This is a genomic window from Pseudoalteromonas sp. BSi20311 (genome assembly GCF_000239875.1).
Lineage (GTDB): Bacteria > Pseudomonadota > Gammaproteobacteria > Enterobacterales > Alteromonadaceae > Pseudoalteromonas.
Genome location: NZ_BADU01000002.1, coordinates 1 through 57,671 on the forward strand (window position 1 = coordinate 1; position 57,671 = coordinate 57,671).

The following is a 57,671-nucleotide window of genomic DNA, read 5'->3' on the forward strand; positions in this document are numbered from 1 at the left end:
AGGTACAAAAGAAACACTGGTATAGTCTGGGGTAAAATTCTTCGCATGTGCGCTGTTTATAAATTCACCAAGTGGTGCGTAGGTGCCAACTAAACAGATAGCTGTCACCCCACTGGCTTGTAAGGCATTAAGCGCTGATGCTACATCATGACTATTACGTTGATAACGCGCTACTTTTATAGGCGACAGATCATATTTTGCTAGTTCTTTTCTTAGTCCCGATTCTACGTACAAGCCAAACTCATCTGCTTGAATAAATAGCCCTATCTTTGTATGTTTGCGCTCCTCTACTAAGTATTTAATTTGCTCTGCTGCTTCGTCATTGTAGCTTGCTCTTAAATTAAATATGTTAGCTCGTGATTTATCATGTAGGAAACTTGCCCCGCTAAAAGGCATTAAGAACGGAATTTTTGATTGCTCTAGTAAAGGTATAATAGCATGGCTGGTTGGGGTGCCCATGGCACCAAACAATGCATCGACTTTGTCGGAATAAATAAAAGTACGGGTATTATTAACAGTTTGTTTTGGTTCGTAATTATCGTTAGCAACTAGAAGCTGTACCTCTGCGCCATTTATTCCGCCGGCATTATTAACCTTGTTAAAGTAAATGCTACTGCCTTTATACAATTGTTGACCAATATTTTGAGCCGGTCCGCTAAGCGCTGTAGACATGCCAAGTTTAATAACTTTGCTATTATCTTGCTCTGCAAAGGCTAAAGGCTGCCCTAGGGCTATTGCAATGAGGGCAATACTAAGGTGTATTATTATGCGAAGTGCGTTCATACCAGTTATTTACAGCCTTTTTTAATAATATATTAAACGGCTTTATGCCATTCACACCTAACTCGGTTTGGATATTTTTAGGTTTCCAATTTTGTAATACTAGCCTAATAAAAACAGATTGGAAATTATCCTCATCATTTGGCAAGCTAAGAGGAGATGCCCAAAAGCTTCGCCATAGTAAAGGTTTAATATTAAATAGCTGATAGTCACTTGTTAACATAGATTTTAATCTTGATTGATCAGCTATGCTATTGGTATGAGTATTAAAGCGTGAAACAATTTTTGCTACCAGTTTATAATCTAGCTGACTAAAATGGCTGAGCAATTGCAAAGGAAAATCAGCTTCGAACTGGGCTGTTAATTGTTCTAGTAGTTGGTCATTTTTAGTTAAGCGCTTAATAACTAATGCGCTATGTTCACCCGTTGCCTTATCTTTTTGAAAACCCAGCTTTACCAAATTAAAGTCATTATTTTGCCAAAAACTAAGTAATTGCGCATTAGCACCAAAGCTAGCACCAAACCAATCACACTCGTTCTGTAATTGCTGTTCACAGTAATGAAGTAATTGTGTTCCTAGGTGCTTATTGTGCTGCTCTGGATCAATGGCAATTCGCACCACGCGAGCGCAGTATTGTTTTAATAACTCAGGGTTAAAGCTTAATTGTGCAAGGCTTTGCGCCATTAAATGCCCTTGAGGGCGGCGCTTACCTTGCACTACTTCATTACTCAACGATGTAGTAAAGCCACCTTCTATCGCTACTAAACACACACCAAGAATATTATCACCTTGTTGACAAACAAATAGGCGTTGCCCAGCGGCATCTAGTAAGTGGCGTAAGTCATTCACACTGGTTTGATAATGTGCCAGTGTTAGTAAGCCAACAACTTGATGAAGCAGTGGTTCGTCGTTAGTAAGTTGATTTGCTTGCAGATGCTTAAATTGTAGGGGAGCAGTATTCAAACTAGCGCTGTGATGTTCTGCATCCAAAGCTAAGAGTGTACGAAGGTGCAGCTCTAAAGGATCGTGCTTTGCAAAACGGATTGGCTGCTCAAGACTGATGCTACGCATATTTTTAAAATGCGTTTTAATGTAGCGAGTAAACTTTAGAATATAGCCGCGACCATTGCCTTCATAGCCAACCATGGTGCTTGAAAAGACCACGCGAGGATAAAGGTGGAGTAGTTTTATGAGCATTGGAACAGGGATTGCTGCCGCTTCATCAATTAACAGCAAATCACACTCAGGCTGTTCGTTAAGTAGTTGATCAGGCGCCACATAGTGCATATTTGCAATGCATTTATTGCCTGTTTGATACTCTAAATTAAGTGCGTTTGCTAAATGTTTAAAGCTACTGTGCAATGCGCGAAATTGCATAGAGCTGATGAGGATTTTTTTATCGCTGAGCTCGCTTGCGGCAATCCCTAATGCGGCTGATTTACCCCGTCCCCGATCAGCATTAATCAATAATGGTCTATTTGCCCGTCCGTGCGCGGTTTTTTTTATTAATTCAACACATTGTTGTTGCTCGGTAAAATCTATTGTACCTACTGATGAATCAATGTCGGCAAGAGTAACCCAGCCATCTTGTTGATTAAAATGTAATAAGGAGGCGTTGCTCAGTAAGTGCTTTAAGCGTTGATTAAAAAAGCTGTATTGATGCGCTTGTCCAAATGATTGAAATAATGGCAGCGCAGGATCGCACCAATGTTCAAGTGATTCGAGCGCTGGAAGTAATACAATTAAAAAGCCACCCGCTTGAACTACGCCAGCTAAGGCTGCTAGTTTATCTGGCACCAGTCCACTGTAGCCATCATAAACAGCATGGGCGCACTCTTGCCCTAAAATTTGATGGGTATGCTCTGGCCAATGTGCATTAACTAAATTTGTGTTTTTAGAAAGAACAAAAGAGGGTTGCTGTAATTGAGCAAGCAGCTGAGTGCATTGCTCATAACACCAATTTTTATCGCCTGTAAGCAACAGTAACTGACGATGTTTAGCATTCGTTAGCTGCTGTTGCAGATGCTCTATAACGCGGTTAAACGGCTTGTAATCTTGCATAAGCCGTTACTAACCACTTACTGCCTAAGTCGTCAAAGTTAACTTGTACGCGAGATTGTGCGCCACTGCCTTCGTAGTTGAGCACGGTGCCAATGCCAAACTTTGCATGCAGCACGCGTTGACCTAAGTTAAATCCGCTTTCTTCAAATGCAGCATGGCTCACCGATGCGCTAAAGCGACCGGCTGCTGGCGGGCGAGATACTTGCGTTTTTATGCGAATTTCTTCTACGCAGTCTTCGGGTATTTCACGTAAAAAGCGCGATGGGCTGTGATATTTTTCTTGGCCATATAAACGGCGGCTTTCGGCATGGCTTATATAAAGCTTATCCATAGCGCGGGTCATACCCACATAACAAAGTCGGCGCTCTTCTTCTAAACGGCCGGTTTCTTCATTACTTTGTTGTGATGGGAACATACCCTCTTCAACACCGACCATAAACACTAAAGGAAACTCCAAACCTTTAGCTGAGTGAAGCGTCATCATTTGTACCGCATCTTCATGCTCATCGGCTTGGCCTTCGCCCGACTCAAGTGAGGTATAGGCTAAAAAGCCTTGTAGTGGCGAGCTAAATTCTTCCTCTTCAGGGAGTTCATACTGATCGCAGGCACTAATTAATTCTTCTAAGTTCTCTACCCTAGCGCGGCCTTTCTCGCCTTTTTCAGCCTGATACATAGCCATTAACCCTGAGGTTTGAATCGCGTATTTAGCTTGCTCATGCAACGTTAAGTCACTAATTTTATCTTCTATATGCTCAATAAGTTCGACAAACTTTGCAACCGCCCCTGATGCACGACCCGATAAATGCTGTTGTTCTACAATGGCTTTAGCAGCATACCAAAGCGGCAAAGATTCAGCGCGAGCGCAATCGCGAATGTGGCTTAATGTTTTGTCGCCAATCCCACGAGCTGGGGTATTAATTACACGCTCAAATGCGGCATCATCTTGGCGGTTACCCACTAAGCGTAGGTATGAGAGGGCATCTTTAATTTCTTGGCGTTCGAAGAATCGCATACCGCCATAGATTCGGTACTTTAAACCTTCTTGTAGCATCGCTTCTTCAAGTACCCGCGATTGCGCATTACTACGATACAAAATAGCCGCATCTTGTAGCGCATTTCCGGCATTTAGCCAGCTGCGTAATTTGCTACTCACAAAGCGTGCTTCATCTAGCTCGTTAAAGGCGGCATAAATAGAAATTGGTTCGCCGTCGTTACCGTCAGTCCACAAGCTTTTACCCATACGCTCGGAGTTATTCTGTATAAGTGCATTAGACGCTTTAAGAATGGTGGCAGTCGAGCGATAGTTTTGCTCAAGGCGAATTGTCTCTGCGTCAAAGTCTGTTAAAAAGCGTTTGATATTTTCAATTTTAGCGCCACGCCAACCGTAAATACTTTGGTCATCATCGCCTACAATCATGATGCTACTAGTGTCGCCCGCAAGTAGTTTTAACCATGCATACTGAATAGTATTGGTATCTTGAAACTCGTCTACTAGCATGTGCGCAAAGCGCTGCTGATAATGACGAAGCAGAGTTGGGTTATTTTTAAGAACCTCATAGCTACGTAGTAATATTTCGGCAAAATCAACTAGGCCAGCTCTATCGCAAGCTTCTTGATAGGCGGCGTAAACGCGCAGCATCATTTGCTCGTTAATATCGTATGCTTGAATATCTTTAGGGCGCAGAGCTTCATCTTTTTTAGCGCTTATGTACCAGCCAAATTGTTTTGCAGGCCATTTTTTATCATCGATATTCATCGATTTTAATAAGCGCTTGATCATACGAAGCTGATCGTCAGAGTCTAAAATTTGAAAGGCTTCGGGTAAATTTGCTTCACGGTGATGTGCACGTAAAATTCGGTGCGATAAACCATGGAAAGTACCAATCCACATGCCGCCAACAGGAGCCTTTAGAGTTTCTTCAACCCTTGAGCGCATCTCTTTAGCAGCTTTATTGGTAAAGGTTACCGCAAAAATACTGTAGGCAGAGGCTTGCTCTACTTGCATTAACCAGGCAATACGATGAACCAATACTCGAGTTTTACCTGAACCTGCTCCTGCTAATACCAGCATGTTTTGTAATGGCGCTGCAACGGCATCGCGTTGTTTATCATTTAAGCCATCGAGTAATTCTGAAACGTCCATCGTTACGCCTTTTTAATCAATAATGAGAGCAGTATAACAGGTGTTTTTGTTAGGCTAAATAAAATACTGTTTTTATAAACAGCTATTTATAAAATAGGTATTTAAGTTACTGTATTGATACCAATATATACAGAGCAAGTAATAAAATATGTATTTAAAATTGCTAATTTGACCTAAATTTGGCAAAAAATACTAAAGTGATAAATTGGTAATAATTTAACTGTATGATTTGTAAGCCTTAATAAATTGGCATAAAGTGTGTAAGTATAAATAATAAGTACAAATACAAAATTAATTAAACTACAGAGGTTGGTATGGCTGAACAAGGTTCTGGCGGTAATGTAATCGCCGCTCTATGTAATATTTTTTTCCCCGGTTTAGGGCAACTGGTGCAGGGGCGTATTCTAGCTGCGCTGGTGTTTGCAATTTTGGTTTTTGGCGGCTATGCATTATGGTTTTTAGTGGTTCCAGCCGTAATTGGAGCCGTATTCCATTTATGGGCAATTATTGACGCTGCCCGCTATCGCTCAGGCGGTTAGCTAAATTGATGATACTAAATAACCTGAACTCTGGATAATAAATCTATCTCAAGCAGCTATTTTGAGCGCTAACTGCGTTGAATTTACTTGCAATAGACTAGCTATTGACGCGTAATTTCGCCTTGTTTTCACTGAAAATCTCTGGCTAGAGAAAACAAACATAAATATCATTTTGATTCAATATTTTAGTAAATCTCTTAACCAGAGTTCAGGTTAAATAGCGCCTTATGGCGCTATTTTTGTGTCTGGCTTGCGTTATTCATAACTGACTGGGTTATAATCTGTTGTAATTAGCAGTACTGGAATAAAAGTATATGGAATACCAATTTATTCGCGACCCTATTAGTGGGTTAAGAATTAAAATAAGCAGCGAGCATGCGATTATAGGCCGTTGGTTAAACGAAGAAATAGGCAAAGACAAAGTGGCTATGGTGCTGGCGCTTATTAGCTCGGTGAGTTCAAGCTTTGAACCGTTAACACTTAAAGGCCAAGAAATTGACCTGATCCTTTCTAAAGATGAAGCGTTATTTGAAGCGCATGCGCTGCATCAAGATAACGAAGATATATTAGCCTACCAAGATGACGAATTAATGCTTGAAGAGAATGATTTAAGCAGTGGTTGTGGTTTTGAAGACTTTGTTGACCTGATCAACTCATGGCATGAGTTTTCGGCTGGTCGTTAAGTTATATTATCTGTATTATTACCCTAATTATAAATCCAACAGTGGAACCAATATGTCTGCGAATTTAAACAAGCTAGTTGTTATGCTAGAAATGCAAAATGCCATGAATACTAAAGTACATGAGCAATGGTTTAGTCAAGGCTTTGAATGGTATAGAGCTATTTGGGTTGAATGTGCAGAAATGTTAGATCATTACGGTTGGAAATGGTGGAAAAAACAAACTCCAGATACTGAACAAGTGATTTTAGAGCTGGTTGATATTTTTCACTTTGGCTTATCGTTGCGTATTGACGGTGAGACCAGCTATGAGCAAATCGCTACGCAACTACAAGCCGAAATGAGTGCACCACAACAAGGTGATGACTTTAAACAAACGCTTGAATTACTAGCGGCCAGTGCTGTTGCCAATAAAACCTTTGATGCAGCCGCCTTTGCTGGTTGTATGGCGCAAATAGGCATGGATATTGATGATTTATACCGTGGTTATGTAGGTAAAAATACGCTTAACTTTTTCCGCCAAGATCATGGTTACAAAGATGGCAGCTACATTAAAGTATGGCATGGTCAAGAAGATAACGAACACTTAGTAGAAGTAGTTAAAAGCCTTGATACTGAACATGCAGATTTTGCAAAACAGGTATATCAAGGCTTAGTAGCGCGTTACCCAAAAAGCTAATTATATAATAGCGCGGTAGTCGGTTACGCTTAAGTAGTCGGTTATATCGTTATGTGGTTGCTGACTATTAGGGTTAGCAACCGCAAGTAAATGCTCAATGCCGTATTCTCGTGCGGCATGTAATACCGGTAAGCTGTCATCTACAAATAAAGTGCGGCGTTTATCAAACCCTAAGTCCCCTTGCACTTTATGCCACAAGCTTTGTTGCTCTTTACTTACTCCATATTCATGCGTTGACACTACCCCGTCTAAATAGTTATCAATAGCGGTATGTTCAAATTTAAGCATGACGCATTCAGGATGGGCATTAGTCAGCAAAATGAGCTCTTTACCTGCTCGTCTAAGTTCAGTTAAAAAATGCGGAACGTCTTCACGAATTTTGATTAAGTGGGCAGACTGGCGCTTTAGTTCGAGAATAGGTAAGTTTAGCTGTGCTTCCCAATAGTCAGAGCAGTACCACTGAATTTTGCCACTCACAGCCTGATAGCGTTTTAAGATATCTGCGCGGGCTTCATCAAAACTGATATTTTGAGCAAGAGCATGTTGTTGGGGTACAACGTTGAGCCAAAAGTCAGTGTCGTAATGTAAATCAAGTAAAGTTCCATCCATGTCGAGTAATACAGTATCGATTTTTGACCAGTTGAGCATGATGTATCCTTGTGAAAACTACTTTTTGAAATGAATAAGTTGCGATGAAGTAGATTAATGAACTTTGTTAATTGAGTTATTAAGGTATAAATCCGACAATACTATATTAAGAGCGTATTCGTAGCCTAAAATAAAGAATTAACCTTAGCTAAACCCGAGAATTATTTGCTCAATTAAATTGCTTTTAATTCAAACTGAAACTCGCATCTTATACTCATTTGGGTATATGATTAGTATAACTGCAATGATAGCAAATTGATGCCCATGACACAGAAAAAGCACCCAACACCACCACAAATTCTCAGTAATAATGTTGTCGCTAAAAGTCGCTTATTTACTGTGGAGTCATTAGAGCTTAAGTTTTCAAATAACGAAGAGCGTCAGTATGAGCGAATTCGCGGCGGTGGTCGTGGAGCCGTTATGATTGTACCTATGACCACTGAAAATGAGTTATTACTGGTTCGTGAGTATTGTGCAGGCACCAATGACTATCAGTTAGGGTTTCCCAAAGGGCTGATTGACCCAGGTGAAACGCCTGAACAGGCTGCAAACAGAGAGCTCAAAGAAGAAATTGGCTTTGGCGCTGAATACTTTAAACCGCTTAAAACGGTCACTATGGCACCGAGCTATTTTAACGCAACCATGCATATTTTGTTTGCTAAAAATTTATATCCTGAAACCTTACTAGGCGATGAGCCTGAGCCCTTAGTGGTGGTGAAATGGCCACTTTCACAGTGGCAGTCGTTATTAGAACAACCTGACTTTACTGAAGCACGTAGTGTTGCGGCTCTGCTATTATTAGATAAGTATTTAGCCTCAGGAGACATTAATGAATAAACTTCTAGAGCCATGTATTGAGCTTGCGCAAAGTGCAGGGGATGCCATTATGTCTTTGTATAAAAAAGACGATATTGGTCAGCAAGAAAAATCAGATAATACGCCAGTAACCAAAGCCGATCTTGCCGCAAATGATGTGCTCGTAGCAGGTTTAAATGCGCTTGCTCCCGACATCCCAATTATGTCAGAAGAAACCCCCATTCCAGCGTTGCAAGATAGACAGCACTGGCAACGTTATTGGTTGCTTGACCCAATGGATGGCACCGGTGAATTTATACTCGAAAGTGGTGACTTTGCCGTTAATATTGCATTGATAGAAAATAACCACCCAGTGCTGGGGGTTATTCATTGGCCAGCAAAGGGCGTGACCTATTATGCAACGGCTAAAAATGGGGCATTTAAGCGTGAAGGTGAGCACGATAAACAAATATTTGTAGCACCGCCCGAGAGTTTAACTTTGGCTGTAAGCCGCCGCCAAAAAATAGAAGCAGTTAGCCAGTATCTAAATGCGCAATTTGCAACGGTGGCTTTAGGTTCGTGTTCACTTAAGGCGTGTATTGTTGCTGAGGGTAAAGCAGATTGTTTTTTAAGAATAGGTCCTACAGGTGAGTGGGATACGGGTGCATCGCAAGTTATTGTTGAAGAAGCGGGCGGCTGTATTACCGACGCTGAATTTAATCCTTTAACGTATAACCAAAGAGAAAGTACAGAAAATCCGGATTTTATTGTTATGGGTCATCCCGACTGGGAGTGGCAAAAAATGATAAATCCACATCAACGATTACTGTAAATACCACTGTTTGATGGGTTTTTGTTCACTTAAACGCTTTTAATTAGTAAAACCTTGCATTATAGGTTTATTCCTATATTATAGCGCTCTCTTCGAAACAGGCTTGTGAATAACACAATACTGTTACTAAGAGATTACAGGCGCGGGATGGAGCAGTCTGGTAGCTCGTCGGGCTCATAACCCGAAGGTCGTCGGTTCAAATCCGGCTCCCGCAACCAATTTTTTTAGAAAATTAGGTACTGTAAAAACTCAAGCTTAAGAGTAAAAATTAAGTAGTCGATAGACTTTAAATATACAGGCGCGGGATGGAGCAGCCTGGTAGCTCGTCGGGCTCATAACCCGAAGGTCGTCGGTTCAAATCCGGCTCCCGCAACCAATTTCCTTTAGAGGATTGGAAGCCAAGTTGTAATGTAAGCAACTTATAAATAAATCTGCAATTTCAGGCGCGGGATGGAGCAGTCTGGTAGCTCGTCGGGCTCATAACCCGAAGGTCGTCGGTTCAAATCCGGCTCCCGCAACCACTGAAATAAACAGTTATATTAAAGCAACACGCCTAAAGCGTGTTTTTTTATGCCTGAAATTCAGTGAAGTAAATAGCTCGTCGGTCTCAGCTCTCCATTAGCCAGCAAAGGTTGTCGGTTCAAATCCGGCTCCCGCAACCACTGAAATAAACAGTTATAGTAAAGCAACACGCCTAAAGCGTGTTTTTTTATGCCTAAAATTCATATTCCCTCACGCTATTTTTAACACGTATATCTGCTGTTCTTTTCTAATTCTACTTTTTGAAAGTGTTATTGCTGAATATTTAGTATGCTATGCACTAAACTCTTTAAAACTTTTTGTAATCAAAATTATGACTGAACTTTATCACTGGTTTGATTTAATAGGTGTGGCGGTATTTGCTATCTCAGGCACCTTGGTAGCCTATGAAAAGAAAATGGATGGCTTTGGTGTAGTTGTACTTGCAACTGTTACGGCTATTGGCGGCGGTACCGTTCGCGATGTGATACTCGACCAGCCCGTATTTTGGTTACACGACCAAAGCTACTTCTACGCTATTTTGGTGGCGGTTCTGGTTACTACACGACTGATCAATAAGCAAAAATCCATTCCATACTATGTATTGCAAACCGCTGACGCGTTTGGCTTAGCCTTTTTTGCGGTCATGGGAGCGCAAAAAGCGCAATTGGCTGGTATGCCAGATATGACGGTTGTGATTATGGCTGTAATAACCCCCTGTTTTGGTGGGCTTATTCGCGACGTGCTTGCCCGCGATATTCCCATGCTGCTTAAAGGTGAGCTGTATGCTATTACCTGTATTGCTGGTGGCATTGTCTATACATTAAGTATCAACCTATCGTTAACGGTGGAAGTGGCAATGATTCTGAGTATGCTAATGACCTTATTGCTACGTTTTTCGGCGATTAAATGGAAGATTATATTACATGTTTTTAAATATCCTGACTAAACTGGGTTAATACAGCTGTTAACTAGGGCCTGTTGACCTTTGCGGATTAAAGTTTGTTCAAACTAGGGGCGATTTAATCGCGGCGCGAGGTTTGTAACCTAGTGGACTAAGTGAAAACCGAGCAACAAAGAGTAAATCGCCCCTAGGCAGAACCCTTCGGGCAGCGCCTGTTTGGCATTAATGCTGTGTTATCGCCTATTTATGGGGAGTAACCACACGACATAGGCTCTGCCTTGCCTAAATACCAAACAGACTGCTGCAAATTTAACCTTGAAAGGTCAGCAGACCCTAGGATAAGGAATGTCGTTAGCCCGTATATTTTCTCGCGCGCAGGTGGGGATAAACGCCCCCGAGGTGATGGTTGAAGTACATTTAGGGAATGGTTTACCCGCCTTTCATATCGTCGGCTTACCTGAGGCGTCGGTTAAAGAGGCCAAGGATAGAGTACGTAGTGCTCTAGAAAACTCGCAATTTGGATTTCCCGATCAGCGTATTACCGTTAATTTAGCACCTGCCGATCTTCCTAAGGATGGAGGGCGATTTGACCTTGCGATTGCGGTAGGTATTTTGGTCGCATCGGGACAAATAGTTTGCCCTGATATCCACAAGTATGAATTTTACGGTGAGCTTGCACTTAATGGTGAAATACGTGCTGTAAATGCCATTTTGCCTTCAGTGCTTGGTGCTAAAGAGCAAAATCGTTGCTGTTTTCTGCCTCTTGAAAATGACAGTTTGGCCAGCCTTGTCAGTGGTGTAAAGCGAAAAGCCGTCAGTTCTATACAAGAGGTGTGGGGAGACTTACTCAATCAACAACCTTTACCACTCAATATTGCCTACCCTGATTGCACCCAAGCGCCAGATTTTTTACTCGATTTAAGCGATGTAAAGGGCCAGCCTGGTGCAAAGCGTGTATTAGAAATTGCCGCTGCTGGTGGGCATAACTTATTGTTTTTAGGTCCACCAGGAACCGGAAAATCAATGCTTGCACAACGAATGGCCACCATAATGCCAACCATGTCTGATGATGAAGCCATTGATACTGCTGCTTTATATTCAATTATTGGCCACTCAATTGATTTAACCAATTGGCGTCAGCGACCGTTTCGTAACCCGCACCACACTTGTTCTGCAGTAGCGCTGGTGGGTGGCTCGTCTAACCCTAAACCCGGTGAAATATCGTTAGCGCATAATGGTGTGTTGTTTTTAGATGAGCTCCCTGAATTTGAGCGTAAAGTGCTAGACTCGCTACGCGAGCCAATGGAAACCGGAACAGTGACGATTTCGCGCGCGGCCAGACAAATGGAATTTCCAGCGCAGTTTCAGCTTATTGCAGCACTTAATCCCAGTCCGACAGGGTGTCATCATGATAAACGGGCGACACCCGATCAGGTAATGCGCTATTTATCGCGAGTATCGGGGCCGTTTATTGACAGAATTGATTTGCAAATTGAATTACCAAGGTTGAGCAGCGTGGAGCTACAAAGTACAACTACAGAAGAAACCAGTGCTGAGGTGAGGGCACGAGTAGAAGCAGCTTATGCAGTTCAGCTTAAACGCCAAGGTAAAGTAAATGCGCGGTTAAATAACAAAGAGATGAACTTGCACTGTGAGTTACCACCTGCAGAGCTGCAGTTTTTAGCCAGAGCCAGTGAAAAGCTGGCGCTATCGCCGCGCTCTTATCATAGAGTAATCAAAGTGGCGCGAACTATTAGTGATTTAAAAGGTGCGCCACAAATCAGTTTAAATGAGCTTAAAGAAGCGCTTAATTATCGGGCATTTGAGCGTTTATTATCGCAGTTAACCCAACACTAAGGCTTTAAATTGAAAGCATATAGCCTTTACCGCGAACAGTGACAATACGTTTTTGATCTTTCTCATCGTTCAGCTTTTTACGTAAACGACCCACTAACACGTCTACTGTGCGATCGTTGGGGCTCCAATCGGGCTGGCCAATTTCTTCTGATATTTTTTCACGGGAAGTCGCTTTACCAGCATTACCAATCAAACAAATAAGCACTTTGTGTTCTGCTTCAGTCAGTCGTGATTCAATCCCACTGGCTGTAATAAGGGTGCGATTATCTGGATGAAGCTTAAAATCGGCGTATTCAATAAACTCTTCACTGTCATCGTCGCTGTGATTATTGGCAACTCGTTTGTATAGGGCGCGCATTCTTAGCTCAAGCTCAAGTAAATCTACCGGCTTGCAAATATAGTCATCGGCACCTTGAGCAAGGCCTGCAATTCGATCGGCTTGTGAGTCACGACTCGATAATAAGATAACGCCAATATCGGTGAGCGTATTTAGCTCTTTGGCAAGTTGTAAACCGTCGCGTTTTGGTAGCACAATATCAATTATTGCCAAGGAAATCGTATTGCGCTGACTTACGCGGCTTTTAACAACATTTAACGCATCGGCCCCTGTGGGGTCAACGTCAATAGAAAACTCGGTATTTATAAAATGATTTTGGATGCGCTTTACGAGTAATTCGTCATCTTCAACCAATAAAACATTAATTGCCATAGTCTGTTTTTTTTTTAGTTTCAGCTTTGTATATTAGCATTATTAATGGTCTGCATAACACAGAGAACGTTGTTTTTCGGTAACATTATATTACGAATTGGTCTAATAACATTACTTTTGTAATGCGCACTTTTCACTTGAGCGACAAAGTGCGCATTATGGTTACTAATCTTTATACATTGAATCCCACCATTGTGGTTCATTTTTTAACTTTTTGTCAAAGTAAGCCAACATGGTGTTCCACCAATTAAATCGCTTATCGCGCGCAAATATTTGGTGATCAGCCCCCTTGTACTCTATCATTTCAACGTCTTTATTAAGCAGTTTTAGGGCTGTGTACATAGTTAAGCTTTCGCCCACAGGCACATTGGTATCACTGTCACCATGAATAAGCAGTAATGGTGTATTTACTTTATCGGCATGAAATACAGGGCTATGCTGGCTGTAAAGTTGAGGATTATTCCACGGAAAGCTATTTTTTGAGGCTTCGCCTGAGTATAAATAACCCCACCATCCTTCACCCCAGTATGACGTTAAGTTTGAAATACCGGCATGCGCAATAGATGCGCTAAACATATCGGTTTTGGTGGCAAGCAGCATAGTCATAAAGCCACCATAAGATGCACCAAGATTACCTACTTTACTACTGTCTACAAAATCATATTTAGCTAAAAATGCCTCTGTGCCTTGCATAATGTCATCGGCGGTATAGTCGCCCCAAGCATTTACATGTTGTGCTGAAAAAGTTTGCCCAAAACCCGTTGCACCGGTTGGTTGAACAACATAAACCACATACCCGTTTGCTGCCCATAAGTTAAAAGGGTAGCGGCCCGTAAACCCGCGTGTTACTGGTGAGGTGCCACCATAATAATAAACAAGAGCAGGGTACTTCTTGGCTTTATCAAAATTGCTTGGCAGATAAACACGGCCAGAGATTTCTACGCCACGCTTATTGGTAAAGTTAAATTCTTCAAGCGCAGGAATAGTCGTATTGGCATATGCAATCGGGTTTGAATCCCAAATGAGCTCTACCTTGTTTTTACTTACGTCTAAGCGCTTGAGTTGTTGAGCGCTCGACGCATTGCTGCCACTAATTAATAACTGGGCATTGCGCGTATTTGAAAAGCTAAATTGCTGCACAATATCAAAACCTGTATTTAACTTTTTAAAGCGCTGTTTACTCAGGTCAAATAAATACAGTGGTTGGGTATCTTTTTCTGTCACTTTGATTAGCGCATCACCATTGCTTAGTACTTCTAATGTGCCAATTGCAGGGTCAAACTGTTTGCTTAACGCCGTTACTTTTTTGGCATTATCAGTTAGTAAGTACAGCTGGCCATCGTAATTATTAGCCAGCATGTTCTTTGGTAATGTTCTGCCTGCACCATTCTTAAAATCAGGGCCTGCAACAACATAAATATTGTTTGCGGCATATTTAGCTTGATTAAAGGTTTTAAACTTACCTAATGATTTTATGCTGTTGGATTTTAATGTAAGTTCAACCAACTCAGTCTCTGGGTGAGTTGAGGCTTGCATCGCCATTACTGGACGACTTATTAATAGCTTTCCACGGTTGCTGTTAGCATCTTCAAGTTGATGGCTCAATACGCCTTCGGTCAGAGCTTTGGTTAGACCACTGTTGGTATCGAGTAAATATAATTGGCTAACCGTACGGGCATATGACCAACGATCTTGAAGACCTTTATGGTGCTTGGTTAGGCTGTTATTTTCTTCTGGCGATTTTGACCAACTAAATATAATACTGCTGTCGTTATAAAAGTTGAAATTACTTGCGCCTTCAAGGCCAGAAGCTAAAGTTTTAATTGTTAAGTTTTTACGGTTTAGTTGCTTTAATTCACCGTTTAGTAAATAAACTAAAAATTGGTTATTAGGGCTCCAAATGAACTGACTTGGCTGGGCTGCTTCAAATCGGTATACCGTTTGGTTATTAGTATTTTTAAGCTCGGTTGTGGTAATGGCGTCGTTGCCGGTTTTATCACTATAGTGCTTGGTTGTACTTAAGTAATGTTTGGCATCAGGCGACAAAGAGAGGGCACTAATCGTAGGGGCGTCAAACAATTGCTTAGCCGATAAGCGTTTGGTTTTATTTGTCGTTAGGGTCACGACGTCAGTTTCTGCTTTTGGCACAAACTCTAAGCTAACATCATTCCAATTAGCAACCTGTTGAGCGATGACGAGCACGGTATGTGAGCCGTTATTTAAAGCAAGCTGATAGCGTTGTTTTTCACCAGTTTGCTTCTCAGCATTGATAAAAACCTGACCTTGCTCTATTCCTTTAATGTTTAAGGAACCTTGTGTAAATCGGTTAGTTTCCAAATTAAATTTAAGTGCTTGTAAACCGCCTAAAGTAAGCGCGTTAATTTTATCAAGTGGTTGCCACTTGTGTTTTTTACCAAATACAACAAAGCTTTCTGTATTTAATTTAAGTTGTGCAATTAGATTATTTATAATCACATCGCTATGGGGTGTTTGAAATGGCTTAGCTTGCATATCTTCTGCAAGCGGACCAATAAATTGGATTTTTGATTGATCGAGTGGGGCGGCTAAGGTCGTTAAACTCAGACTACTTAATGTTAGTAGGGTTGCTAAGTAAGTAAAACGTTTTGCGTAACGATGCCAAGGTGCGCTTAAATTCATTGTTATGCCTATTATTATTGGGTATTTGGCCAAATATAGCATGTATTGTTATGATGCTCATATATCCAATATAGAGGAAAAAAAGTGACACTATTAATCATTTACATGGTTACAGCGATTGTGATTTCGTTTTTGTGTTCAATAATGGAGGCGGTGCTATTAAGCATTTCGCCTAGTTATGTTGCATTGCTGCGCAAAGAGCGTCCAGTGCTGGCGAAGCAGCTTGAAAAGCTAAAAAGTAATATTGATCAGCCATTAGCGGCTATTTTAACGCTTAATACAGTTGCCCATACTGCTGGTGCCGCAGGGGTAGGTGCACAAGCCGCCGTTGTATTCTCAGATGCTGCAGTGGGGATTGCATCTGCAATTATGACTTTATTGGTACTGGTGTTATCTGAGATTATTCCAAAAACCTTGGGTGCCAATTATTGGCGTGCTTTAACACCGAGTGTGACTTATGGTTTACGTATTTTGGTGTTAGTACTTAAGCCGTTTGTATGGGCTGCACAAAAGCTAACCAATTTGATGGGGCAAAAGCATAATGAGGCCTATTATATTCGCCAAGAAATAGAAGCGATGGCCGATATTGGCAGTGAGTCAGGGGCACTTCATGCTGATGAATCAGAGATCATCCGCAACTTACTGCACTTTAGACATGCAAAACTAACCGATTTAATGACTCCGCGTACGGTTATTTTTAAAATTCATAAAGACCTTACTGTTAATCAGTACTTAAGTGAACATGGCTCTTCCTCATTCTCTCGAGTGCTAATTTACGACAAAGATGCTGACGATATCATAGGGTTTGTTCATAAAAACGATATCATGTTGGCATACCACCGCTTAGGTACAGACTACAAAATTAGTAAGCTGGTTAAGCCTATTTATACCGTACCGAGTACGCAAAACGTGTCGTCGTTATTACAAACATTACTCACTAAGCGAACCCATATTTGTTTAGTGATTGATGAATACGGTGATGTACAAGGCATTGTAACCCTAGAAGATATGATCGAAGCGTTAATGGGTTTAGAAATTGTTGATGAGCGAGATCAATCTACCAACATGCGTGCCGTTGCTAAACAACGTTGGCATCAACGTTTAGCTGATAGTGAGCATATCGTCAGCGCCGACGATAACGAACCTCGTTAGGGGGTCTGTAAATATCAACAGACAAAGGTCAGCAGGCCCTAGTTATTATTTGTTTTAGTGGCTGTTTTTATCCAGTGCTGTGCCCATGAGATAAATTCAGCTTTTGCTTTTGGGCAGCTAAACAAAAATCCTTGTATAGTTAAGTCTGTTTGATAGTGCTTTAGGTAGGCAAGTTCTTCTGGTCGCTCAACACCCTCAGCAACAAGTTGTAGCTGCTCTTGGCTAGTCATATTAATTAATGAGCTGACCACCACTTGCGAAAACTTATCGGTTTCAATATGGCTTATAAAAGAGCGGTCTATTTTAACTTCAGTGAAAGGAAGTTGTTTTAGTTGATTAATATTAGTAAAGCCAGTACCAAAGTCATCCAGCGAAATACCAAAACCAAATATTCTGAATCTATTTAAGGTTTCAAGTTGGGTATAGCTTGAAAGCGCATGTTGTTCGGTTATTTCAACAACCACATCATTGGGAAGCACGCCGTGCTTTTGTAATAGCAGTAATAACTTATTAGGACAGTTCAAATCATTTAACTGGCATGGCGACATATTAAATGACAACTTTAAGCTTTCTCCCAATTGTTCTTTCAGCTGTTTTAAGTCACTGCAGGCTTTTTCAAACAGCGTAAAAGTAATGTCATTGATTAAGTCACATTGCTCTGCAAGGCTTATAAAGCGGCTTGGTAAAATAACGCGTTCGTTTTTATTTGAAACAATGCGAGCCAATACTTCAACACTTTGTATTTGGTTATTGTTTATATTTATTTTAGGTTGGTAATACGGTGTTATTTCATTATTTTTTAATGCGTTAATCAGCTTAGCTTTAGTAATTGGGCGCTCTTTTACAAGTGTGTGGCTGTTTAACTGCGCTATTTTGGCAAGTAACGTATTTACCTGATTTAATTGCACAGGCTTGGTAAGGTTACCAATTAAATGCACATTGTGCTGCTTGGCTAGGTCAGCTGCTAGGCTGATTATTTTAGGGTCCATTTCAGAAATAATAACAATCGCACCGCAATAGCCTATTTCACCTAAATTACGAATTAACTCCATACCATCCATTTCTGGCATATTCAGATCAGTAAATATGGCGTCATAAAAGTTTATATCAGGCTTTACTTTCTCTAATGCTGTAACTGCGCTTAAGCAAGTGGTGACTTCTGGCATTTCGAGCTCATTAAAAATCGCTTTCATAACAATTAAAATGGCTTTTGAGTCATCAACAACGAGTATGTTTGGCAATTGAGTTCGCATTGGTGTCCTTGGTAGTTGTAGCTTACTTCCTGTAATACTAAAAATAGTCGCTTGAATTGTTTTTGTCAGTATTTCAGGCATTTTTACCTTAAATTATTGCTAATAAAATGATGCTAGCTCACTCGTGTTTTTTTGGTGGAAAGGTATACTAGCGGCATAATTTATAATGGTTAGAATAATGATAAAAGTCGAACTCTCTCTGGCAGAGCAACCGTTTACGCTGATGATAGCAGAGCAGCAAGTTGTAAAAATATTTCATGATCAGCAAGCGATTGCATTTGAAAACCCACGTGAAAATTATGTCGAGTTTATGCTTGATGAGCAGTTAATTGGTATTGATAGCAGCGAAGTAAGCCAGCAAAGCTTAGCGCTGTATGTAAATAATCAGTTTGCAACTCAGTTAGCTTTACCTGTAGCAGCACAGGGCGCACCTAAAAAGGGGTTTTTAGGGCTCGCGGCGCTTGGCTTTAAATTATTTAAAAGTGCTAAAGTTGTTAAAGTGGCGCTTGCCAGTGCATCGGTAGCGGGTTATGCGTGGCTGTTTACCATTGAGTTTGCGTTAATGCTGATTGCTTGCCTGGTGGTACACGAATATGGCCACGTACGAGCTATGAAGTATTTTGGCATTAAAACCAAAGGCATTTATTTAATTCCTTTTGTAGGCGGGTTAGCCGTTAGCGACGATAAAATAACTACGCGCTGGCAAGATGTGGTTATATCACTAATGGGGCCTGCCTTTGGTTTGTTTACTTCTGTACTTGGTGTAGTGCTTTATTACGCTACGGAAATGGAAATATTTGCAGGTGTTGCGGTGCTTAGTGCACTGCTTAATTTATTCAATTTACTGCCTATTTTACCGCTTGATGGCGGGCATGTACTTAAAAGCATTAGCTTTTCAATGCGCTCTTGGGTTGGTTTGAGTGTGTGCTTACTAGGGGTGCTGTTTGGTTTATGGCTCAGCTATACGTTTGGTTTAATGCTATTAGTGTTCTTTTTGTTTGTTGGGGCACTGGAAATCGTGTTTGAATGGCGCGGCCGTCACTACTCACACTTATTGTCATTAGATAAATATGGCCAAGGTTTTTCAGCGGTCATGTATGCGCTGGTGGTTGCAGGCCATGTAGCAGTGATGATGCACTTTGCTGGCTCAGAAAACGCCATTTTAAGCTTACCGATGAAGATTTTATCGAGTTAGCAATAATAAAAGTATGGTAGCTCAAAGCTCGCTCATCAGGCTGTTTTTTTGAACGTTACTTTTTAAGGTTTTTGTGCATTTGTTGTTTAGAAAGAAAGCTGTTGCTCAGAAAAATGGCTGTTTAACAGGGGTAATAACCCTTCTACAACCTCTCTGAATAAAACTAACCGTGTTTATTTTAGTTTGTGTGGCGATAGCAAGATGTTAGTTTTGGTTTGTTTCTCAATGGGGTAATTGATATGGTACTATCCTTCAGAATGAAAAATAATAAGAAGCCGTGAGCTGACAAATTATGGATGATGCGATAAAACAACATGTAAATCAAAGTACAGTGGAGTCTTTATTGTACACGCTTTATTGGTTGGCCTTTTTTTCACTGGCGCTCCCAATGGCCTCATACTTGATTATTTTTTTATCGGGTGGTGGGGCATTGTTGTTAAATGACCTAACACATTTAGAGCAACTAGATTCGAATCCCGGCCTAGCTTTCATATCTACCTTCTTCACTGCTGTACTTACGCTGCCATTTTTAAAGTCTACTCTTGATGCGCAAAATAAAAGCGAAGTTATAGGGCGTTTAGCAATAGAGAAGGTGGCTTTTTTTCCTTTAATCATTACAGTGCTATTAACAGCGGTTTACGTTTTACTGGAACAATGGCTTTTTGGCTTTATGGAAGTCGCCTTGCCAGATTTCATGTTAGAAGTTAAAGCACAAACAAACTCGCTTTTAGCTAAAATTATGCTGTTTTTAGCAGTAGTATTTATTGGGCCTATATTTGAGGAAGTAGTTTTTCGAGGAGTAGCATTCTACAGGCTGAAACAAACAGCCTTGGGAGCTATTGGCGCAATTATTATCCCAAGTATCGTGTTTACATTGTTACATGGGCAGTATGATCAAGTTGAAATTTTTATTTCACTGTTTGTATTTTCTTGCTTGATGGGGTTAATTCGTCATCTATCGGGTAACTTGTGGTATTGCATTATCGCTCACATGATCTGTAATTTATTGGCACTAGGTGAAATTATTTGGTGAGATTAAATGACTTATCAGTTAGCGTTATTTTCTTGCTTAGCTCTTTTGGCTTGCTACTAGCAAGCGCGATATAAAATCGCGCCTATTTATTACCAAAATACTTACGGATAAAAACTTAGCATCAACGCAATAAACACCCCAGTAATAAATAGCTGCACTACGCAAAAACCCATAATATCTTTAGCTTTTAACCCTGCAATGGCTAATACCGGTAAAGCCCAAAAGGGTTGAATTAAATTGGTCCACGCGTCTCCCCACGCCACAGCCATAGCAACCCGCGCCATATCTGCACCAAGCTCTTGCGCTGCTGGTATAACAATAGGTGCTTGTACCGCCCATTGGCCGCCACCTGAGGGCACAAACATATTAACGAGTCCTGCACTTATAAAACTGTAAAATGGCAAGCTATCGGCATCAGCGATTGCAATAAAGCCTTGTGATATCTGCTGTGCTAATCCTGTATCGACCATTACCGCCATAATACCGGCATAAAAAGGGAACTGAATGACAATTCCCGCGCCACTCGGAATCGCTTGTTGTAGGCTATTTAGTAGGTTATGGGGTGTTTGATGTAGTGTGATAGCTAAAAATAAGAAAAGCCCTATCACACTGTTTAGGTTTAAGCCGCCACCTGCGATAAAAAAGTAATAGCCTAAGTAGGCAAGTCCGAGTAAACCAATACCCATACCTAACAGCTTACTTTGCTCTAAATGCTGAGCTGGGCGTGTTATTGTTACTTTATCGGCTAAAGTGTTCTTAAGCAGTAATGGGTCAATATAAACACTGTCTTTTTCATTTGGTAGCATATAGCGGTTAACCAGCGGCATAATAATAAATAAGCCAATCAGAATCGCAATGTTAAAACCTGCGAACAAGGTTTGCTCGGTGCCAATAATCCCCATTGTTGCCTGTGAAAAATGCCCTTCGCTGGCAATGGTTAGAGGTACGGAGCCTGCTAATCCGCCGTGCCACACTACAAAACCTGAGTAAGCACTCGCTACTAATAGCCGGTAATCCACTCGAGTCTGTTTGGCAATCGCTTTAGCAAATAAAGCCCCAATCACTAAACCAAACCCCCAATTAAGCCAGCTTGCTAAAAGCGAAATAAAAGTCACTAAAATAATGGCTTTTGGAGCTGTATTGGCAAGCGTTGCCAACTTTGTCAGTAACTTACTTATTAACGAGGTACTGGCGAGCATGTAGCCTGTTACTAGCACCAACAGCATTTGCATGGCAAAGCTTAGTAAGTTCCAAAACCCGCTACCCCATGATGTGATTACCTCAAGTGTAGTTGCAGGAGTCGCTAAATTCGCAATACCCAAGGTAATAATAGTGAGCATAATGACAAATATAAATGGGTCGGGTAAGTAGCGCTCGACGAGCTTAGTAAACGGGCTGGCAACTTTATTGAGCATAATTAATAACGAGTTAGTGAAAACTTATTTGCTAATTAATCATGAAATCTTAGGATTAGCAAACACCGCTTTGAATAACCACTCAGTAAGGCAGATTTTTTAAAGGTTGCTGATGAGGAGAATGTTACTAGCAAATATTTACCCTGGCAGATATTTGCTAGTTTTATAATTAAGCGTTGCCTAACACATGTTTTAAACGATTTTGTACTTCTTGCACCAGTAAGTCAGGCTGAAATTTTGATAAAAATGCATCACAGCCGACCTTTTCCACCATGGCTTGGTTAAAGCTGCCACTTAGGGACGTGTTAAGAACAACATGTAAGTTTTTTAAGCGGTTATCGTTACGTATTTCATAGGTTAAGCGATAGCCATCCATTGAAGGCATTTCGGCATCGGTAATCACCATTAGCAGCTCTTTTTCAACATCGCGTCCTTCATCAGCCCAGCCTTTGAGCATTTGTAGGGCTTCTAGGCCATTACTGGCAGGAATAATTTCGATACCAAGCTGCGATAACGTATCGCTAACTTGCTTACGTGCTGTTGGCGAATCATCGGCGTGCAATATTTTGCGTCCTGCAAATTCGTTTACGATGGTTTCATCTAACACCCCATCAGTAATATTGACTTCGTACTCAACTATTTCAACAAGCACTTTTTCTACATCAATAATTTCAACTAATTGCTCTTGGCCATCACGCTGCACTTTAGTCAGTGCCGTAATATAATGATTTTTACCCACAGAGCTCGGTGGCGGCATAATGTCAGACCAGGTCATATTTAAAATATGATCAACTTTGCCAATTAAAAAACCTTGGGTGGTACGGTTATATTCTGTTACTACGAGATTACAATCGTCGCTATGTTCTTTGTGTGACATAGAAATTGCTTGGCGTAGATCAATCACCGGAATAGATTCACCACGAATATTAGCAACACCCGTCACCTTAGGGTGAGAGTGCGGTATTTTGCTTAGACGGGGAAGCTTCACCACTTCTTTAATTTTAAATACATTGAGTGCGAATAAATGGCGGCTATGTAAATAAAAAAGTAGCAATTCTAAACGATTCTCACCTACAAGCTGAGTACGTTGATCAACTGACGCTAAAACACCTGACATAATAGACCCATATTTTTCCTCATAACTTTATAACTATAGTTTACTCTTATTTTTCTTCATAACGAACCGTGAATATTTCGATTACAGTAAAACGTTGCTTAAGTGTTATCATGTACAGTATCGTGTTACTAAATGATTTAAATAATCAATCGATTAACAAAAAATTATGCATCATATTTTTAAACGTATTGTTGTGCTGTTGCGCAGCCATATTGATCAGGTAAGTTGGCAGTCTGTTGTAATAGCAACATCCTTACATATGCTGCTTACTTGGTGCTTATTGTTAGTGGCAAATGAGCAGGCATTGCTTTCACCGGGTACTTTTTTTTACTACTACACGGTAACCACTTCAACGGTAGGGTATGGGGATTTAAGTCCATCAACTGACTTAGGTCGTTGGATTGTCGCATTAATACAAATACCTTTTGGTTTGGCTTTATTTGGTGTCTTGTTGGGTAAAACAGGACAAACAGTAACTTACTTAATTAGGCGCGCTATGACTGGTGATAAAAACTTTGCTCACAGTAGCAATCATATTATTATTTTTGGTTGGCATAATGCTCGTACCAAAAAAATGATCGACTACATTTTGGCTGATACTAAGCGGACAGATCGCCGTATTTTATTAGCGGTTACTGAACAAATAGAGCATCCGTTTTTAAGTAATGAGAATGTTGATTTTGCTCGCCTAACCAGTTTCACTGATTTGGATGAATTAGAACGCGTTGCCATTCGCCACGCCGATAAAGTGATTATTGATGGTCAAGATGACGACCAAACATTTACTACCGCACTGCGTATTAGTCGTTTAGTTAAAGAAGATTGTCACATTAGCGCACACTTTTTTGATGAAACAAAAGTGGAAATGTTACTAGAGCATTGTCATAACGTAGAATGCAGTAGCACTAAGTCAGCAGAGATTTTGGTGCGCTCAATGCAAGACCCTGGCTCAAGTCGTGTTCAAGAAGAACTATTATCTACTTTGCATGGTGATACACAATTTAGTCTACAAATACCCAGTGATATAAAAACCATGGAGTTTGGTAAATTATTTCATCATTTTAAGTACGATCATGATGCAATATTATTAGGGGTGGCTCATAATTTAAGTGCAAAAAATATGGATTTAAATCCACCTTTAGATTACGCAGTAAATGCGGGTGATATACTGCATTATATCGCGCAAGAGCGAGTGTTGAGTGGTGAAGTTGATTGGCCTAGCTTGGAAAAATAATGACTGAAATTGCTTTTTTAATTATTGTTTTATGTGCTTACATTTTCCCTATTATGATAATTCTTAACAGTAAGCGTAGCCATGGCCATGAGAAAAATGGCTGGTTGGTCGGCGCTATTTTTTTCTCTTGGATAGCGCTTATTTTATATTTTTCAATTGTTCCCAAGCAAGGGCACGCAAAGAAAAAATAGTAGCAAGGGCAACGTTTGAGTTGCCCAGTGTTATTTTAATTGCTTGAGTTTATGCTCAACCAGCGGATCATCTGGCACGAGTTGTTGTGCCACCTCTAATAGCTTAATAGCATCGGTAGGATTTTCGTCTTGATGTTTAATGGCTACGTCTATTAGTGGTTGAATATCAATTTGCGCTTGATGCTCTTTTACATGCGTGGCTTTTTCATCAATTAAAATAGTGTGAGCGGTACTTAATAACGCTTGGCGATGTGGCGACTTAGCGTTGGCTTTATTAAGTTTTTTATAATAATCCTCTTTTAAACGCAGTGTTTTTGTTTGCAGCCTAAATTGCGCAATGTCGATTTGCTGATCACGAATAAAATCAACTGCCACTTGTTTATAAAAGCCAAACTTATTTAAATAAGTGGCATGAGTGCCGTGCCCCATACCAAACACGCGTAAGTGAGTGAGTTGTTTATAGCGTTTAGCATGTTGGCGGTCAATACGATTAGTTGGATCGTAAATAATGTAACCCTCGGCATCCCCTAAATCTAAGTCATGGTAGTCACCTTGCCAGTCATATTGCTGGGCTATCTCGGTACTTGATCGGTCATCCCAAGGGGCGAGTAGCTTGTTTTTGGTGCTAACAGGGTGGAAAAACAGTACTTTGTCGAGTTTTAGTAATTTAGCAAATGCACCCACAGCAAAACCGCCACGACTAAGCCCATAACCTAACTTGGTTTTAAATGGATAAAGTAAGGGAGCTAATTGCTCAATAAAAAAGATTAAATTGCGATTACGAAACCAGTTACTTTTACCCAAATGCTGAAACGCAATAATATTAACGTTTTGCTTTTGTGCTAAATGATAGCCCCATGGGGCAAAGTCTTCGTTCAAATCGCGTTCTTGCACATCAGTGCCCGCAGGAGAAAAAGTAAAAAGCAGAGGTTTATTGAGATCAACAAAGTGATATTTTACATACACATCACCGAGTAAATCTCCACCAGAGGTTGGTAGCTTTGCTTGCCTCTCATCATCACTGAGAGTTAACCATTCATCTAACCAATACAGTAATTTCATTTTTCCTCCAGTACACACAAGCCGCAGATCATAACAAATCTGGCTACATAAGAAAATCGAGCGGTGACATGCTACGCTGGTGGATAGTTACCTTGGTGACTTATTTCGCCATATTTAAAATTTCATGCCAGTCATTGTCGGTTACTGGCATGACCGATAAACGGCCACTTTTTTTAAGTGCTATATCAGTTATAGCACTATTTGCTTTGATTGCTTGTAGGCTGACTAAACTACTTAAATGCGCCTGATAGGTTATTTCCACTACAAACCAACGAGGATTTTCAGTGGTTGCTTTAGCATCGTAATAGTCACTACCTAAATCGAATTGAGTTGGATCGGGGTAAGCGGTCTTAGTAACCACTGCAAGTCCTGCAACGCCAACTTGCTTGCAGCTAGAGTGATAAATCATCACCAAATCGCCCTTTTGTAGATCATCACGAATAAAGTTACGCGCTTGGTAGTTACGTACACCTTCCCATAGCGTTGTTTGCTCTGGGGCTTGTTTTAAGTCATCAATTGAAAAGGCGTCGGGTTCGGTTTTAAACAGCCAAAAAGCCATATTATATTTCCTCAATCAGTGAGTTAGTATTTTTCCAGTATTGTATAGTATCATTTAGAAATTAGGGGATTGAGGAAGAAATAATGAGCCAAGTATTAGATGATTTATTGTCGCTATTGTCACTTGAAGAAATTGAGCAAGGTTTATATCGAGGGCAAAGCCAAGACTTAGGTTTTAGAGCGGTGTTTGGCGGTCAAGTTATGGGACAAGCGCTTTCCGCAGCTAAAGAAACATTACCTGCAGGACGTATTGTTCACTCCTTACATTCTTACTTCTTACGCCCAGGCGACGCTGCAAAGCCAATCGTTTATGATGTAGAGACGATTCGCGATGGTAAAAGTTTTAGTACTCGTCGAGTTAGCGCCATTCAGTACGGTAAACCTATTTTTTACATGACGGCGTCGTTTCAAGGTGAAGAGCAAGGATTATCGCATCAAGCTACCATGCCTGATGTTCCCGCACCTGAAGAGCTGCGTTCTTCGTTAGAGTTTTATCAAGAAAATGCGCAGCATATTCCTGAAGCAATCCGTAATAAGTTTATTCGTGAAATGCCGATAGAAATGCGTCCGGTTAATTTTCATAATCCGTTTAAGCCAGAGGCCATAGAGCCGGTAAAACATATTTGGTTTAAAGCCAATGGCGATATGCCGGACGATCAACGTATTCATAACTACTTATTAGCGTATGCGTCTGACTTTGAGTTTTTACCAACCGCACTGCAGCCACATGGTGTCTCGTTTATGCAGCCGAATATGCAAGTAGCGACTATTGATCATGCTATGTGGTTTCATCGTCCATTTAGAATGGATGATTGGATTTTATATACTATTGATAGCCCAAGCGCGAGCTCAGGAAGAGGGTTGGTACGCGGGCAGTTTTTTGACCGCCAAGGAAATTTGGTAGCCTCTACTATTCAAGAAGGGGTAATGCGTCAGCGTTAACACTTCAAAACCCACTATATTGAGTTAATTCAACATAGTGGGTAATTAGAGTCTGTTACTGACATTGAGCGTGAACAATGTCAGTAATTGATTGCCAAATACGTGCCGGCAAGAGTGTTTGTAGTTGCTTGTAGGTCTCGCACAGCTCTTGGCTGCCTTGTAAGCCGCTATCAGATTCACTAATTAGCTTTTGTTCGCGGAGATTGGAAATAAAACTACTAAGTACCTTCTTATCAAAAAACTCCGGTGTTTTAATGCCATGTAACGTACCTAAGCGCTGTGCCAGCACATAGCTTTCACGTTCAAGCTCTGCTTTTTCAATGCCTTGGCTGGTCTGAATAAAGCCAATTACAATCGCATAGCGTTGCAGAGTGAAGCTTAATGCACGACCGAGCATTTCGAGTTTGGCAAAGCTATCGTTATTTTGAGTCACTTTAATGTTATCACCATCAAGTTCAATTAAGCCTTGATCGCTAAAGTTAGTTAAAATACGGGTTACATAGCTTTCATCAAGCTCTTGTAAGTACCACTCTTTGGCAAATAACGGATAAAAAGAGTTTACCAGTTGATGGCACTGGGTTACGGTGCTTTGATGCTGCTTAAATAAATGCAGGGCGACTAGACTTGGTACTGCAAAAATATGCAAAATGTTATTACGATAATAATTAAATAAGGTTTTTTCTTTATCGTTTATCGCGATTATTTCGCCAAATTCGTCGCTGATCACATCAAACTTATTCAGCTTTAGGGCATGTTCTAGCAGTTGCTCTGGCGTTTCATCGGGCGCAGTTATTTTATTGCTATAGCTAGCTTCACGCTGTAATCGCAGATAAAACTCAAGCTGAGCTAGCAATTTAGGTTTACTCAATGCCTGCTTATCGTTTACTAGCAGTATCATCGCCAGTAAATTTACTGAGTTGAGTGCGGCTGCATTATTAATTTTAACCATAACCTGATCAGCAAGATTCGCAACTTGCGGTCCTAACCATTGTGGCTTTTGCACATCGGTTGCATGAATTGATTCACGCCAGTCGGGTTGGTTGTCATTTAAGTATTGGTTAATAGAAATAGGGTCGCCAAAGTTTAAATAACCACGGCCATAGTTTTTTAAGTTTTTAATCGCTTTAAAAATACCTAATATTGACTCGCCCTTTTTATCATTACCCGCGAGCTCTTTTAGGTAGGTATTTATTTCCATTACGTGTTCGTAGCCTATATATACAGGCACAATCGATACTGGGCGATCAATACCACGCAGCATGGCTTGCATTGTCATGGCGAGCATGCCGGTTTTTGGGGGTAATAAACGTCCGGTTCTGCTGCGGCCACCTTCGGTATAAAACTTCACCGAGTAACCTTTTATAAATAACTGGCTTAAGTATTCTTTAAATACCGCTGAGTAGAGCTTGTTACCAGCAAATGAACGGCGAATGAAAAACGCGCCACTGCGGCGGAATATCCCGCCTGCTGGGAAAAAGTTGAGGTTGATCCCAGCTGCAATATGCGGTGGGACAAGCCCTTGATGGTAAATAGAGTAGGTAAGTAGCAAGTAATCCATATGACTGCGATGACACGGCATGTAGATTATTTCATGGCCTTTATTAGTTAGGTCATGAATTTGCTCGGTGTATTTTATATCAATACCATTATAAAGCTTGTTCCAAAGCCAGGTTAAAATACGGTCGGCAACGCGAATGGTGGCGTCACTGTAATTAGCAGCAATTTCATCAAGCAGCTTTAAGGCGTTTTGTCGCGCTTGGGCTTGGCTGATGTTTTTTTCAGAAGCCTCGGTTTGAATTGCTTTTTTAATTGTGGGTGATGCTAGCAGCGAACTAAATAATTGCTCCCGAGATGGTATTTTAGGCCCTGTTGCAGCCAGCTTTTGACGTTTAAAGTGAACTCGAGCTACACGCAGTAGTTTATGAGGCAGTTCATTAACGTCGGCTTTTTCATTAACCAATAAGGATAAGTCGAGTGGTTGGCTAAATCGAATAAAGTTATCTCTTCCTGAAAAAAGCACCACGAAGATTTTTCTGAACCAGCTAGGAGTCAGCGAATGTGAGAGCAGTGTACTCAATCCAGGCTTTTCTTTACCCGGTGCACGGCCCCATAAAATAGTCACGGGCACCACTTGCACATTTTTTTGGCCACTATTTAATAAGTGCTCAACAATATGTTTGCCTTGGGCCAATGCATTGGTAGGCTTTTCTTTATCACCAAATAGCGGTGGTGGGTTTTTAATGCCGATAAAGCGATCTAACGCTTCGTCGCCTAATACTTGCTGCTCGGTTGGGTCAGGTAAACCATTTCGTTTACAAACACGCGCCAGTGCCGCTAAATCAAAGCGTGAATTTAAACGCACTATATAAAAGGTCGGGTTTTTAGGGTTTAACTCAAATTGCTCTAAAGGTTTTTCAGGCAGTACTTTGCTTTTAACAAACAAGCGGCTGATACCACCAGAGATAAGATTTAAACCATAATTTAAAATACGCATTGACTCACCATAAGAGAGTAGTTACCCAAACCAATATGGGTATATAACAGCAAAATTAGCGCATAGGATAACATAATATCTAAAAAATCCCCTGCAGATTAATCGACATGCTATGACATCATAGTGACATCATCACTTCCATTACGTTCACTATTAATAAACTTGACCGTTATTTAAACGACAATAACAAAGTAATTATGTCTAAATAGTTGTTGCATTTATCACCAGTATCATTATAATACGCAGGCTTTCAAAATTCCCTCGGGAACAAGAAAGAATAAATTAAGCTTGGATTTCAAGCTAATAAACAGGAGTTCCGATTTGGAACTCAACGTAGATATAATCAAACAACCGGCATCTTAATTATTAAGATTGTTTCGGTCGTTTTTTTATGCTCTTTAAATGCTCTTTATATTGAGGTTTAAGAATGTCAAATCAACGCATTCGTATTCGCCTAAAAGCTTTTGACCACCGTTTGATTGACCAATCAACGGCGGAAATCGTGGAAACTGCGAAACGCACTGGCGCACAAGTACGTGGTCCAATTCCACTACCTACACGCTTTGAACGTTTTACTGTACTTACATCACCGCACGTTAATAAAGACGCGCGTGATCAGTACGAGATCCGCACCCATAAACGTCTGATCGACATCGTAGAACCAACTGACAAGACTGTAGACGCACTTATGCGTTTAGACCTTGCTGCTGGTGTTGATGTTCAAATCAGCCTGGGTTAATCGGAAGATTAGAGAGGTTTTAGGAAAATGGCATTAGGTCTAGTCGGTCGTAAAGTGGGTATGACACGTATCTTCACTGAAGATGGTGTATCTATCCCTGTGACAGTTATTGAAGCGACTCCTAACCGCATTGCTCAGATCAAATCTGACGCAACAGACGGTTATAACGCGCTTCAAGTAACCGCAGGCACTAAAAAAGCAAGCCGTGTAAACAAAGCAACAGCGGGTCACTTCGCTAAAGCTGGTGTTGAAGCGGGTCGCGGTCTGTGGGAATTCCGCCTAAATGGTGGTGAAGGCGATTTTGAAGTAGGCGCAGAGCTTACGGTTGAATTATTCAACGAAATCAACAAAGTTGACGTAACCGGTACTTCTAAAGGTAAAGGTTTCCAAGGTGGTGTTAAGCGCTGGAATTTCAGCATGCAAGACGCTACACATGGTAACTCTCTATCTCACCGTGCTCCTGGTTCAATCGGTCAAAACCAATCACCTGGTAAGGTGTTTAAAGGTAAGAAAATGGCCGGTCAAATGGGTAATGAGCAAGTAACAACTCAGAACCTTGAACTAGTTCGCGTTGACGCTGAGCGTAACCTGCTTTTAGTTAAAGGTGCAGTACCTGGCGCTATCGGCGGTGACGTTATCGTTAAACCAGCTGTTAAAGCATAAGTCCTGGAGATTTAGTGATGGAATTAGCAATTAAAGACGCTTCTGGCGCTCTTGAAGTTTCTGAAGCTACTTTTGGACGTGAGTTTAACGAAGCATTAGTACACCAAGTAGTTGTTGCATACGCAGCAGGTGCTCGTCAAGGTACTCGTGCTCAGAAGACACGTTCTGAAGTAAGCGGTGGTGGTAAAAAACCATGGGCTCAAAAAGGTACTGGCCGTGCACGTGCTGGTACAATCCGTAGTCCAATTTGGCGTTCAGGTGGCGTTAGCTTCGCAGCTAAACCACAAGACCACAGCCAAAAAGTAAACCGTAAAATGTACCGTGGTGCGATCAAAAGCATCTTATCTGAATTAGTTCGTCAAGAGCGTTTAATCGTTGTTGAAAGTTTTGGTCTTGAAGCACCAAAAACTAAAGAACTAGTTGCTAAGCTTAAAGAACTTGAGCTTAAAGATGTTCTTATCGTGACTGAAGAAGTAGATGAAAATCTTTTCTTATCGGCACGTAACCTGTACAAGGTTGACACACGTGATGTAGCTGGTATCGATCCTGTAAGCTTAATTGCTTTCGACAAGGTACTAATTACAGCTGCTGCTGTTAAGCAACTTGAGGAGGCGCTAGCATGATCCGTGAAGAACGTCTTTTAAAAGTGATCCTTGCTCCACACATCTCTGAAAAAAGCACAATCGCTGCTGAAGAAAACAATACTATTGTTTTTAAAGTAGCAAATGACGCAACTAAAGCTGAAGTTAAAGCGGCAGTTGAGAAGCTTTTTGAAGTAGAAGTAACTGGTGTTCGCACACTTAACGTTAAGGGTAAAACAAAACGTACTGGCATGCGTTTCGGTCGTCGTAGCGACTGGAAGAAAGCTTACGTTACTCTTAAAGAAGGTAGCGAGCTGGACTTTGTCGGCGGCGCCGAGTAATAAGGGGAGTTAGAATTATGGCACTTCAAAAGTGTAAGCCAACTTCTGCGGGTCGTCGTCACCTAGTTAAAGTGGTTAACCCAGATTTACATAAGGGTAAACCTTACGCACCACTATTAGAGAAAAACTCTAAATCAGGTGGTCGTAATAACAATGGTCGTATTACGGTTCGTCATATCGGTGGTGGTCATAAGCAGCATTACCGTTTAATCGATTTTAAACGTACTAAAGATGGCATTCCAGCCACTGTTGAGCGTTTAGAATATGATCCAAATCGTAGCGCAAACATCGCTCTTGTATTATATGCAGACGGTGAGCGTCGTTACATTATCGCACCTAAAGGCTTAAAAGCTGGCGATGCAATCCAGTCTGGTGTTGATGCACCAATCAAACCTGGTAATGCATTACCTATGCGTAATATGCCTGTAGGTTCGACTGTTCACAACGTAGAATTAAAACCAGGTAAAGGTGCTCAAATTGCACGTTCTGCTGGTGCATACGTTCAAATCCTTGCTCGTGATGGTCAATATGTAACATTACGTCTTCGTTCAGGCGAAGTTCGTAAAGTTGAAGCTGACTGTCGTGCTACGCTAGGTGAAGTAGGCAATGCTGAGCATATGCTTCGTTCACTTGGTAAAGCAGGTGCAAATCGCTGGCGTGGTATTCGTCCGACAGTTCGTGGTGTTGCCATGAACCCGGTTGATCACCCACACGGTGGTGGTGAAGGTCGTACATCTGGTGGTCGTCATCCTGTGTCTCCATGGGGTAAACCGACTAAAGGTGCTAAGACGCGTAAGAACAAGCGTACGGATAAATTTATAGTACGTCGTCGTACTAAGTAATATTGAGGAATAGCCATGCCACGCTCTCTCAAGAAGGGTCCTTTTATAGACCTACACTTGCTGAAGAAGGTAGAGAAAGCTTTGGAAAGCGGTGAAAAGAAGCCAATTAAAACTTGGAGCCGTCGTTCAATGATCATACCTAACATGATCGGATTGACCATTGCTGTCCATAATGGTCGCCAGCATGTACCAGTTTTCGTTTCTGACGAAATGATCGGTCACAAACTAGGTGAATTTGCACCAACTCGCACTTACCGTGGCCATGCTGCGGATAAGAAAGCGAAGAAACGTTAAGAGGGGAAGATAAATGCAAGCATTAGCTAAACATAAATTCGCCTCTGGTTCGGCGCAAAAAGCACGTCTAGTTGCAGATCAGATCCGCGGGTTACCTGTCGATCGCGCACTAGAAATCCTGGCGTACAGCCCGAAAAAAGCGGCTGTATTAGTTAAGAAGGTACTTGAGTCTGCTATTGCTAACGCAGAGCATAACGAAGGTGCTGACATTGATGAGCTACGTGTAACAACGATCTTTGTGGACGATGGTCCAACAATGAAACGTATTATGCCACGTGCTAAAGGACGCGCAGACCGCATCCTTAAGCGTACAAGCCACATCACTGTTGTGGTTTCAGATAGCTAGGAGATATAAGTAATGGGACAAAAAGTTCATCCTACTGGTATTCGCCTAGGTATATCTAAACCTTGGGTTTCTACCTGGTACGCGAATTCAAAAGATTTCTCTGCACAGCTTTTTGGCGATCACAAAGTACGTACATTCCTTACTAAGGAATTGAAAGCGGCTTCTGTGTCTAAAATCGTTATTGAGCGTCCAGCAAAATCTATCCGAGTAACTATTCACACGGCTCGTCCGGGTGTTGTTATCGGTAAAAAAGGCGAAGACGTAGAAAAATTACGTCAAGCGGTAACTAAAATCGCTGGTGTACCTGCTCAGATTAATATTTCTGAAGTACGTAAACCAGAACTAGATGCACAACTAGTAGCAGACGGCATTGCCTCTCAGCTAGAGCGTCGTGTTATGTTCCGTCGCGCTATGAAGCGTTCGGTACAAAATGCAATGCGCATCGGTTCTAAAGGGATTAAAGTTGAAGTTAGCGGTCGTCTTGGCGGCGCAGAAATCGCACGTTCAGAATGGTATCGTGAAGGTCGTGTACCTCTACATACTCTTCGTGCTGATATCGACTACGCAACTTCTGAAGCCTTAACCACTTACGGTATCATTGGTGTTAAAGTTTGGATCTTCAAAGGCGAAGTTATTGGTGGTTTACCACTAGTACAAGAGCAAGAGAAGCCAGCTAAACGCGCACCAAAGAAAGCCAAAAAAAGTGCTAAGTAGAGGTAGCGAGTAATGTTACAGCCAAAACGTACAAAATTCCGTAAAATGCATAAAGGCCGCAACCGTGGTCTAGCGCAAAACGGTAACAAAGTAAGCTTCGGTACTTTCGGTTTGAAAGCTACTGGTCGTGGCCGCATGACTGCTCGTCAAATCGAAGCAGCTCGTCGTGCTATGACACGTCACGTGAAACGTCAAGGTAAAATCTGGATCCGTGTCTTCCCTGACAAGCCGATCACAGAAAAACCTCTTGAAGTTCGTATGGGTAAAGGTAAAGGTTCTGTTGAATATTGGGTTGCTGAAATTCAGCCTGGTAAAGTACTTTACGAAATGGAAGGTGTTTCAGAAGAGCTTGCTCGTGAAGCGTTTAACCTTGCTGCTCGTAAGCTGCCATTCAAAACAACTTTCGTAACTCGGACGGTAATGTGATGAAAGCAAACGAACTAAAAGATAAAAGCGTAGAAGAGCTTAATGCTGAACTTCTAGGTCTTCTTCGTGAGCAGTTTAACCTGCGCATGCAAGCAAGCACTGGTCAGCTAGCTCAGACACACACGCTAAGAACAGTACGTCGCGATATCGCGCGTGTAAAAACAATTATTAACCAGAAGGCAGGTCAATAATGAGCGATAAAATTCGTACTCTTCAAGGCCGTGTAATCAGCGACAAGATGGAAAAATCTTTCACTGTTGCTATCGCACGTTACGTGAAGCACCCAATCTATGGGAAATTCATCAAACGTACGACTAAGTTACACGTACATGACGAAAATAACACTGCAAAAGCGGGTGACACTGTCACTATCCGTGAATGCGCTCCAATCTCTAAGAACAAATCTTGGACTTTGGTAGATGTTGTTGAACGTCCAAAACAAGCTTAATTTTTAATTAAGTCTGTTTTATAAGAAACCCCAGCTTTTGCTGGGGTTTTTTTTGTGTTCAAAAAAGCTGTAAGCGGTAAGTTTTAAGCCGTCAGCCGTCAGCCGTCAGCCGTCAGCCGTCAGCCGTCAACTACTCGGAGTGAATTTGAGGGCCGTAGCTTGGGTTTTTAGTCTAGAGCACTCGAGAAAAAGCACGCCATGAATACGTAATTGTCCTAATACTTTATCAATTTGAGTGATTGAATCTGACGTTAATCGTGTTAAAAACTTCTGATATACGACAGCATAGATTTTGGAGGTAGAGTAATACTGGAGTAATTGCCAAGAGCAACTAAATAACAGCTTTATAATTTACCAAACCTATGACTTTGCGAGAGTAGAGCTGCAACAATAGATAATAAAATGCATACTGCGGAAGTTACAATTAGAAAGCGGTTTTCAATTCTACTGACTTGCCTTTCGCCTACAATTTGATAGGTCACGTCCCCCTCAATAAAACGTTCGCCTTGGTATTGCTGAGTGACATTAAACGCTAAAAAATCTTCTTGCTTTGCCTGATAAGTAAAGTAGGTTTCAGCATAAAAAATTTCATACGTTGCACATAGCCAAACCATAAGGCTAATTATTAATAGCGTAAAACTCAAAATAGGCAGTTTTTTCAGTGGCACTTTGGTTGATGTTGTTACAGGTAAATAGCAATCAAAACATGCTTCGCCATAGCATCGCTTTAGCTTTTCGATTACTTCGGGAGAAGGAATGAATTGGCCATTCTCTAGTTTTGATAAGTAAGACTGTTGGATGCCTATTTCACGTGCAGCAAATGCTTGAGTCCATTTTTTGTCTGATCGAAGACGTTTTAATTCTTTTCCTAGCGATTGCATACCCATATTCTCTTCTTAATTGCAGCCACATTATTATCACTAATTAGCTAAGCCAGAGATAGAGGTCATGCCTATATTCATGCGAATGAATAAAAGAATATCATGAATATTAATAGATTAGCGATTTTTATGGGCTATTTTAAATTATGCTAGTATTCTCAAACTAACGAAAGGATATATTGTATTATGAAAAAACACGTTTATTTATTACTTAGCTCCATCGCTTTATTCTTTGTAAGTTATCAAACTAATGCTGAACCTGTTTTTGCAGTTAAAGCCGATATTTATAAATTGAAAAATGAAATAACAATTGATAGTAAAATTTCTGAAACACTAAATTCATTGACTCCAATTCACCAACCAATGCTATTAGCTCTATTAAACGAGAGTGCACAAATAGAAATAGGGGATAAAAAACAACTAACATCACTTGAGATAAAAGCAAACGAAGATGGATCGTTTTTCAATGCATCGATGAAGTTAAAAGATAAAACAGATGGCCAATGGCAATCGATAACGTCTTTTATGCCTAACATTCCCAGTGGTCAAGCTGTATATTTTAGCCGTACTTTTATCGATAGTGTTTGGTTGATAAAGTTAACCGGAACACGATATGAATCAGAAGAGCTGGGTCTAGCTAGTTTTAAAAAACAATAATAGTAATAGCTGAAGTGCTAGTAAGCACTTATTTTTCTACTGAGGTTTAGGCTTATATTGCTAGATATCTGGATCTTGGTTTTACTCCAATTTTTAAGATGTGTTATGTACTTATTAGTAATTATAATGCGCAGTTTATAATAAAAAGCCTCTGCGTAAGCAAAGGCTTGTGTTTTCTGCGAAGCCGGAAGCCCGTTTACCAAATCATCTCTACAAATTCAGGATGATCAATATACGGGTTACGATTTCCCTGAAATTCAAACGCTGCTTGGTTGCGGTCTAATTCCATTTGGCTAACAGGGTCGTTGTTATGCCACTTTAACAGCATAGCCACAACCCAGCTTTCAAATACTTGGGTACTGGTGCCATTAAGCACGTCATTACTAGCTGCGGTGTTATTTTGCCAAGCACCAATTACGTTTTGATAGCGGGTTGCCATGTAAAAATAAGCACGAGCAAAGTCACCTTTAAATTCATCAATAGGTTCAAATACAGTACCGTTGTAATTAATCGTATTACTTGCAGAGCCTAATTTATTGCCGTTGGTTGAGGTAAACGAAGCGCTTGCTACTTCACCGAACGGGAAGTTACTTCGCTTTGAATTTACATAGCCGTCAGTGGCGTAAATATGATGAACATCAGAATTCATTGGCTCAATAGTGCCGCCAAACCAACTTTTAGGGAACGAATGCTCCCGGTTATAACACCCGCCCTCACCACTGTAGTTGCCACATTGATCGCTAACGGCTGTGTATGTGTAGCTATCAGAGCCATTGGGCTTCTCGCTGTACATATCTAAAATACTATTATCGTTTTCAAAGTATTTATCACGCGCTGATGCGTCGTAAAAATTCCAAATAGCAGAATACCCTTGAGCATTATGATTATTAATAATGTTATAAAGCTCAGTTTTAAGCGTGTAACCCGATAAACCTTGGGTCGTCACATAGTAGCCGGTTGGCGTCGGTGTTGGCGTTGGCTCAGTGCTTCCTAATGAGAAAGCGGTAGCCTCGGTTGTTTGAAAACTAGCTCCACTGGCAAGCAATGTGCTTTCATTATTCAAGGCGTAGCTACCACTGCCATATGAACAGCAAATACCATCGCCATAGCTGTCATTAATAGTAAATGTATACTCACCATCGGCTACGCATAATTGTTCGGTATATTGGGTGTTTGCCGCATACCCACTTCCGCTTGCAACGACACCGGTTTGGTTGTGCGCTATTTGCCAGCTGGTTTCTTCGCCGTAGTTATCTGTGGTTAGGCTAAAAGTAAGGCTGTTATCTGCGCAGCTTGAAGAGCCACTGCTGTCATTGTTAGGCAAGAAGTTATCAACATAAACTAACTCGCTACCATCAAATCCCGTTGTATCATAAAAGCGTAAGCCGACATCAATGGTTTTACTACTATCAGCAGTGTAGCTGTAAGTTATGGTTTGCCATTGGTTGGTTTGTGCTGGATTTGAATAGCCTTGATAACCATCTATCAACAAACGCGCCTTAAGATGGCCTTCGGTATGATACACATCCACTGAGAACTCATAATTTTTCCCCATTTCAACTGCGACTTGCTGCAAAAAATCAGTATTGCTTTGTGTGCCTGTATTAACGCTAATCGCTGCTGCTTGTGAGCCTGTGCTTACGATTATGCTGTTGGCAGATACGTTAATACCACTATCAATCACTGTCCATGCATCTGGGGTGTTGCCACTGTATTGTTCAAAGTTGCCATTAACCACATTAGCCATCGCGGGTAATGAGGATAATAACAAGGTGCTCAAAAGTAATTTGTTTTTATATAGACCGTGTAACATAGGTGTTCCTATTTTATATTTTTGCGTAATATACATTAGATTATTAAAGTTACAAAATTGTTAAATTAAAATTTCATAAAAGACAATAAAACCCTTTTAGGTCTATTTCGCAGGTTTTTAAGTAACTTAATAACTAAATGGAATATCAAAGCAGATTCTATTCTTTTTTTATCTATGCTTAGGCGGCTATCCTGCATACTCAATTAACCTCAACAGAACTTTCTGAGTGAGGTGGCACTCATTTTAAACAATGTGAACAGACATTGTGTTTAACGTTCAGGGTTATGAGGAAAAATTCATGTTGTTAGGTCAACTCAATGCGCTAGCAAGTCCGCTTTCGCAAGAGCAAGTACAAAAGCTACAAGGTTTAGTGGCTGAGCTTAATCCAATTCAGCAAGCGTGGGTTAGCGGCTACTTAGCTGCTAATGCTAATTCTGCAGCGCTAGGCGCGCCAGCTTCAGGTGCGCCCGCAACCTCTGAGGCGGCAGCGTTGACCATTTTATATGGTTCGCAAACAGGTAATGCTAAAGCGGTGGCGACTAAACTTAAAGAGCAAGCTGAGTCTCGCGGCTTAGCAACAAAACTGGTTAGTATGTCAGATTACAAACCGACAGCCCTGAAAAAAGAAAAGTTTTTAACCGTGGTTGTATCGACTTACGGCGAGGGTGAGCCACCAGAAGATGCCGAAACACTGTATGAATTTTTAATTACTAAAAAAGCGCCAAAGCTTGATGGTGTCAAAGTTGCAGTATTAGGCTTAGGTGATTCTAGCTATGAATTTTTCTGTCAAACCGCTAAAGACTTTGAAGAGCGTTTAACTAAATTAGGCGCAGAGGTTATTCATCAACGTGCCGACCTAGACGTTGATTACGATGATGAAGCAGCCACTTGGATTGAAGGCGCACTAAATGCGTTTGAGCCAGATTTAAAAGCCCAGCAAAATGCCACAGGCGGTCAAGTTGTATCAATGCCATTTGGCGCGCCTACAGCAGCGGCTAGTCAGTACACAAAGCAAAATCCGTTTGCGGCAGAGCTAAGCTTAGTGCAAAAAATTACCGGTCGTGATTCAACCAAAGATGTACGCCATGTTGAAATTTCACTTGAAGGGTCAGACATTACCTATACACCTGGTGATTCATTAGGCATTTACTTTTTAAATGATGAAGTACGTGTAGATGAGCTACTAGCGCAAACGCAAATTGATCCTACTAGCCGCGTTAAACTTGGCGATGAAGAACTCAGCGTACGTGATGCCTTAATTGAAAAACTAGAGCTAACACAATCCTACCCTGGCTTTGTTGAAAAGTATGCCACCGCTACAGGCACGCCTGAGCTGCTTAAACTAGTAGAAGATAAAGGCGCAATGCGCGAATACATTGAGCCTCGCCAAATCTTTGATGTGGTTGCACAAAACCCAGCTAAATTAGAAGCGCAAACACTAGTTGATTGCCTGCGTAAATTACAAGCACGTTTATATTCAATTGCTTCTAGCCAAGCAGAGGTTGAAGATGAGGTGCATTTAACTATTGCATTAGTTGAGTTTGAAGCGTTTGGTACAGAGCATTTAGGTGGTTGTTCAGGGTATTTAGCACGCCGCGCTGAAGAAGGCTGTAAAGTAAAAGTGTTCAGTGAACATAATGATAACTTCCGCTTACCAGTAAACGATGACACACCGATTATTATGGTTGGACCAGGTACTGGTATTGCGCCATTTCGCGCCTTTTTACAAGAGCGTGATGCACGAGAAGCAACAGGTAAAAACTGGCTATTTTTTGGTAACCCACACTTTACTCAAGACTTCTTGTACCAAGTAGAAATTCAAGGGTACTTAAAGTCAGGTTTACTAAGTAAGGTTGATGTGGCGTTTAGTCGTGACCAAGCAGAAAAAGTTTATGTACAAGATAAGTTACGTAAAAACTCAAAAGAAGTGTTTGATTGGTTAGAAGCGGGTGCTCATTTTTATGTGTGTGGCGATGCAAACCGCATGGCAAAGGATGTACATAATGCCTTAGTTGATATCATTAGCGAAAACACTGGTAAAAGCTATGAAGATGCAGAGCTTTATTTAAAAGACTTACGAAGCGCAAATCGCTATCAGAAAGACGTGTACTAAGTACACATTGCTTACTTTATAACAAAGCAACGCTAACAGCCGTCACTGTAACAAATTTAGGATTAAACATGAGCGAACAAGATAAAAACGTAAAGCTTTCTGATAACGAGCGTTTGAAAAGAGAAAGCAACTTTTTACGTGGCACCATAGAGCAAGATTTAAAAGACGAGATCACCGGTGGTTTTACCGCTGATAATTTTCAGTTAATTCGTTTTCACGGCATGTACCAGCAAGATGACCGCGATATACGTCCTGAACGTGCTAAACAAAAGCTAGAACCACTGCATAATGTGATGCTACGCGCACGTATGCCTGGCGGTATCATTAAGCCAGAGCAATGGCTAGCAATTGATAAGTTTGCTGGTGATAAAACCAGTTATGGCAGTATTCGTTTAACTACTCGCCAGACATTTCAGTTTCATGGTGTATTAAAACCCGAAATTAAAGGTATGCACCAATTACTTAATAGCGTGGGTATTGATTCAATTGCCACCGCCGGTGACGTGAACCGTAATGTGTTATGTACTACCAATCCGGTTGAGTCTGAGTTACATCAAGAGGCCTATGAGTGGGCGGCAAAAATCTCTGAGCACTTATTACCTAAAACGAAGGCATACGCTGAAATTTGGCTTAATGGCGAAAAGTCTGAAACCACAGAAGAGCCTATTTTAGGTTCAACGTATTTACCGCGTAAGTTTAAAACCACAGTGACGATCCCACCTAATAATGAGGTGGACGTACATGCTAACGATTTAAACTTTGTGGCGATTGCTGAGGGTGGCAAACTGGTTGGTTTTAACGTACTTGTGGGTGGTGGTTTGGCTATGACCCATGGCGATACAGCAACCTATCCACGTAAAGCGGACGACTTTGGCTTTATTAGCCTAGAAGACACGTTAAAAATTGCTGAGCACGTGGTATCTGTTCAGCGTGATTGGGGTAACCGCTCAAATCGTAAAAATGCAAAAACTAAATACACTCTCGATCGTGTTGGCACTGAAGTATTTAAGGCCGAAGTTGAAAAACGCGCAGGCGTGAGCTTTGCACCAAGCCGCCCTTATGAGTTTACTCACCGAGGGGATCGTATTGGTTGGGTCGAGGGCATTGATGGTAAGCACCACTTAACCCTGTTTATTCAAAGTGGTCGTATTTTAGACTACCCTGATAAGCCGCTTAAAACAGGGTGTCGCAAAATTGCAGAAATTCATCAAGGTGATTTTCGCATGACGGCAAATCAAAACTTAATTATTGCCGGTGTACCGGCCGATCAAAAAGCAGTCATTGAAGAAATAGCCCGTAACCATGGTTTGATTGACGATAAAGACACTGAACAACGCAAAAATTCAATGGCGTGTGTGGCATTACCAACCTGCCCATTAGCCATGGCCGAAGCTGAGCGTTACTTACCGAGTTTAATTGAAAAAATAGAAGGCTTATTAACCAAGCATGGGGTGCCAAATGACAGCATTATTATGCGTGTGGTTGGTTGCCCGAATGGCTGTGGTCGTGCCATGCTAGCAGAAGCTGGATTGGTCGGCAAAGGCCCTGGTAAGTATAACGTTTATCTAGGGGGTAACACTGAGGGCACGCGTATTCCTAAGCTTTACCTTGAAAACGTTGGCGAAGAGGTTTACTTAGAAGCATTCGATAAACTCATTGGGCAATGGGTTAGTGAACGTAATGGTGGCGAGTGTTTTGGTGATTTTGTTATTCGCAAAGGTATTGTTGCAGAAGTAAAAGTATCTGTTACCGATTTTTACGCATAATTTAAAAGCAGCGCAAAGCGCTGGTGAGGTTTAAAGTTGACCATGAGTGAATTTAAAAACATATTACAGCTAGATAAGCAAAGCCAACAGGCGATGTTAGCTGATGCGAACGGTTTGCTGGCTGACATGAGCGCAGAGCAGCGCGTTGCATGGGCGCTAGAGCACTTGCCTGACACCGCGTTTTTATCATCGAGTTTTGGTATTCAAGCCGCAGTAATGTTGCATTTAATGACATCACAGCGCCCCGATATACCTGTGGTATTAACAGATACTGGCTACTTATTTCCAGAAACCTATCAGTTTATAGAGCAAATGACTTCGCAGTTATCACTTAACTTAAAAGTGTATAAAGCGCAGCTCAGCCCTGCATGGCAAGAAGCTAAATTTGGAAAATTATGGGAGCTAGGTGAGGCAGGCATTAAGCAATACAATCAGCTTAATAAAGTAGAGCCCATGACACGCGCTTTAAAGGAGCTGAATGCGAGCACTTGGTTTAGTGGTCTACGTCGAGATCAATCCTCAAGCCGTGCTGAAAAGCAAGTACTAGAAATAAGTCGAGGTACGGTAAAAGTGTACCCCATTATTGAATGGAATAATCGCGATGTATATCAATACCTAACAAAGCATAATTTGCCATACCACCCATTATGGGAGCAAGGCTATGTGTCGATGGGGGATGTACATACTACGCGCAAGTTAGAGCCGGGTATGAGTGAAGAGGAAACCCGCTTTTTTGGTTTGAACCGTGAGTGTGGCTTACATATTGATGGTGATGGAATTTAATTACTTTATTATTCAAAGCTATAAAATAAAAAAACGCAGCCTTTGCTGCGTTTTTTATTGTTTAATATTTGCTGAATTGATTCTTTTTTATTATATTGGTTGTGATGATGGATTAAACACACAGCAGGAACGCTATGAAATACTTCACCTATTTAGCAATGTCAGTGATGATAATTTCTGTTACCTTATTGTTTTTTATTAAAAAACCCAATGGCCAGCCTTGGCTAAGTACCTCTGTTATTTACAGTGAATCAATAGAGATTAAAGATGAAATGGTAGCGCTTTCATCTGGTGCGTTAGATAGCATTACCTTAGCAATTACCACCGCGAGTGAAAAAATCACTGGTGCTACTTTTGAGCTAGAAAATCCTAAGCCAATTTATAAATGGCAAGACGGGCAAGGACAGTGGCATTTCTCAGATGTACCAAACAAAAATGGTAAAAGCGAAGTGGTAAAGCTTAATCCCGCCGATATCAATGTTGTGGTTGCAGAAGATACCGCCATTTTGAGTGGCAGTGCTAAATCAGCAGCACTGCCTTTTCCTCAGCGAGCGCCTGAGATATATAACAGTGAATCAATTAATAAACTGTTTGAAGATGCTGAAAAAGCCAAAAAGAGAATAGAGCAACGCAGTAAAGAGGTCGAAAGTTTTAGCGGCTTTTAGTTTTGGGGTGTTTTTGCTGTGTCTTCAAATAACGCTTTTCTGCTTCCATTAATAATATGGTTAAGTAGATTTTAGTAGGCAATGATAAAAGCACGCCAATTGCAATACAGGCAGCTGCAGTAATAATACCTTTAATGCCGTACTGGTTGGTAAAGTAGCTCGATACAATTAAACCATGGCCTGTCACTATTAAGCATAACCCAAGCAAAATCGATGTTTTAAGTAGTCTAATTATTACAATTGAAGACATAACGGCCTCTGCGCAGCGTGTCTTCTTAGTGTATGGAGTCTTTATAAAGCGATATTGATTTAGCGCAAGCATCCATTAATAATATAAAAAAGCCCAGCTCATTACTGAGCTGGGCTGCATTTTCGTTTTAAGTTGTTAGTCGAGCATATTGCGTAGTACGTACTGCAAAATACCACCATGTTTGTAGTAGTCCCACTCTTTCGGAGTATCAATACGCACATCGGCACTAAAGCTAACTTGTTTACCTTCACTGTTAGTGGCAATAACACTGACTTCGTCGGTTTTATCGTATAACCCTTGAATATCAAATTGTTCTTGCCCAGTTAAGCCTAGTGACTCATGGCTTTCACCTTCTTTAAATTGTAAAGGAAGTACGCCCATACCAATTAAATTAGAGCGGTGAATACGCTCATAGCTTTGTGCTATCACAGCTTTAATACCGAGTAATAATGAGCCTTTTGCAGCCCAATCTCGTGAGGAGCCGGTACCATATTCTTTACCTGCTAGAACCACTAAGGGTGTTCCACTTTCTTGATATGCCATTGCCGCATCATAAATACTTTCTAGCTTATCGTCAGGTTGAGTACGCGTTACACCACCCTCGGTTCCGGGAGCTAGTAAGTTTTTAAGGCGCACATTTGCGAACGTCCCGCGCATCATTACTTCGTGATTACCACGGCGAGAACCATAAGAGTTAAATTGTGCTTTTTCAACCCCATTTTCTTGGAGGTAAAGCCCTGCGGGTGCCTCTGCCTTAATTGCACCTGCTGGTGAAATATGATCGGTAGTCACCGAGTCACCTAGTTTAGCTAGACAACGCGCACCCTCAATAGTTGGAATGCCCGGTGGTTCAACACTCATACCATCAAAGAAAGGGGCTTTTTTAATATAAGTCGAAGCACTGTCCCAATCGTAAAGTTTACCATCAGGTATTTGAATTTTTTGCCAGCGACTGTCGCCATCGTAAACATTGGCGTAGCTTTTTTCGAACATCTCTTTAGTTACCGTACTTTTTACTAGTTCACTTACTTCTTTAACGCTCGGCCAAATATTTTTAAGGTAAATATCGTTACCATGCTTATCTTGCGCGAGTGGCTCGTTGTACACATCAATATCGGTTCTACCCGCTATGGCATAGGCAACCACTAAAGGAGGCGACGCTAAAAAGTTCATTTTAACATCTTGATGTATGCGCCCCTCAAAGTTACGGTTACCCGATAAAATTGAGCTTACAACTAATTTATGCTTTTGAATCGCCTCACTAATTTCATCGGCTAGTGGACCTGAATTACCAATACATGTGGTACAGCCATAACCAACTAAATTAAAGCCGAGTGCATCTAGGTCATCCATCAACCCTGCCTTTTCAAGGTAATCGGTGACCACTTGCGAACCTGGCGCAAGTGAGGTTTTAACCCAAGGTTTTACGTTGATACCTAATTGACGTGCTTTTTGCGCTACTAAACCAGCAGCTAAAATAACACTTGGATTAGATGTGTTTGTACAGCTAGTGATTGCAGCAATAACACAGGCACCGTCATTTAACTCAAATTCTTCCCCATTAAAGTTTACTTTTGCTGCGCCCATAAACTGCGCTTCATCGGTAGGCTCATCAGGGTTGGTAGTAGGGCCTTCACTTTCAATGCGAGCTTGCTCTTCGTCACTTTTATCACGTTTAGCCATACGCTCGTCTTGGAAATCTTTTAAATGCTGACCAATAACATCGCCCGCTTTGTCCAGAGTAATTCTGTCTTGCGGACGTTTTGGGCCTGCAAGGCTAGGCACAACATCATCTAAAGTTAGCTCTAGCTTATCGGTATAATGTGCTTCGTCGCCATCGTTACGCCATAAGCCTTGGTGTTTAGCGTAATCTTCAATCAGTTTAAGCTGCTTCTCATCACGATTAGTTAAGCGTAAGTAATTAATCGTTTCATCATCAATAGGGAAAATACCACAGGTTGCGCCATACTCTGGCGCCATATTAGCGATAGTTGCTCTATCGGCAAGTGGTAAGTCGGCAAGGCCGTCACCATAAAATTCAACAAACTTACCTACCACACCGTGGTTACGCAGCATTTCAGTAACGGTAAGTACTAAATCGGTTGCTGTAGTGCCTTCAGGTAAGCGACCATTTAATTTAACACCCACAACCTGTGGAATGAGCAAGCTAATAGGTTGACCAAGCATGGCGGCTTCGGCTTCAATACCGCCTACACCCCAGCCAAGTACGCCTAAACCATTAATCATCGTTGTATGAGAATCCGTACCGACTAGTGTATCTGGGTAGGCTAATGATTTGCCGTTTTTTGTATCATTAAATACTACACGAGCTAAATATTCTAAATTAACTTGGTGAACTATACCGGTTGCAGGTGGTACAACTTTTAAGTTATCAAATGCGGTTTGTCCCCAACGTAAAAATTCGTAACGCTCTTTGTTACGCTCATATTCTAATTTTGAATTTAAGTCGAATGAGCCATCTTTACCGTAACCATCTACTTGCACCGAGTGATCGATTACCAACTCTGCAGGAGAAAGCGGGTTTATTTTTGCAGGATCACCACCGAGCTTTTCCATTGCATCGCGCATGGCGGCTAAATCAACAATTGCAGGGACACCAGTGAAATCTTGCATTACTACGCGGGCTGGAGTAAACGCCACCTCGGCAGAGGGCTTCGCTTTTGGATCCCAATCTAAAAGTGCCTGAATATCTTGCTCTTTAATATTCACACCATCTTCGTTACGCAGTAAGTTTTCTAGTAATACTTTTAACGAAAAAGGCAGGCGTTTGGCTTTGTCGCCAAGCCCCATAAGCGAGTTGATATGATATTGCTCGCCATTGATAGTGAGCTGTTGTTGGGTGTCGAAACTATTTTTCATTATTTGTCCCTTCAATAAATTAGATTAATATTCTTGTAAAAGTGACCTCTGTAGTGATTTGCAAAGTGTGTACCATGATAAAAAATACCATGTGGTGTAATTTATTTTGGCCTTTATTAAATTAGAGATGAAGGCCAAAAGTTAAAATTCAAGGGATACTCTGAGTAATAATTGGCCACAAAACTAAACTCAAAAAAGTGCTATTTAAAGTAATCCTGTTGTTTTAAATGGAAACTTAAATACACCAATGCAATCGCAATTATGGTGACTGCAATAGGCATAAGAATAGCGCTAATACCAAACAAGTTGATGCTATTAATAATCATAAAATTATAGTATTGCTGAGCTAAAATCGCTGCCAAAGAGATTATTAATGTTATTGTGGCTAGTGACTTTTTGAATAACAAAAGTACGCATCCTAATGCGCCGCCAAATACCGCAATAGCAAACGCTAAAGTAGCCCATAGAGGTTGGCTGTTATAAGCAAGTTGTTGTTCTTCAGGTAGTTTACTTATCATCTCTGGAGAGAGAAACAGCTGCATGACAAATGCAAGAATACCTAATATGTTCCATAATAAGGCAGTAATAAGTACGGGTTTTATCCAGCGGTTTGAGGTGTTTTCTGACATGTAAGCATCTATTTTTTATTATTGGTATTCTATTAAAGAATAAAAAAGCCAGTGATGCAAACTGGCTTTTAATAACACATATAACTTAAGCAAATGTTAGCCAAATGAAATAGGGCGACGACCCGTTTTTTCATCAACTTTAGGCTTTTTAGTGCGTTTGCGTTTATTTTTAGCCGGCTCTGTTGTTGCTACTGGCGCGGCTTTTTCTGCTGTAACTGTTTCATCAATAACTGGACGTTCTGCTGGAGTGGCATCTTCACTTAACGTTAATTGAAACAACTCGCCATCAAATGCAAGTACATCACCGCTGTATAATTTTTTCCGTTTGATTGTACAAATTTCATGGTTAACACCGACATAGCCTTCGCTAATTAGGTTTTTTGCTTGACCACCACCTTCAACAAGATCTAATACCTTTAATAATTTGCACAGCTCTATAGGCTCTTCTTCTAACTCAACTTCTATATATTCTTCGTTCATCATGTTTCTCAGTGGGGGTGGTATTAGCTGTAGTATAAAGGCTCAGTGGCTATTTTGCACCAAAGTGAGCTTGTTAGGTGAGTTGATTATGTGATTTTTTATGAAACTTTTTATCTCTTTTTATAGTCTTTAAAAAAACTGAAGTAATTCAGGGTTAAGCTTCACGCGAAAAAAATTACACATTGGCGCGCTAGTTGCCAATATCGGCCGTATAAGAGATTGAATATAAATAATGGAGTAAAACATGGGCATAAGATTAGCGATGAAAAAAGAGCTAATGGGCTTAGAGCATTCAGATCTGTTAACCGCTGATGATGTAAGAGCGCATCTAGCACAACAGGTAAAAGAAGACACTGAACGTGGCTTTTCAGTTATCTCTAAGTTTAACGATACCCATAGCCAGCTAACTAGCGGGCTTAAAACCAAACAAAGTGAGCTAGTATTTGAGCGTCATCGGTTATTTAATGAAGTGCTGTACAAACGTCAGAGTGTCGATGCATGGCTAAATAACCAGACTTCAGGTTAAACAGCCAAATAAATTAAGTTGCGATTTTAAATCACTCCTTTAGACTACACTTGTAATCAACGGGGGTGATAATGAAAAATGGAATTTTAGCGTGTGCACTCATGCTATTGTTGAGTGCATGCCAACAGCCTACAGTGTATATATTTAGTAAAGGTTTATCGGACTCACAGCGCCAGCAGTTAGAGGCCGCACTCAAAACACAATCCCTACCTTACGAATATGTTGAACACGACATCCCTCGGGAATTTGGCGTAGCTACTTTACTATTATCAAATGATAGAATTTTACGCCAAGAAACAGAGCAGTTAGCTACTATTATGCAGGGGTTAGGTTATCAACCCGAAATTAGCTACACCACACGCGCAAATCACTTTTATGGTGATGGTAATATTGGCTTTTATCTAAAAAATACTAATGCGGATGACGCTTTTACCATGCCTTCTCGGTTGCGAACAACCCAGTGCGAAAAAGGTGAGTTTAATGACCTAGCCGTAACCTTTACTGATCAACATGCTGAGTTCACATTAATCAGCGGCGCAAAAGTCACATTGAAATGGGAATATTTATACGGCTATTTGGTTATTTACTACAGCAATTATTCACAAACCTACACTCACTCACAGCCATTGGTTGAGACTCCTTTTGGCGACAAACCATCAGACACATATACCATAACAGCTCATGTAAATAAGCCAGGCTGGCTTAATTGCTCAATGCAGGTTGTTTATATGGATTAAGTTAACTGTTAACCGTGCTCTTCTATATGCTCCGAGAGTTTTGCAATGCGCAGGCTCATACCTTCAATAATACGGTCTTTAATTTTTTCGCGTATGACATTAGGTAGGCGGGTGAGAGCATCGGCAGTAATAGCCAGTACTATGGCGCTTTCTTTGGCGCGTGCATTAATACTGCGCTCTCGGTTATTAATAAATGCACCTTCACCAATAAATTCGCCAGGCTCTATACTACCCAGTTCCAGCAGGTGATTGTGTTTAAACACCATTAAAGATCCACTGAGCACAATAAACAGTCGCTTGTCATTATCAAATTCTTTAAATAAAAACTGATTTTTATTTATTAAATAAAGTAAACCAAATGACTCAAGCAAAATCTGGCGCTCATTGAGTGTGAATTCTTTAAAAAAATCTAAGCGATTTATAATTTCCATTTGCTTAAACAAAGGGATGTTTTCAATTAACTTCATTAATAACCTAGGACGCTAGTCTTATAAAATATCAGCTAATATTGCGCTCTTTTAATTTTCGGGTCAACGTATTGCGACCCCAACCAATTTTTACTGCGGCTTCTTGTTTATGGCCAGAACAATTAGCGAGGGCTGTTTTGATTAAGCGGGTTTCTAGCTGGGCTTGAATATCCGGCCAAATATTTTCTTTACCTTGTTTAAATTCTTGATTAAGCCACTGCTGAAATGAATCTAGCCAATCGCCTTCTTGGGTTGCGGCGGCATTATCAATAATTTCAGGAGGTAAATCTTGCTCGCCAATCAGCTCTCCAGGCGCCATAACGGTTAACCAGCGGCAGGTGTTTTCAAGTTGACGAACATTCCCAGGCCAATTAAATAAACACAGTTGCTTAATCGCTTTAGGGCTTAATACTTTGCTATCTACTTGCAGGTCTTTTGCACTTTTATGTAAAAAGTGTAGCGCTAAGCGCTCTATATCTTCGGGACGCTCGCGTAAAGCAGGTAAACGCAGGCGAACCACGTTTAAACGATGAAATAAATCATCCCTAAACTTACCTTGTTTTACCAGCTCTTCTAAATTTTGATGGGTGGCAGCAATAATGCGTACATCTACTTTTATACTTTGATGACCCCCCACGCGATAAAATTCGCCATCGGCTAATACGCGTAATAAGCGGGTTTGTACATCCAGTGGCATATCACCGATTTCATCCAAAAATAAGGTACCGCCATTAGCTTGTTCAAAGCGGCCTTTACGCACGCTATCGGCCCCGGTAAAAGCGCCTTTTTCATGGCCAAATAATTCAGACTCAACTAACTCTTTAGGAATAGCCGCCATATTAAGGGCAATAAATTGATTTTCTTTACGCGGGCTGTGGTTATGCAAAGCGCTGGCAACCAGCTCTTTACCAGTACCTGACTCACCGTTGATGAGTACGCTCATACTTGATGCTGACAGCTTACCTATAGCACGAAACACTTCCTGCATAGCCGGGGCTTCGCCAATAATATGGGCACTTTTTGGCGGGGCGGTTTTTCGTTTGGTTTTTTTGGTCGAATTAGCACGATAGGCGCTTTCCACCAGTGCAACCGCTTCATTTAAATCAAACGGTTTAGCTAAGTACTCAAATGCGCCTTTTTGGAATGCATTAACGGCTGAATCAAGGTCTGAGTGGGCGGTCATAATGATCACAGGTAGCCCTGGCGTTTGCTCTGCTATTAGCTCAAGTAATGCCATACCGTCCATGCCAGGCATTCGTACATCGGAAATTAATACGCTAGGTTGACTAAATTTTAGCGCGTTAAGTACATTTTGCGCATCTGCAAAACTTTCTACTTCAAACCCTGCGCGAGTCAGTGCTTTTTCTAGTACAAAGCGAATTGAGGCATCATCATCTACAAGCCAAGCTGTTTTCATGCAAACTCCAAAGTATTAATCTGTAAACGGCAGATAAATATTAAATTCAGTATGTCCCGGCCAACTATCACATTCGATATAGCCGTCATGTTGATCAATCAAGGTTTGCGCTATAGATAATCCAAGTCCTGAGCCACCTTCTTTATTGGTGGTCATAGGGTAAAATAAGGTGTCGCGTAAATTGGCATCAATACCCGGGCCGTTATCCATGACTTGAATAAGCAGTGCCTTTTTAGGGGCTTTGCCAGGACGACGATGCTGGTAATTAATCCGCGTTTTTATTTTTATTTCGCCACCATCTACCAATGCTTGTTGTGCATTACGCACAATGTTTAGCACTACTTGTTGAACTTTGCTCTGATCAATATAAACATCAGGAATACTCGGGTCGTAGTCTTTAACTAACCTAATATCGCGGTTGTTATCTAAGGTACTGAGTTTTACAACCGACTCTAATGTTTGATGTATATTGCCATACGATTTTTGCGGTAGCTGATTAGGCCCAAGGAGCCTATCAACTAATTCACGTAATCGATCGGCTTGTTCAATTATCAGTTCTGCACATTGATCTCTTTCTTGCTGATCACCTTCATACTGCAATAATTGCGCCGCCCCGCGAATTCCACCCAGTGGGTTTTTAATTTCATGGGCTAAACCGCGAATTAAGTTGCGTGCAGCTTGGTATTGATGCATTTGATTTGAGACTTGATCGTGCTTTATTTCGTCATCAGTTTGTCGACATTCAAATAAAATATAAAAGGTATCGTTATGCTTTATTCGTCGTGTGCTGACCGCTAACTTTGCATGGCGAGAATCGATAAACACCACGTCAGCTCTATGCTGGTGGCAGTCTACACCATCAACTAACGAATACTGTGCAATACGTTTTAAGTCGATAGAGTGGTAATTGAATAAGTCGTCGAACGCTTGCCCGAGTAGGCGCTTTTCGCCTAAACCAAGTAATTCACTAGCACTGGTGTTGGCGTAAATAAGCGTAAAGCTTTCATCAAGTAACATCAGGGCGGTGGTTTGGTTTTGCCAAATTATATTTAGTAGCTCTGGGCTAAAATGTGTCTTATTAATCATTATTGCACCATTTTAGTGCGCCTGGGGAGGTAGGCAAGGTTTTTAGTAAAATATACGCTAATTATACGTATTTAACTGCAATTACCGACCTATATTAAGGCCTTTACGATGCATAAAAAATACACTTTCAGGGCTAGTTGCAATTACTTGGTTTTGTTTATTATAAAGTTTAACTTGCAGTGTATGTTGGCCGCGTTCTACATCTCTTAACGCCAGGGTGGTGGTATCACTGGGTTCACCAATAGCAATGCCATTTAAAAACAAGCCAATAGTAAATCCAGCTTCAAAGCGAGGAGCGATCTGAGTTGAAACGTACACTGAACCGGTGTTTTCTCTTATAGTTTGGTTGGGCTCTGGTGATGTAATACTAATTTTAAACTTGACCGCTGTTTTAGTCGGTGAAGTATCAAGAATGTCAGTATTTGTTGCAGGCATGTTTAAGTGTTGGCTGGTGAGCTTAACCTCCTTGGCGCCAGGTTGAGGGGTATCTGAAAAAACCAGCACACCATTTTTGTCTTTCCATGCATAAATTTTTTTATTGCTTGCATGGCTATTAACACTTAACACTAAAGCTATTAATAGCAACAAAACCTTACCTACCATCCTGCCACCCTGCATTGTTTAAACTTACTTCACTTTAGTGTAGAACCGTTAAATTTGCCATAAAAAAAGCCCGCAAAGCGGGCTTAAAACACACATTATTTATCGGTTAATAAATTAACAGCTGTAGTACATTTCAAACTCAACTGGGTGAGTCGTCATGTTAAGTTTTTCAACTTCTTTTGACTTAAGTGCAATGTAAGCATCAATTAGGTCATTAGTGAATACGCCACCTTGGTTTAAGAACTCACGGTCTGCATCTAATGCTGCTAGTGCTTCATCTAGTGATGCTGCCACAGTTGGAATTTCTGCTGCTTCTTCAGCTGGTAAGTCATATAAATCCTTATCCATGGCATCGCCAGGGTGGATTTTGTTTTTAATTCCGTCAAGGCCAGCCATAAGCATTGCAGAGAAAGCAAGGTATGGGTTAGCAGTTGGATCTGGGAAGCGTACTTCAATACGGCGACCTTTTGCAGATGGAACCACTGGAATACGGATTGACGCTGAACGGTTACGTGCAGAGTATGCAAGCATTACCGGTGCTTCAAAGCCAGGCACTAAACGTTTATACGAGTTAGTTGACGCGTTAGCAAAAGCGTTGATTGCTTTAGCATGTTTGATGATACCGCCAATGTAGTAAAGCGCGTCTTCAGAAAGGCCGCCGTACTTATCACCTGCGAATAAGTTTACGCCGTCTTTAGCTAAAGATTGGTGACAGTGCATACCAGAACCGTTATCACCAACAACAGGCTTAGGCATAAAGGTTGCTGTCTTTCCGTATAAATGAGCCATGTTATGGATAACATATTTCATTTCTTGGATTTCATCTGCTTTTAAAACCATAGTGTTAAAGCGAGTTGCGATTTCATTCTGACCGGCAGTCGCCACTTCGTGGTGATGCGCTTCAACAACTTGGCCCATTTCTTCTAACACTAAACATGTTGCAGAGCGCCAATCTTGGAAGTCATCTACTGGTGCAACTGGGAAGTAACCGCCTTTAACACCTGGACGGTGGCCTGTGTTGCCATCTGCATATTCTTTATCTGAGTTCCAAGCTGCTTGCTTAGAATCAATTTTATACATTGAACCTGACATGTCAGATTTGTATTTAACGTCGTCAAATACGAAAAATTCTGGTTCTGGACCGAATAAAACGGTGTCAGCAATACCGGTAGAACGCATGTACTCTTCAGCGCGTTTAGCTACTGAGCGAGGGTCGCGCTCATAACCTTGTAATGTAGAAGGCTCAACCACGTCACAACGAACGATAAGTGTTGTTTCTTCTGTGAAAGGGTCAAGCTTGATTGAATCTGCATCAGGTAGTAATACCATGTCTGATTCATTAATGCCTTTCCAGCCAGCAATTGAAGAACCGTCGAACATTTTTCCATCTTCAAAAAAATCTTCATCAACTTGATGATGAGGAATAGAAACATGTTGCTCTTTACCTTTTGTGTCAGTAAAGCGTAAATCAATGAACTTAACGTCATTTTCTTTAATAAAATCTAAAACCGATTGTGACATGTGTCCTCCAACTATTGGGTTTTATTATTGCTGCTTAGATACTTTAAATACCTATAAGCTGATTTTGTGCCACTATTATAATTTGTTGTTTTTTATGTGAAAATATATAAACAGTATAAAGGCGGCATAGATTAAGCACTGTTTTGGTGCGTAATAATTCCAAAACGGTGCAACATTTACAGGGTTATAATTGCTTGCAAATTAATCACCTTAGACTAACACAAAGAAAATGCAAAATACGCAGTAAAGTCGCTTTAAATTAATCCAAAACCACCTTTTGAGATTAATTTATAAAAATTAATCATCAAAATTAATTTTTTTAAAACAAAGAGTTAATTATTTTATTGCGAAAGTTTGAAATTTTATTTTGGATAAACTTTCATCCATTCCATTTATAGGGGATAATATGCGCCCTTTTAAATCCTATGCTGGGACATCTCGTGAAAGCGCAGGTGAGAACGTATAGCCCCTGCAGGATCAATGAGATTCAATTTCTCTGAGTGAACATATGAGTATCGAAAAGTTAAGAAATATAGCAATTATCGCCCACGTTGACCACGGTAAAACAACACTGGTTGATAAACTACTTGAGCAATCAGGTACATTAGAAACACGCGGCGGTAATGAAGAGCGCGTGATGGATTCAAACGACATTGAAAAAGAACGTGGTATTACCATTTTAGCGAAAAACACCGCTATCTCTTGGAATGATTACCATATCAATATCGTAGATACTCCTGGACACGCCGACTTCGGTGGTGAAGTTGAACGCGTACTTTCGATGGCTGACTCAGTACTACTACTTGTTGACGCTCAAGAAGGCCCAATGCCACAAACGCGTTTCGTAACGCAAAAGGCATTCGCGCAAGGCTTAAAGCCAATCGTTGTTATCAATAAAATTGATAAGCCAGGTGCTCGCCCTGATTGGGTTATGGATCAAATCTTTGATTTATTCGACAATCTAGGCGCAACTGATGAACAGTTAGACTTTAAAGTAATCTACGCATCAGCAATCAATGGTTGGGCTACATTAGATTTAGACGAAGCATCAGATAACATGGAACCTATGTTCAAGATGATCGTTGACGAAGTATCACCACCGGATGCAGATCCTGAAGGTGACTTCCAAATGCAGATTTCACAGCTTGATTACAACTCTTATAAAGGTGTAATTGGCATTGGTCGTATCAAACGCGGTTCAGTTGTACCTAACCAACAAGTTACGATTATTAGCGCTGACGGGTCTAAACGTAACGGTAAAATTGGTTCAGTACAAAGCTACTTAGGTCTTGAACGTATTGAAACTGATAAAGCTTACGCTGGTAACATCGTAACGGTAACGGGTCTTGGCGAGCTTAAGATTTCAGATACGCTTTGTTGTCCTAACAACGTTGAAGCATTACCTCCATTAAGTGTTGATGAGCCAACAGTAACGATGACGTTCTCTGTAAATAACTCACCTTTCTGTGGTAAAGAAGGTAAGTTTGTAACATCACGTAACATTCGTGAGCGTTTAGACAAAGAATTAGTACACAACGTTGCACTTCGCGTTGCAGATACAGATAACCCAGATAGCTTCCGTGTATCGGGTCGTGGTGAATTACACCTAGGTATCTTAATCGAGAACATGCGTCGTGAAGGTTATGAGTTAGCTGTATCTCGTCCAGAAGTTATCTTACGTACTGTTGATGGTGTGTTAGAAGAACCGTATGAAACACTAACTATTGACTGTGAAGAAGCGCACCAGGGTTCTATCATGGAGCAAATTGGTCTTCGTAAAGGTGAACTTACTGACATGGCCCCAGATGGTAAAGGCCGTATGCGTTTGGACTTTATGATCCCAAGCCGTGGCTTAATCGGTTTCCAAACTGAGTTCATGACATTAACGTCGGGTTCTGGTTTACTTTACCATACGTTCGATCACTACGGTCCGCACAAAGGTGGCGAGCTAGGTGTTCGTAAGAACGGCGTAATGATTGCAAACGCAACAGGTAAAGCACTTACTAACGCATTATTTAACTTACAAGAGCGCGGCCGTTTATTTATCGGTCACGGTGTTGAAGTTTATGAAGGTATGGTTATCGGTATTCATAGCCGTGATAACGACCTTACAGTTAACGCGCTTAAAGGTAAGCAACTTACTAACGTTCGTGCATCTGGTACAGATGAAGCACAAACACTTACACCAGCACTTAACTATTCACTTGAGCAAGCGCTTGAGTTTATTGCTGATGATGAGTTAGTAGAAGTTACACCTGAGAACATTCGTATTCGTAAGCGTCATTTAACTGAAAATGAGCGTAAACGTGCGGGTCGTGCTCCTAAGTCATAATCTATTAATTTAGAACAATGATTTTAAAAGCCGCTGTATTGCAAAATACAGCGGCTTTTTTGTGTTTGAAAACAAGCGCTGTTAGCTATAAGTCGTCAGCTGTCAGATTAGAACAGTGTTATTGGGTAGCTTGGTTGTTAATATGGCTATTGGGTGAAAGCCGCTAGACTTTATAAACCATGCAATACAATCTTTTCATCTAAAAGCGCAGCGCCTCTATCCGCTTTGTAGATAATTTACTTAAAAAATCTTTATACAAAGAGAAGAGAATGAGAAGTAAAAGAGTAAGAGCTAAAACAACTGATAATGTAAAACCCCTATTTTTTTTGGTTTCGTTGCGCTCAACCCAACAAAAAGGCCAGTTCGCTAACTTCATCACTTTTTCGGTAGTAGAGTGATTTTTCCAAACACATCAGCATCTATATAGCCAAGGTTGCGACTGCCGTTAACAGGCTGTACTTCATGTGAACCCATGAAGTGCTCACGAACTTTACTGCCGTCGTTATCGCAATATGCGAGCATAAAGCCGACTACTTGCTTTGGCGTTAATTTAAGCGGAGTGTTTTGTGCGCCTTGTTGGAAATCGTTTGGGTAGAGTTTTATCGCCACTTCCCACGTGATGTTATAGGGCGCAGTGGTATTGCGTTTCCAGTTACTAACTAAGTGGTCGGTATATAAATGCGCTTTTTTATCAGGCCCATAATCGGCTGCTTGGTTATCAAGGCCAATATGATAGGCAAACGCGGTATGATTAAACTGATGATTACCACCCGATGCGTCACTATCTATAAACACTTCTAAGGCATCATCGTCCCAGTATTTATCCGTTGGATCTGGGTGAGTATCAATAAGCACATCATCACTAATGTCTGCTTGTAAATACAAGTAGTTTTCATCCCACAAAAGACGATAGCGACCTTTAAAGTCAACATCTGATGAGGGAAGTGTACCATCCATTAGGTGTGGCATAGAGTGCCATGTGGCGCTATTCCATGCACTTTCAGAAACACCATCAATAGTTATAGCTGTTGGTGTATGACTAACGTCAATAGCCATGAGTGGCTGGGCAAAAAGTAAACTAAAAGCGAGTAGTGTTTTTTTCATTAATCATCTCATCAATTAAGGATGATTTAGCTTGGCTTAAATAGCTATTAAAAACAATCTCATAGTCTACTTTTATACTAACTTATTGTGCCTGCTATGCTGTCTTTTAATGCCAG

General features: G+C 41.0%; 57 protein-coding genes and 3 tRNA genes (1 of these 60 running past the window's edge). 35 read left to right on the forward strand and 25 right to left on the reverse strand.

The features are described from left to right. The 3 genes from P20311_RS00110 to uvrD form a co-directional block, all read right to left on the reverse strand. On the reverse strand, positions 1–783 hold a 783-nt coding region (locus P20311_RS00110; RefSeq protein ID WP_036984541.1), incomplete at its 3' end, for an ABC transporter substrate-binding protein. After that, positions 752–2,842 (reverse strand): GNAT family N-acetyltransferase, encoded by a 2,091-nt coding sequence (locus P20311_RS00115; RefSeq protein ID WP_008108261.1) that lies wholly within the window; start codon positions 2,840–2,842, stop codon positions 752–754. The genes P20311_RS00115 and P20311_RS00110, both read right to left, overlap by 32 nt. Next, the gene (uvrD, locus tag P20311_RS00120; RefSeq protein ID WP_008108265.1) at positions 2,820–4,985 is read right to left on the reverse strand and encodes a DNA helicase II; all 2,166 of its coding nucleotides are present in this window, start codon (positions 4,983–4,985) and stop codon (positions 2,820–2,822) included. Before uvrD ends, P20311_RS00115 begins: the two co-directional genes overlap by 23 nt. A 314-nt stretch (positions 4,986–5,299) precedes the next feature. Here uvrD and P20311_RS00125 point away from each other — a divergent pair, with 314 nt between their 5' ends. The 3 genes from P20311_RS00125 (at position 5,300) to P20311_RS00135 (ending at position 6,883) form a co-directional block, all read left to right on the forward strand. After that, positions 5,300–5,524, forward strand: coding sequence for a hypothetical protein (locus P20311_RS00125; protein WP_008108268.1), 225 nt, complete (start codon positions 5,300–5,302; stop codon positions 5,522–5,524). Positions 5,525–5,838: 314 nt separating this feature from the next. Next, positions 5,839–6,207, forward strand: a complete 369-nt coding sequence (locus P20311_RS00130) for a YacL family protein (RefSeq protein ID WP_008108271.1) — start codon at positions 5,839–5,841, stop codon at positions 6,205–6,207. 52 nt (positions 6,208–6,259) lie between these two features. After that, positions 6,260–6,883, forward strand: a complete 624-nt coding sequence (locus P20311_RS00135) for a dUTP diphosphatase (protein ID WP_008108273.1) — start codon at positions 6,260–6,262, stop codon at positions 6,881–6,883. Here the strand turns inward: P20311_RS00135 and yrfG are convergent, their stop codons facing one another. Next, positions 6,884–7,531, reverse strand: coding sequence for a GMP/IMP nucleotidase (yrfG, locus tag P20311_RS00140; protein WP_008108274.1), 648 nt, complete (start codon positions 7,529–7,531; stop codon positions 6,884–6,886). Between the two features lie 264 nt (positions 7,532–7,795). Here yrfG and nudE point away from each other — a divergent pair, with 264 nt between their 5' ends. From nudE to P20311_RS00175, 7 genes are all read left to right on the forward strand, one after another. Beyond that, complete coding sequence (nudE, locus tag P20311_RS00145) at positions 7,796–8,368, forward strand: ADP compounds hydrolase NudE (RefSeq protein ID WP_008108276.1); 573 nt, start codon at positions 7,796–7,798, stop codon at positions 8,366–8,368. Continuing rightward, a complete protein-coding gene (gene cysQ / locus P20311_RS00150) occupies positions 8,361–9,158 on the forward strand; it encodes a 3'(2'),5'-bisphosphate nucleotidase CysQ (protein ID WP_008108277.1) in 798 nt (265 codons plus the stop codon). The genes nudE and cysQ overlap by 8 nt, the downstream gene beginning before the upstream one ends. A 141-nt stretch (positions 9,159–9,299) precedes the next feature. Further along, positions 9,300–9,376, forward strand: a tRNA-Met gene (locus P20311_RS00155). An 81-nt stretch (positions 9,377–9,457) separates the two neighbouring features. Beyond that, a tRNA-Met gene (locus tag P20311_RS00160) sits at positions 9,458–9,534 on the forward strand. Positions 9,535–9,602: 68 nt separating this feature from the next. Then, positions 9,603–9,679 (forward strand) — tRNA-Met (locus P20311_RS00165). A gap of 332 nt (positions 9,680–10,011) precedes the next feature. After that, entirely contained in the window at positions 10,012–10,626 is a 615-nt protein-coding gene (locus P20311_RS00170) for a trimeric intracellular cation channel family protein (RefSeq protein WP_008108278.1), read from the forward strand. 300 nt (positions 10,627–10,926) lie between these two features. Beyond that, positions 10,927–12,438 (forward strand): YifB family Mg chelatase-like AAA ATPase, encoded by a 1,512-nt coding sequence (locus tag P20311_RS00175; protein ID WP_008108279.1) that lies wholly within the window; start codon positions 10,927–10,929, stop codon positions 12,436–12,438. 4 nt (positions 12,439–12,442) lie between these two features. On the opposite strand, the gene P20311_RS00180 is transcribed toward P20311_RS00175, so the two are convergent. Further along, positions 12,443–13,147 carry a response regulator transcription factor gene (locus P20311_RS00180; protein ID WP_008108280.1) on the reverse strand — a complete coding sequence of 235 codons (705 nt, stop codon included), beginning with the start codon at positions 13,145–13,147 and terminating at the stop codon, positions 12,443–12,445. Positions 13,148–13,312: 165 nt separating this feature from the next. Then, positions 13,313–15,805, reverse strand: coding sequence for a S9 family peptidase (locus tag P20311_RS00185; RefSeq protein ID WP_008108282.1), 2,493 nt, complete (start codon positions 15,803–15,805; stop codon positions 13,313–13,315). A gap of 84 nt (positions 15,806–15,889) precedes the next feature. Between P20311_RS00185 and P20311_RS00190 the strand changes: the two genes are divergently transcribed. Next, positions 15,890–16,957, forward strand: a complete 1,068-nt coding sequence (locus P20311_RS00190) for a hemolysin family protein (RefSeq protein ID WP_008108284.1) — start codon at positions 15,890–15,892, stop codon at positions 16,955–16,957. A gap of 38 nt (positions 16,958–16,995) precedes the next feature. On the opposite strand, the gene P20311_RS00195 is transcribed toward P20311_RS00190, so the two are convergent. Continuing rightward, positions 16,996–18,210 (reverse strand): EAL domain-containing protein, encoded by a 1,215-nt coding sequence (locus tag P20311_RS00195; protein WP_036984551.1) that lies wholly within the window; start codon positions 18,208–18,210, stop codon positions 16,996–16,998. A 178-nt stretch (positions 18,211–18,388) separates the two neighbouring features. Between P20311_RS00195 and P20311_RS00200 the strand changes: the two genes are divergently transcribed. Together P20311_RS00200 and P20311_RS00205 are read left to right on the forward strand one after the other, a co-directional pair. Next, positions 18,389–19,405 (forward strand): metalloprotease, encoded by a 1,017-nt coding sequence (locus tag P20311_RS00200; protein WP_008108288.1) that lies wholly within the window; start codon positions 18,389–18,391, stop codon positions 19,403–19,405. Positions 19,406–19,805: 400 nt separating this feature from the next. Further along, positions 19,806–20,438, forward strand: coding sequence for a CPBP family intramembrane glutamic endopeptidase (locus P20311_RS00205; RefSeq protein ID WP_238529415.1), 633 nt, complete (start codon positions 19,806–19,808; stop codon positions 20,436–20,438). Positions 20,439–20,539: 101 nt separating this feature from the next. On the opposite strand, the gene P20311_RS00210 is transcribed toward P20311_RS00205, so the two are convergent. Further along, positions 20,540–21,853 (reverse strand): short-chain fatty acid transporter, encoded by a 1,314-nt coding sequence (locus P20311_RS00210; RefSeq protein WP_008108291.1) that lies wholly within the window; start codon positions 21,851–21,853, stop codon positions 20,540–20,542. Between the two features lie 169 nt (positions 21,854–22,022). After that, positions 22,023–22,970, reverse strand: coding sequence for a chemotaxis protein CheV (locus P20311_RS00215; RefSeq protein ID WP_008108292.1), 948 nt, complete (start codon positions 22,968–22,970; stop codon positions 22,023–22,025). Positions 22,971–23,136: 166 nt separating this feature from the next. Between P20311_RS00215 and P20311_RS00220 the strand changes: the two genes are divergently transcribed. Together P20311_RS00220 and P20311_RS00225 are read left to right on the forward strand one after the other, a co-directional pair. Next, positions 23,137–24,204, forward strand: a complete 1,068-nt coding sequence (locus P20311_RS00220; protein WP_008108295.1) for a potassium channel family protein — start codon at positions 23,137–23,139, stop codon at positions 24,202–24,204. Next, a complete protein-coding gene (locus P20311_RS00225) occupies positions 24,204–24,395 on the forward strand; it encodes a hypothetical protein (protein ID WP_008108297.1) in 192 nt (63 codons plus the stop codon). Before P20311_RS00220 ends, P20311_RS00225 begins: the two co-directional genes overlap by 1 nt. A gap of 30 nt (positions 24,396–24,425) precedes the next feature. Here P20311_RS00225 and P20311_RS00230 read toward each other — a convergent pair whose 3' ends face one another. Further along, positions 24,426–25,457, reverse strand: a complete 1,032-nt coding sequence (locus tag P20311_RS00230) for a hypothetical protein (protein WP_008108299.1) — start codon at positions 25,455–25,457, stop codon at positions 24,426–24,428. A 100-nt stretch (positions 25,458–25,557) separates the two neighbouring features. Further along, positions 25,558–26,016, reverse strand: coding sequence for an EVE domain-containing protein (locus tag P20311_RS00235; RefSeq protein ID WP_008108301.1), 459 nt, complete (start codon positions 26,014–26,016; stop codon positions 25,558–25,560). Between the two features lie 83 nt (positions 26,017–26,099). On the opposite strand from P20311_RS00235, the gene tesB reads away from it, so the two are divergent. Next, a complete protein-coding gene (gene tesB / locus P20311_RS00240) occupies positions 26,100–26,957 on the forward strand; it encodes an acyl-CoA thioesterase II (RefSeq protein ID WP_008108303.1) in 858 nt (285 codons plus the stop codon). A gap of 55 nt (positions 26,958–27,012) precedes the next feature. Here tesB and plsB read toward each other — a convergent pair whose 3' ends face one another. Next, positions 27,013–29,451, reverse strand: coding sequence for a glycerol-3-phosphate 1-O-acyltransferase PlsB (plsB, locus tag P20311_RS00245; protein ID WP_008108305.1), 2,439 nt, complete (start codon positions 29,449–29,451; stop codon positions 27,013–27,015). Positions 29,452–29,878: 427 nt separating this feature from the next. Between plsB and rpsJ the strand changes: the two genes are divergently transcribed. From rpsJ to rpsQ, 11 genes are read left to right on the forward strand one after another with little or no spacing between them, the layout of a single operon-like run. Continuing rightward, a complete protein-coding gene (rpsJ, locus tag P20311_RS00250; RefSeq protein ID WP_002957900.1) occupies positions 29,879–30,190 on the forward strand; it encodes a 30S ribosomal protein S10 in 312 nt (103 codons plus the stop codon). A gap of 27 nt (positions 30,191–30,217) precedes the next feature. Next, a complete protein-coding gene (rplC, locus tag P20311_RS00255; RefSeq protein ID WP_008108338.1) occupies positions 30,218–30,853 on the forward strand; it encodes a 50S ribosomal protein L3 in 636 nt (211 codons plus the stop codon). A gap of 17 nt (positions 30,854–30,870) precedes the next feature. Then, the gene (rplD, locus tag P20311_RS00260) at positions 30,871–31,476 is read left to right on the forward strand and encodes a 50S ribosomal protein L4 (protein WP_008108340.1); all 606 of its coding nucleotides are present in this window, start codon (positions 30,871–30,873) and stop codon (positions 31,474–31,476) included. Further along, the gene (rplW, locus tag P20311_RS00265) at positions 31,473–31,775 is read left to right on the forward strand and encodes a 50S ribosomal protein L23 (RefSeq protein ID WP_008108343.1); all 303 of its coding nucleotides are present in this window, start codon (positions 31,473–31,475) and stop codon (positions 31,773–31,775) included. The genes rplD and rplW overlap by 4 nt, the downstream gene beginning before the upstream one ends. 17 nt (positions 31,776–31,792) lie before the next feature. Then, positions 31,793–32,617, forward strand: coding sequence for a 50S ribosomal protein L2 (rplB, locus tag P20311_RS00270; protein ID WP_008108345.1), 825 nt, complete (start codon positions 31,793–31,795; stop codon positions 32,615–32,617). Between the two features lie 15 nt (positions 32,618–32,632). Continuing rightward, complete coding sequence (gene rpsS / locus P20311_RS00275; RefSeq protein ID WP_004588689.1) at positions 32,633–32,911, forward strand: 30S ribosomal protein S19; 279 nt, start codon at positions 32,633–32,635, stop codon at positions 32,909–32,911. 13 nt (positions 32,912–32,924) lie between these two features. Then, a complete protein-coding gene (gene rplV, locus P20311_RS00280) occupies positions 32,925–33,257 on the forward strand; it encodes a 50S ribosomal protein L22 (RefSeq protein WP_004588690.1) in 333 nt (110 codons plus the stop codon). A gap of 12 nt (positions 33,258–33,269) precedes the next feature. After that, positions 33,270–33,971, forward strand: a complete 702-nt coding sequence (rpsC, locus tag P20311_RS00285) for a 30S ribosomal protein S3 (RefSeq protein WP_008108350.1) — start codon at positions 33,270–33,272, stop codon at positions 33,969–33,971. 12 nt (positions 33,972–33,983) lie between these two features. After that, positions 33,984–34,397 carry a 50S ribosomal protein L16 gene (gene rplP / locus P20311_RS00290; protein ID WP_008108352.1) on the forward strand — a complete coding sequence of 138 codons (414 nt, stop codon included), beginning with the start codon at positions 33,984–33,986 and terminating at the stop codon, positions 34,395–34,397. Then, positions 34,397–34,588 carry a 50S ribosomal protein L29 gene (rpmC, locus tag P20311_RS00295; protein WP_008108355.1) on the forward strand — a complete coding sequence of 64 codons (192 nt, stop codon included), beginning with the start codon at positions 34,397–34,399 and terminating at the stop codon, positions 34,586–34,588. The genes rplP and rpmC overlap by 1 nt, the downstream gene beginning before the upstream one ends. Beyond that, complete coding sequence (gene rpsQ, locus P20311_RS00300) at positions 34,588–34,845, forward strand: 30S ribosomal protein S17 (RefSeq protein WP_008108356.1); 258 nt, start codon at positions 34,588–34,590, stop codon at positions 34,843–34,845. Before rpmC ends, rpsQ begins: the two co-directional genes overlap by 1 nt. A 344-nt stretch (positions 34,846–35,189) precedes the next feature. Here rpsQ and P20311_RS00305 read toward each other — a convergent pair whose 3' ends face one another. Beyond that, a complete protein-coding gene (locus P20311_RS00305; protein ID WP_036984553.1) occupies positions 35,190–35,726 on the reverse strand; it encodes a helix-turn-helix domain-containing protein in 537 nt (178 codons plus the stop codon). Between the two features lie 186 nt (positions 35,727–35,912). Here P20311_RS00305 and P20311_RS00310 point away from each other — a divergent pair, with 186 nt between their 5' ends. Beyond that, the gene (locus tag P20311_RS00310; RefSeq protein ID WP_008108359.1) at positions 35,913–36,383 is read left to right on the forward strand and encodes a hypothetical protein; all 471 of its coding nucleotides are present in this window, start codon (positions 35,913–35,915) and stop codon (positions 36,381–36,383) included. 196 nt (positions 36,384–36,579) lie between these two features. Here P20311_RS00310 and P20311_RS00315 read toward each other — a convergent pair whose 3' ends face one another. Continuing rightward, the gene (locus P20311_RS00315) at positions 36,580–38,196 is read right to left on the reverse strand and encodes an endonuclease (RefSeq protein WP_008108362.1); all 1,617 of its coding nucleotides are present in this window, start codon (positions 38,194–38,196) and stop codon (positions 36,580–36,582) included. 298 nt (positions 38,197–38,494) lie between these two features. Here P20311_RS00315 and P20311_RS00320 point away from each other — a divergent pair, with 298 nt between their 5' ends. The 4 genes from P20311_RS00320 to P20311_RS00335 all read left to right on the forward strand — a co-directional run bounded on the left by P20311_RS00320 (position 38,495) and on the right by P20311_RS00335 (position 43,523). Next, positions 38,495–40,309: an assimilatory sulfite reductase (NADPH) flavoprotein subunit gene (locus P20311_RS00320; protein ID WP_008108364.1), complete on the forward strand. Its 1,815-nt coding sequence runs from the start codon at positions 38,495–38,497 to the stop codon at positions 40,307–40,309. Positions 40,310–40,377: 68 nt separating this feature from the next. Then, a complete protein-coding gene (gene cysI, locus P20311_RS00325) occupies positions 40,378–42,075 on the forward strand; it encodes an assimilatory sulfite reductase (NADPH) hemoprotein subunit (protein WP_008108365.1) in 1,698 nt (565 codons plus the stop codon). Positions 42,076–42,117: 42 nt separating this feature from the next. Continuing rightward, a complete protein-coding gene (locus P20311_RS00330; RefSeq protein WP_008108367.1) occupies positions 42,118–42,858 on the forward strand; it encodes a phosphoadenylyl-sulfate reductase in 741 nt (246 codons plus the stop codon). A 134-nt stretch (positions 42,859–42,992) separates the two neighbouring features. Next, positions 42,993–43,523, forward strand: coding sequence for a DUF4124 domain-containing protein (locus P20311_RS00335; RefSeq protein ID WP_008108372.1), 531 nt, complete (start codon positions 42,993–42,995; stop codon positions 43,521–43,523). On the opposite strand, the gene P20311_RS00340 is transcribed toward P20311_RS00335, so the two are convergent. The 4 genes from P20311_RS00340 to P20311_RS00355 all read right to left on the reverse strand — a co-directional run bounded on the left by P20311_RS00340 (position 43,510) and on the right by P20311_RS00355 (position 47,762). Further along, positions 43,510–43,773, reverse strand: coding sequence for a hypothetical protein (locus tag P20311_RS00340; protein ID WP_036934627.1), 264 nt, complete (start codon positions 43,771–43,773; stop codon positions 43,510–43,512). The two genes, P20311_RS00335 and P20311_RS00340, sit on opposite strands and share 14 nt — an antisense overlap. Before the next feature lie 135 nt (positions 43,774–43,908). Further along, a complete protein-coding gene (gene acnA, locus P20311_RS00345; RefSeq protein WP_008108376.1) occupies positions 43,909–46,653 on the reverse strand; it encodes an aconitate hydratase AcnA in 2,745 nt (914 codons plus the stop codon). 200 nt (positions 46,654–46,853) lie between these two features. Beyond that, positions 46,854–47,282: a hypothetical protein gene (locus P20311_RS00350; protein ID WP_008108377.1), complete on the reverse strand. Its 429-nt coding sequence runs from the start codon at positions 47,280–47,282 to the stop codon at positions 46,854–46,856. 96 nt (positions 47,283–47,378) lie between these two features. Next, positions 47,379–47,762 (reverse strand): RNA-binding S4 domain-containing protein, encoded by a 384-nt coding sequence (locus tag P20311_RS00355; protein ID WP_008108378.1) that lies wholly within the window; start codon positions 47,760–47,762, stop codon positions 47,379–47,381. Positions 47,763–48,006: 244 nt separating this feature from the next. On the opposite strand from P20311_RS00355, the gene P20311_RS00360 reads away from it, so the two are divergent. Both P20311_RS00360 and P20311_RS00365 read left to right on the forward strand, forming a co-directional pair. Beyond that, positions 48,007–48,288, forward strand: a complete 282-nt coding sequence (locus P20311_RS00360) for a hypothetical protein (protein ID WP_008108379.1) — start codon at positions 48,007–48,009, stop codon at positions 48,286–48,288. A 71-nt stretch (positions 48,289–48,359) separates the two neighbouring features. After that, complete coding sequence (locus tag P20311_RS00365) at positions 48,360–49,025, forward strand: hypothetical protein (RefSeq protein ID WP_008108380.1); 666 nt, start codon at positions 48,360–48,362, stop codon at positions 49,023–49,025. 8 nt (positions 49,026–49,033) lie between these two features. Here P20311_RS00365 and P20311_RS00370 read toward each other — a convergent pair whose 3' ends face one another. The 5 genes from P20311_RS00370 to glnA form a co-directional block, all read right to left on the reverse strand. After that, the gene (locus P20311_RS00370) at positions 49,034–49,492 is read right to left on the reverse strand and encodes a Crp/Fnr family transcriptional regulator (protein WP_008108381.1); all 459 of its coding nucleotides are present in this window, start codon (positions 49,490–49,492) and stop codon (positions 49,034–49,036) included. Positions 49,493–49,523: 31 nt separating this feature from the next. Then, positions 49,524–50,909: a nitrogen regulation protein NR(I) gene (ntrC, locus tag P20311_RS00375; protein WP_008108382.1), complete on the reverse strand. Its 1,386-nt coding sequence runs from the start codon at positions 50,907–50,909 to the stop codon at positions 49,524–49,526. A 15-nt stretch (positions 50,910–50,924) separates the two neighbouring features. Continuing rightward, a complete protein-coding gene (gene glnL, locus P20311_RS00380; protein ID WP_008108383.1) occupies positions 50,925–51,995 on the reverse strand; it encodes a nitrogen regulation protein NR(II) in 1,071 nt (356 codons plus the stop codon). Positions 51,996–52,076: 81 nt separating this feature from the next. Next, the gene (locus P20311_RS00385; protein ID WP_008108384.1) at positions 52,077–52,598 is read right to left on the reverse strand and encodes a DUF4124 domain-containing protein; all 522 of its coding nucleotides are present in this window, start codon (positions 52,596–52,598) and stop codon (positions 52,077–52,079) included. Positions 52,599–52,712: 114 nt separating this feature from the next. Continuing rightward, complete coding sequence (glnA, locus tag P20311_RS00390; protein WP_008108385.1) at positions 52,713–54,119, reverse strand: glutamate--ammonia ligase; 1,407 nt, start codon at positions 54,117–54,119, stop codon at positions 52,713–52,715. Positions 54,120–54,627: 508 nt separating this feature from the next. Between glnA and typA the strand changes: the two genes are divergently transcribed. Beyond that, positions 54,628–56,451 (forward strand): translational GTPase TypA, encoded by a 1,824-nt coding sequence (gene typA / locus P20311_RS00395; protein WP_008108389.1) that lies wholly within the window; start codon positions 54,628–54,630, stop codon positions 56,449–56,451. Positions 56,452–56,826: 375 nt separating this feature from the next. Here the strand turns inward: typA and P20311_RS00400 are convergent, their stop codons facing one another. Together P20311_RS00400 and P20311_RS00405 are read right to left on the reverse strand one after the other, a co-directional pair. Continuing rightward, positions 56,827–57,555 carry a CBM9 family sugar-binding protein gene (locus P20311_RS00400; protein ID WP_008108392.1) on the reverse strand — a complete coding sequence of 243 codons (729 nt, stop codon included), beginning with the start codon at positions 57,553–57,555 and terminating at the stop codon, positions 56,827–56,829. A gap of 77 nt (positions 57,556–57,632) precedes the next feature. Next, positions 57,633–57,671 carry the 3' portion of a BLUF domain-containing protein gene (locus P20311_RS00405; RefSeq protein ID WP_008108394.1) on the reverse strand. 387 nt of this gene lie beyond the right edge of the window, so only the last 39 of its 426 coding nucleotides appear in the window; its start codon lies off the right edge, out of view; it ends in the stop codon at positions 57,633–57,635.

Excerpts from the sequence above, each read along its gene's own strand:
- P20311_RS00115 (WP_008108261.1), bottom strand. The coding sequence starts at position 2,842 with ATGCAAGATTACAAGCCGTTTAACCGCGTTATAGAGCATCTGCAACAG.
- uvrD (WP_008108265.1), bottom strand. The coding sequence starts at position 4,985 with ATGGACGTTTCAGAATTACTCGATGGCTTAAATGATAAACAACGCGAT.
- P20311_RS00125 (WP_008108268.1), top strand. The coding sequence starts at position 5,300 with ATGGCTGAACAAGGTTCTGGCGGTAATGTAATCGCCGCTCTATGTAAT.
- P20311_RS00130 (WP_008108271.1), top strand. The coding sequence starts at position 5,839 with ATGGAATACCAATTTATTCGCGACCCTATTAGTGGGTTAAGAATTAAA.
- P20311_RS00135 (WP_008108273.1), top strand. The coding sequence starts at position 6,260 with ATGTCTGCGAATTTAAACAAGCTAGTTGTTATGCTAGAAATGCAAAAT.
- yrfG (WP_008108274.1), bottom strand. The coding sequence starts at position 7,531 with ATGCTCAACTGGTCAAAAATCGATACTGTATTACTCGACATGGATGGA.
- nudE (WP_008108276.1), top strand. The coding sequence starts at position 7,796 with ATGACACAGAAAAAGCACCCAACACCACCACAAATTCTCAGTAATAAT.
- cysQ (WP_008108277.1), top strand. The coding sequence starts at position 8,361 with ATGAATAAACTTCTAGAGCCATGTATTGAGCTTGCGCAAAGTGCAGGG.
- P20311_RS00170 (WP_008108278.1), top strand. The coding sequence starts at position 10,012 with ATGACTGAACTTTATCACTGGTTTGATTTAATAGGTGTGGCGGTATTT.
- P20311_RS00175 (WP_008108279.1), top strand. The coding sequence starts at position 10,927 with ATGTCGTTAGCCCGTATATTTTCTCGCGCGCAGGTGGGGATAAACGCC.
- P20311_RS00180 (WP_008108280.1), bottom strand. The coding sequence starts at position 13,147 with ATGGCAATTAATGTTTTATTGGTTGAAGATGACGAATTACTCGTAAAG.
- P20311_RS00185 (WP_008108282.1), bottom strand. The coding sequence starts at position 15,805 with ATGAATTTAAGCGCACCTTGGCATCGTTACGCAAAACGTTTTACTTAC.
- P20311_RS00195 (WP_036984551.1), bottom strand. The coding sequence starts at position 18,210 with ATGCGAACTCAATTGCCAAACATACTCGTTGTTGATGACTCAAAAGCC.
- P20311_RS00200 (WP_008108288.1), top strand. The coding sequence starts at position 18,389 with ATGATAAAAGTCGAACTCTCTCTGGCAGAGCAACCGTTTACGCTGATG.
- P20311_RS00210 (WP_008108291.1), bottom strand. The coding sequence starts at position 21,853 with ATGCTCAATAAAGTTGCCAGCCCGTTTACTAAGCTCGTCGAGCGCTAC.
- P20311_RS00215 (WP_008108292.1), bottom strand. The coding sequence starts at position 22,970 with ATGTCAGGTGTTTTAGCGTCAGTTGATCAACGTACTCAGCTTGTAGGT.
- P20311_RS00220 (WP_008108295.1), top strand. The coding sequence starts at position 23,137 with ATGCATCATATTTTTAAACGTATTGTTGTGCTGTTGCGCAGCCATATT.
- P20311_RS00225 (WP_008108297.1), top strand. The coding sequence starts at position 24,204 with ATGACTGAAATTGCTTTTTTAATTATTGTTTTATGTGCTTACATTTTC.
- P20311_RS00230 (WP_008108299.1), bottom strand. The coding sequence starts at position 25,457 with ATGAAATTACTGTATTGGTTAGATGAATGGTTAACTCTCAGTGATGAT.
- P20311_RS00235 (WP_008108301.1), bottom strand. The coding sequence starts at position 26,016 with ATGGCTTTTTGGCTGTTTAAAACCGAACCCGACGCCTTTTCAATTGAT.
- tesB (WP_008108303.1), top strand. The coding sequence starts at position 26,100 with ATGAGCCAAGTATTAGATGATTTATTGTCGCTATTGTCACTTGAAGAA.
- plsB (WP_008108305.1), bottom strand. The coding sequence starts at position 29,451 with ATGCGTATTTTAAATTATGGTTTAAATCTTATCTCTGGTGGTATCAGC.
- rpsJ (WP_002957900.1), top strand. The coding sequence starts at position 29,879 with ATGTCAAATCAACGCATTCGTATTCGCCTAAAAGCTTTTGACCACCGT.
- rplC (WP_008108338.1), top strand. The coding sequence starts at position 30,218 with ATGGCATTAGGTCTAGTCGGTCGTAAAGTGGGTATGACACGTATCTTC.
- rplD (WP_008108340.1), top strand. The coding sequence starts at position 30,871 with ATGGAATTAGCAATTAAAGACGCTTCTGGCGCTCTTGAAGTTTCTGAA.
- rplW (WP_008108343.1), top strand. The coding sequence starts at position 31,473 with ATGATCCGTGAAGAACGTCTTTTAAAAGTGATCCTTGCTCCACACATC.
- rplB (WP_008108345.1), top strand. The coding sequence starts at position 31,793 with ATGGCACTTCAAAAGTGTAAGCCAACTTCTGCGGGTCGTCGTCACCTA.
- rpsS (WP_004588689.1), top strand. The coding sequence starts at position 32,633 with ATGCCACGCTCTCTCAAGAAGGGTCCTTTTATAGACCTACACTTGCTG.
- rplV (WP_004588690.1), top strand. The coding sequence starts at position 32,925 with ATGCAAGCATTAGCTAAACATAAATTCGCCTCTGGTTCGGCGCAAAAA.
- rpsC (WP_008108350.1), top strand. The coding sequence starts at position 33,270 with ATGGGACAAAAAGTTCATCCTACTGGTATTCGCCTAGGTATATCTAAA.
- rplP (WP_008108352.1), top strand. The coding sequence starts at position 33,984 with ATGTTACAGCCAAAACGTACAAAATTCCGTAAAATGCATAAAGGCCGC.
- rpmC (WP_008108355.1), top strand. The coding sequence starts at position 34,397 with ATGAAAGCAAACGAACTAAAAGATAAAAGCGTAGAAGAGCTTAATGCT.
- rpsQ (WP_008108356.1), top strand. The coding sequence starts at position 34,588 with ATGAGCGATAAAATTCGTACTCTTCAAGGCCGTGTAATCAGCGACAAG.
- P20311_RS00305 (WP_036984553.1), bottom strand. The coding sequence starts at position 35,726 with ATGCAATCGCTAGGAAAAGAATTAAAACGTCTTCGATCAGACAAAAAA.
- P20311_RS00310 (WP_008108359.1), top strand. The coding sequence starts at position 35,913 with ATGAAAAAACACGTTTATTTATTACTTAGCTCCATCGCTTTATTCTTT.
- P20311_RS00315 (WP_008108362.1), bottom strand. The coding sequence starts at position 38,196 with ATGTTACACGGTCTATATAAAAACAAATTACTTTTGAGCACCTTGTTA.
- P20311_RS00320 (WP_008108364.1), top strand. The coding sequence starts at position 38,495 with ATGTTGTTAGGTCAACTCAATGCGCTAGCAAGTCCGCTTTCGCAAGAG.
- cysI (WP_008108365.1), top strand. The coding sequence starts at position 40,378 with ATGAGCGAACAAGATAAAAACGTAAAGCTTTCTGATAACGAGCGTTTG.
- P20311_RS00330 (WP_008108367.1), top strand. The coding sequence starts at position 42,118 with ATGAGTGAATTTAAAAACATATTACAGCTAGATAAGCAAAGCCAACAG.
- P20311_RS00335 (WP_008108372.1), top strand. The coding sequence starts at position 42,993 with ATGAAATACTTCACCTATTTAGCAATGTCAGTGATGATAATTTCTGTT.
- P20311_RS00340 (WP_036934627.1), bottom strand. The coding sequence starts at position 43,773 with ATGTCTTCAATTGTAATAATTAGACTACTTAAAACATCGATTTTGCTT.
- acnA (WP_008108376.1), bottom strand. The coding sequence starts at position 46,653 with ATGAAAAATAGTTTCGACACCCAACAACAGCTCACTATCAATGGCGAG.
- P20311_RS00350 (WP_008108377.1), bottom strand. The coding sequence starts at position 47,282 with ATGTCAGAAAACACCTCAAACCGCTGGATAAAACCCGTACTTATTACT.
- P20311_RS00355 (WP_008108378.1), bottom strand. The coding sequence starts at position 47,762 with ATGAACGAAGAATATATAGAAGTTGAGTTAGAAGAAGAGCCTATAGAG.
- P20311_RS00360 (WP_008108379.1), top strand. The coding sequence starts at position 48,007 with ATGGGCATAAGATTAGCGATGAAAAAAGAGCTAATGGGCTTAGAGCAT.
- P20311_RS00365 (WP_008108380.1), top strand. The coding sequence starts at position 48,360 with ATGAAAAATGGAATTTTAGCGTGTGCACTCATGCTATTGTTGAGTGCA.
- P20311_RS00370 (WP_008108381.1), bottom strand. The coding sequence starts at position 49,492 with ATGAAGTTAATTGAAAACATCCCTTTGTTTAAGCAAATGGAAATTATA.
- ntrC (WP_008108382.1), bottom strand. The coding sequence starts at position 50,909 with ATGAAAACAGCTTGGCTTGTAGATGATGATGCCTCAATTCGCTTTGTA.
- glnL (WP_008108383.1), bottom strand. The coding sequence starts at position 51,995 with ATGATTAATAAGACACATTTTAGCCCAGAGCTACTAAATATAATTTGG.
- P20311_RS00385 (WP_008108384.1), bottom strand. The coding sequence starts at position 52,598 with ATGGTAGGTAAGGTTTTGTTGCTATTAATAGCTTTAGTGTTAAGTGTT.
- glnA (WP_008108385.1), bottom strand. The coding sequence starts at position 54,119 with ATGTCACAATCGGTTTTAGATTTTATTAAAGAAAATGACGTTAAGTTC.
- typA (WP_008108389.1), top strand. The coding sequence starts at position 54,628 with ATGAGTATCGAAAAGTTAAGAAATATAGCAATTATCGCCCACGTTGAC.
- P20311_RS00400 (WP_008108392.1), bottom strand. The coding sequence starts at position 57,555 with ATGAAAAAAACACTACTCGCTTTTAGTTTACTTTTTGCCCAGCCACTC.